This window comes from Stenotrophomonas sp. SAU14A_NAIMI4_5 (assembly GCF_003086795.1).
Lineage (GTDB): Bacteria > Pseudomonadota > Gammaproteobacteria > Xanthomonadales > Xanthomonadaceae > Stenotrophomonas.
In genome coordinates this window covers 2,586,953-2,642,261 of record NZ_CP026003.1, presented here as the reverse complement: position 1 = coordinate 2,642,261, position 55,309 = coordinate 2,586,953, and the positions used below count along the sequence as shown (strand labels likewise).

Here is a 55,309-nt window from a genome sequence, read left to right as displayed (position 1 = left end):
GTTCCAGGCCGTACTTGCTGGGTTCGGCCGAGGTGTTGACCTGCACGAACACGTCCAGCGTACGGTCCTCCAGCTGCAGCCGCTGCTGCAGCGCCTCGGCCACGCGCAGGCTGTCCAGGGCCTGGAATTCGCTGGCGAAGCGGGCGACATGGCGGGCCTTGTTGGTCTGCAGGTGGCCGATGACCGACCAGTGCACGCCGAGGTCGGCCATGGCTTCGGCCTTGCGCTGGGCTTCCTGCACCTTGTTCTCGCCCAGCTCGTGGCAACCGGCGGCCACGGCCATGCGGATGCGCGCTTCGTCGACGGTCTTGCTGACCGGCAGCAGGCGCACGCTGGCCGGATCGCGACCGGCGCGCATGCAGGCAGCGGCGATGCGCTGGCGCACGGTGACCAGGTTGGCAGCGATCTGTTCGACGGACTGGGCGACGGGCCAGTCGGCGGCGGCTAGGGGCATGGGGGACCTCCGGTGCGGGGTGGCCAGGGTGGGATACACTGGCACAGGACAAGGCTCAGTTTGGCATAGGACAAAATGAAAATCACCGGGCGTAGTGCCGAGGCCATTTTCGACAGCATCCGTGAGGGCATTGGCAACGGCCAGTTGGCCGCGGGCAGCGTGCTGCCGCCGGTGCGGGAGCTGGCCGAGCAGCTGGGGGTGAACCGGAATACCGTGGCGGCCGCCTACAAGCGCCTGGACGGTGCCGGCCTGGCCAGCACCGGCGGCCGCCGTGGCACGGTGGTGCGTGGGCCGGTACAGGCCATGGCCCGCGAAGGCAGCGCACCGGGCCTGGCCCTGCACGACCTGGCCGGGGGCAACCCGGATCCGCGGCTTCTTCCCACGCTGCGCGTTCAGGCCGCGGCCCCGCGGCTGTACGGGGCGGAGACGGTGGATGTGCGCATGCAGCGGCTGGCGCGCGCCTCGCTGGACCCGCATTGCCCGGCCGGCTATGCGCTGGAGCTGACTCATGGGGCAGTCGATGGCATCGAGCGCCTGCTGGCGGCGTGGCTGCTGCCGGGTGACCGCATCGCGATCGAGGATCCGTGCTTCCTCGGCAGCCTCAACGTGCTGGCCGCGGGCGGGCACGCGGTGCTGCCGGTGGCGGTGGATGCGCACGGCATGCGGGTGGAGGCGCTGCGTGCAGCGCTGGAGGCCGGTGCGCGGGCGGTGCTGCTGACCCCGCGCGCGCACAACCCCACCGGCGCCAGCCTGGATGCGAAGCGGGCGCGGGCGCTGCGGCAGTTGCTGGCCGGTTACCCGCAGGTGGCCGTGTTGATCGACGATCACTACGCGCTGCTTTCGCAGCAGCCCTACCATTCAGTGCTGCCGGACGATGGCCGGCGCTGGGCGCTGCTGCGGTCGCTGTCCAAGGCGCTGGGGCCGGACCTGCGGCTGGCGTGGCTGGGCTGCGATGCTGCCACTGCCAGCGTGCTGCGCCTGCGTCTGGCGGCCGGCACCGGCTGGGTCAGCCACCTGCTGCAGGATGCGGCCAGCGCGGTGCTGGAGTCGGCGCCGCAACGGGCAAAGATCACCGCAGCGGGCGAGCGTTACCAGCAGCGCCTGCAGTCATTGCAGGAACTGCTGCGCGCGCGCGGGCTGCAGACGCCGCTGCCGATGGAGGGCTTGAACCTGTGGCTGCCGCTGTCGGGTGACAGCCACGCGCAGGTACTGGCGCTGGCGGCACGCGGCTGGCATGTGCGTGGTGGTGAGGTGTTTGCGGTGGCGGCGCCGGCGCATGGGCTGCGCATTACCTGTGCGGCGCTGGGGGCGGCCGAGCTGCGCAGGCTGGCCGATGATCTGCTGGCGGTGTGCGGTGGGTAGCGTCGAGCTTGCTCGACTGCCGTTCGCCACATAGTCGAGCAAGCTCGACTCTACAAGGGCGGGCGCTCAGGGCGCGGCGTTGGCGCCGGGTCGCACGTAGTAGGTCTGGCCGGTGTCATCCAGGAACACCAGTTCCGGCTTGCCCTGCCATGAGGTGAGCATGGCGCCGGTGTTGTTCTGGTGCCGCACCATCAGGCTCGCGCCGCGATCAGGGTTGGCCACGACCTTGAATACTTCGGTGGTGCCGCTGGCATCGTCCAGGGTCAGCAGGGCTTCGCCACCGCGGTCGCTGGTGCCGTAGCCGCCGCGTTCGGAGCCATCGGGGCCGAGCAGGATCATGCCTGAGAGTGCGGTGGCACGCGGGCCCTGCGGTTTGCCCTTGCTGAGCGGATCGGGCACGGGGGCGCCGAGGATGACGCGGGCCTGGCCCTTGTCATCGTGGATGACCAGGCCGCGGGCTTCGATCACCCGTTGCGGTGACTGGCTGTGGTGCAGGTTCCAGGCGGTCCAGCCGGAAACGAGCAGGGCGAGGGTCGACACCCCCAGGGTGGTCAGCATCAGTGCGCGGGCCATCGTTCGTCCTTCCTTGGATGTGCCGACGATAGCGGATGCAAAAGCGGATGGGTAGGGCCGCGCGGTCAATGGAAATCGCGGCTGTGGCTGCGCAGGCCCTGCAGCAGTTCATCCAGGCACAGCATGCGCTGCACGATCACATGCTGCACACCATCGACGCGTTCGAGGCGGCCGTCGATCTGCATCAGCTGGGTATCGACCAGTACGCGGTGCTGGCGGTCGGCCACGTGCCGCCAGACCACGGCATTGACCATGCCGGTCTCGTCTTCCAGGGTGAGGAAGGTGACGCCGCTGGCGGTCTGCGGGCGCTGGCGCATGCGTACCAGGCCGGCGATGCGCACGCGGCGTCCATGGCCGTGGCCTGCCAGTTGTGCGGCGTCGAGGCAGCCACGGGTACGCAACTGCGCGCGCAGGAAACTGATCGGATGGCGGCCGAGCGTGGTGCCGGTGCTGCGGTAATCGGCCTGCATGTCCTCCCACGCGCTGGGCAGCGGCAGGGCCACGCGGGCCTCGGTGGTGGCGCGGGCCTGGTCGAACAGCGGCAGCCGGTTTTCCACGCCGGAAATATCCCAGCGTGCGCGATGGCGGTGGCCGCTGAGCCCACGCAGCGCACCGGCATCGGCCAGCAGGCCCTGCTGGCGCCGGTCCAGCCCGGTGCGTTGGCAGAGATCGCCGACATCGTCGAACGAGCGGCGCGCGCGTTCGCGCATCAGTGCCTGCACTGCCGTTTCGCTGCAGCCATCGATCAGGCGCAGGCCGAGCCGGATTGCCGCTGCGCCCTTGCTGAAATCCAGGGTGCAATCCCAGTCGCTGTGGCGCACGTCCACCGGCAATACCGTGATGCCATGACGGCGCGCATCCTGCAGCAGCTGGTCGGGGCTGTAGAAACCCAGCGGCTGGCTGTTGATCAGGCTGGCGGTGAACGCGGCCGGGTAGTGGCACTTCAGCCAGCAGCTGGCATAGGTGAGCAGGGCGAAGCTGGCCGCATGGCTCTCGGGGAAGCCATAGCTGCCGAAGCCCTTGATCTGCTCGAACAGGCGCTCGCCGAATTCCAGGCTGTAGCCGCGGTCGAGCATGCCGGTCAACAGCTTTTCGCGATGTGGCTCCAGCCCGCCGTGGCGCTTCCACGCGGCCATCGAGCGACGCAGTGCATCGGCTTCGCCGGCGCTGTAGCCGGCGGCATCCACCGCCAGCTGCATCACCTGTTCCTGGAACAGCGGCACGCCCAGGGTACGTGCGAACACGCGCTCCAGCTGCGGTGGGTACAGCGGGTTGTCCGGATCGTTCAGTGCCTCGGGGCCCTGTTCGCGCAGGATCCGCCGGCGCTCCAGGTAGGGGTGCACCATGTCGCCCTGGATCGGGCCCGGGCGCACGATTGCCACTTCGATCACCAGGTCGTAGAAGGTGCGCGGCTGCATGCGTGGCAGCATCGCCATCTGCGCGCGCGATTCGATCTGGAACACGCCGATGGTTTCGGCGGCGCAGATCATGTCGTAGGTCGGGCCATCCTCGTCTGGAATCGCATCCATGCGTCCTTCGTGCAGGCCGTGCTGCTGCAGCATGGCCAGGCACTTGCGGATGGCGGTGAGCATGCCCAGCGCCAGGCAGTCGACCTTCATCAGGCCGGTGGCATCGAGGTCGTCCTTGTCCCACTGGATGACGGTGCGCCCGGCCATGGCAGCGTTCTCCACCGGTACCAGGGTGGACAGCGGGTGTTCGGAAATCACGAAACCACCCGGGTGCTGCGACAGGTGGCGGGGGAAATCGATCAGCTCTTCGGTGAGTGACAGCAGGCGCCGCATCAGCGGCGTGTCCGGATCGAAGCCGCGTTCGCGCAGGGTGTCCGGCAGCGGGATGTTGCCGCCCCAGTGGTCCATCGCCGCACCCAGCTCATTCACCTGGTCCATCGGCAGGCCGAGCGCGCGGGCGACATCACGGATCGCGCTGCGGCCGCGGTAGCTGATCGCCACGGCAGTGAGCGCGGCGCGCTCGCGGCCATAGCGGTTGAACACGTACTGCAGCACTTCCTCGCGGCGCTCGTGCTCGAAATCGATGTCGATGTCCGGTGGCTCGTCGCGCTCATCGGAAATGAAACGCTCGAACAGCAGGTTGCTGCGCGCCGGGTCGATCTCGGTGACGCCGAGCACGAAGCACACCGCCGAATTGGCCGCCGAGCCACGCCCCTGGCAGAGGATCTGCTGGCTGCGCGCGAAGCGCACGATGTCCTGCACGGTGAGGAAGTAGGAGGCGTAGTTCTTCTTGGCGATCAACGCCAGCTCGTGTTCGATCTGCGCGCGCTGCGCCGGCTGGATGCCTCGTGGCCAGCGCTCGGGAATGCCTTCTTCCACCAGTTCGCGCAGCCAGCTGTCCGGCGTCTGCCCGTCGGGCACCAGCTCGCGTGGATAGGTGTACTGCAGCTGGTCCAGGGTGAAGTGGCAGCGCTCGGCAATGCGCAGGGTCTCGGCCAGCAGCCCGGGCGGATACAGCTGGGCGAGCGCGCTGCGCGGGCGCAGGTGGCGTTCGCCGTTGGGAAACAGCCGCCAACCGGCTTCGGCCACGCTGCAGCGGTGGCGGATCGCGGTCAGCGTGTCCTGCAGGGCGCGACGGCGGCGCACATGCATGTGCACGTCACCGCTGGCCACCAGCGGCAATGCGTGGCGCTCGCCGAAGGCCTGCAGCTGCTGCAGGCGTCGCACGTCGTCGTGTTCGTGGTGCAGTTCCACCGCCAGCCACAGGCGGTCGCTGAAGGCGTTGCGCAGCAGCTGCAGGTGGCTGGCATCGGGCTGGCGGTCCAGCCACAGGCACAGCAGGCCCTCGGCCAGGCCGTGCAGATCCTCGCGAAGGCAGCGGTATTCGCCCTTGCCCGCGCGCCGCCGGCAGGTGGTGATCAGCTGGCACAGGCTGGCATAGGCCTCCTGGTCGGTGCACAGCAGGGCGATCTTCGGCCCGTCCTCGACCTGGAATTCGGCACCGATGACCAGCGCCACGCCGTGCGTCTTCGCTGCCTGCCAGGCACGCACGATGCCGGCCAGCGAGCACTCATCGGTGATCGCCAGGGCGCGGTAGCCCTGGCCGGCGGCACGCGCGAACAGTTCATCGGCGGTGGACGCGCCGCGCTGGAAACTGAAGGCCGACAGGCAGTGCAGTTCGGCATAGGCAGGGGAGGTGGCGGTCATGGCGGTTCAACCGAACCAGCCGTGCAGCATCCACGGCGCATGCGGATCGTTGCGCGGGCGGAAGGCCCAGCCGCGCTGGCCGTGGGCGGTTTCCACCACGTAGTAATCGCGGCGCGCGTCGGCCTGGTCCCACCAGCCCGATTCGATCCGCTCCGGCCCGGCGACGATGCGCAGGCGTGGGTCACGCAGCGGCTGCGGCGTGTCCAGCAGCCAGCCGGGGCGCAGCGGCCAGTACGCGGGGGGCTTGGCCGCCGGCTGGGTGCCGCTGGCACATTCGGGGCGATGGTCGGCCTGCACCGCCAGCGGCTGCACGGCGTCATCGCCGAGGCGTGCGCGCAGGCGCTCGCGCAGCTGGGTCCACGGCATCGCCTGCGCCGGGCGGGTGTCGAACAGGTCACGCGCGGCCGGCACGAACGGCGGCAGGTGTTCGGCCTGCAGGCGCAGTGCCCGGCTGCCGGCGGGCAGGGCGAAGGCTTCCATGCGGTTGCGGGCGATCTCGAACAGCAGCGCGGCATCGCGCTCGGGGGCCAGCAGGCCGATGGTCAGCACGCTGGCCGGCAGCAGGTCGTGTTCGAAATACAGGTCGAAGCGCTGCACGCCGCCATCGCGCGAACAGAGGAAGGCGGCCAGGTCCAGCAGCAGGCGGCGCAGCGGGAACAGCAATGCCTGGCTGGATTCGATCTCGTACTCGAATTCGATGCGCGCATCGAAGCGGTCCGGGGGCTGGTAATAGCGCAATGGCGGCGCCGGCAGGCCGCGCAGTGCATCCAGCTGCTGCAGCACATCGGGGGCAAAGCGCCGGGCCAGGCTGTCGCGCGGCAGGTCGAGCGCGGCGCCCAGCGTACGCAGGCCGGAGCGGCCGAGCACGGTGACCGCCTCGGCGGGCAGGCCGCAGCGCGACAGGGGCAACTGCGCGAGCAGCGCCGGCAGCTGCTGCATGTCGACGCCCAGGCCATCGTGCACGTTGGCCAGCACGCGTGCGGCATGTGGGGTGGGCGCGGCCACCAGGCGATGGCGGAAGCCCAGCTCGTGCAGGCCATCGCGCAGGCGTTTCTCGATCTTAAGCCAATCACCGAACAGGGCACGGCTGGCGCCGATTTCCAGCACCAGCGCATGCGGGAAATCGAGGCTGACCTGCGAGCTGTACGCATAGGCCCAGCTGGCCAGCAGCTGGCGGGTGTGCTGTTCGGCGCTGGGGTCGTAATCGTGCAGCTGCATGTCCTGCACCAGCACCTGCGCGGCCGACAGCAGCATGCCCGGGCGCAGGCCGGCCGCGCGCGCCGCCGGGCTGACCGCACGCAGCACGCGGCGCTGCGCCGGCCCCTGCAGCAGCACCAGCGGCCGCTGCGGGTCCGGCTGCAGGCGCAGCACGCTGTCCAGCGCCAGCTGCGGCAACAACAGGCAGGCCCAATGCATGGCGCGGCCTCAGTGGGCGATGGCCAGCGGCAGCGGTTGCGCCGGTGGCAGGCCGCCGCGGCACTTCAGCACCCGCACCTGGCCGTGGTCGAGCTGCAGGCGCAGGCTGGCCGGGGAGGGATTGCGTGCGGCGCGCACGTCGCGGAACACGAAGCCCAGGCACTGGCCGCTGTCAGCGGCGACCTGCAGGCGGCGCAGCGAACGGTCATCGGCCTGCTGCGGCTGTGGCCAGCACAGCACCGCGGCACAGGCCGCCGAGCGCAGGCATTGTTCGGCCGCCCACAGGGCCTGCTTCGGCGCGGCCTGGATGATCTGCAGCTGGGCCAGGTCGAGGCCGGCCGCGGCCCAGGCCGGGGCGTGCGGACGGTAGGGCGGGGCGACCAGCACGATGGGCCGGTCGCGCTGGCTCAGCCTGGCCAGTGCCGGCCAGACCAGGGCCAGTTCCCCCACCCCGGGGGCGTCCTGCAGCACCTCGCACAGGCCGCTGGCCGGCCAGCCGCCGCCGGGCAGGCGGGCATCCAGCGCCGGGTGGCCACTGGCCAGGTGGTCGCTGGCGGGCCCGGTGCGCGCCGGGCCACGCCACAGCTGGCGGCCGTCCAGCAGACGGTCGAGCGCGACGACGGCCCCCATCAGCCGGTCCTCCAAGGGAGGCGCCGGTCAGGCGGGAAGCGGCAGGAATGGGCGGAAACGGCGGGCATGGAGCGAGTATCGACGGGTCGGGATCAGGGGCTGAGACCGACATGCTACTCGCCTTGTGAGTAAAATTACTAATGAAATTGGCGGGCTGGCCGGTAGATCCACGCCATGCGTGGATAGGGTCATCGTGAATGGGGTCAGAGCCCTTTCTGTGAAAGGGATCCGACCCCGTCGGCCTGCGCGTTGCGCCGTTTGTTCAATCCCGGCCGGGGGTGCGGGGGCCACCCTGCGGGCCCCTCATTCATGGCCTGCCGATGAAACGCTGGATCCTCCGCCTGTACGCCCCGTTGTTCCTGTCTGGCTTCATTGCCGCCGCCATCGCCTGGGTCGGCCACCACCACGGCGACCCGCTGTGGCTGCTGCCTCTGCTTGCCCTCGCCATCGGCGTTTCCTTCGTGGCCGAACGCCTCTGGCCCTACGACCCGGCGTTCAACCACGACCACGGCGATCGCCTGCGCGACACCCTGCACGCCGTGGTCAACGAAGGCCTGAACCTGCTGTCGATCGCCGCCGTGCCGCTGCTGGCGGCGATCATTCCGTGGCAGGCGTGGCCGCAACAATGGCCGTTCGCGCTGCAGGTGCTGGTCGCCATCATCGCCGCCGATCTCGGCATCACCTTGGTGCACTACGCCAGCCATCGCATCGGCTGGCTGTGGCGGCTGCACGCGGTGCACCACAGCGTGACCCGCATGTACGGCTTCAATGGCCTGATGAAGCACCCGCTGCACCAGGCCGCCGAGGCGGTGGGTGGCGTGCTGCCGTTGCTGCTGCTGGGCCTGCCGCTGCCGGTGGCGGCGGTGCTGGCCTTCGCCATCGCCATCCAGCTGCTGCTGCAGCACTCCAACGTGGACATGCGGCCGGGCGTACTCGGCCGGGTGATGGCCTGGGCGCCGCTGCACCGTTTCCACCACATGCGCTACGGCACCGCTGGCGACGTCAACTTCGGTCTGTTCCTGACCGTCTGGGACCGCCTGCTGGGCACGGCCTTCGATGCGCCGGACTATCGACTGGGGACGCGTGACCTGGGCATCGGCAGCCAGCCGGACTATCCGCGCGACTATGCGGGGCAGCTGCTGGCGCCGTTCCGTGAGCTGCCACACGGGCAGGTGCCCGAGGTGCCGGACGGGCTGCGTCGCCGCCGTTGAGCGCGCCTCAGGCAGCGCGCAGCTGCAGGCCCTGCAGCTGCGCCGCACCGATGCCGAACATGCGGCGCAGGCTGCGCGACAGATGGGCCAGATCGGCGAAGCCGGCGGCATGCGCGCTGTCGGTCAGGCTGTGCCCACGCAGGTGATGGGCCAGGGCGATGCGCAGGCGCTGCCACAGCACCCAGCCACGCAGGGTTACGGCGAGATCGGACTGGAAGCGCCGGTGCAGCTGGCTGGTGGACAGGTGCGCGGCGCCGGCGATGTCCGCGGCCGGCACCGGGCCGGGCAGGTGCTGGGCGATGTGTTCCAGCGCCACCTGCACGCGGCGGTCCAGCGGCTGCGCACGGCTCAGCTGCGGCAGGCATTGCTGCAGGGCGGTGATGTCGGTGGGCAGCGTGGGCAGCTGCTGCTGGATCTGTTCGAGATCAGCGTGGGCCGGTTCCAGGAACAGGGTGCAACCGTCCTGCGGCGCCGAGAGGATGGCGTGCGGTACGAAGGACGGCAACCACAGGCGCTGGCCGTGCTGCGCCACACCGTCGATCTCCACCTCCCAAGGCGCGCCATCGCTGAGCAGCAGCTGGTGGGCGTAGTGCGCGTGCGTGCCGCTGCCACCGGCATGGCCCTGCAGCAGGGCGGCGTGTGCATCCAGCAGCAGGGTGCCAGTCCAGGGCAGGGCGGGGTGGGGCATGCGGGTAGTGTAGATCCACGCCGTGCGTGGATGGATCGACATCGGAATTGAATCCATGGAGATCCGACCCCGTGCCGACCAACGGTCGGCACCCACCACCATAAGCAGCAGCTTCCATCAGCAGCAGATTCCATCAGCAGCAGGTTCCAACAGCTAGCAGGAAACTGTCGAAGGCGGGGTGGGTCCGGTGGCAGGGGCGTGAGCCGCATGGATGCGGCGACCGAGCTTACATGGACGTACTTGCAGCGTCCCATGCCACCGGACCCACCCCGCCATCCCACGGAATGCAGGCTCTTGACGTTGACGTTGACGTTGACGTCAGCGGGTGCCGGGCGGCAGCCCGGCCGCACCATCACCGCCCGTGCGGATCCGGGCGATGGTGCACGTACTCGACCACGGTGCCATCGGGATGCACCGCATTGAACGCCGCGCCAGTGGGCACCACCTGCAGCGGGAAGATGATCTCGGCGCCGGCCGCCACCAGCCTGTCGTGATAGGGCCGCACATCATCGACCAGCAACGTGCCGGTGGTGGAGGTGAACGGCGCCAGCGCGTCATCGCTGCCTTCGATCAGCAGGAACGCACCGACCATGGCCAGGCGCAGGCCGGCATCGGGGAACGGAAAGCCCGCATCGGCCACCACGCCCTGCAGCTGCTCGTAGAACGCCACGCTGCGCTCCAGCTCGCCGGGAGTGACGAACACGCGGATCAGCACGCGCGGGCTGCGCTGGCTGGAAGTATCACAGCGGTCGCGCCAGAGGTGGTCGAAAGTGCGGTGTACGTTCATGGGCTCGGTCCATCGCCGGGGACTCCCATTATCGGCACGGCCCTGCGGCCCGCTGATGACCGCCGGTGATGGCCTGATAACCAAGGCCATAGGAAGGCCTGTGACTTAGGTCCTGTTGACAGCCATCGATGCCCTCGCACAATCTTAACAAGATGGGTCGCTTTGCGGCCCGGGCAGGCAGGTTGTCACGCCGGGAGGAGGGTCCCGCGCGCAGACCGGTCCGTCCCCTGGCCCGCGGTGTGTTGCCTGGCAACGCCCGCGCGGCATGAACGCTGCACCCTTCGGCGGCACTTTCCCTGGACCGATTGCCTTGGCAACGGAATTACGCCCGCCGATGAAAACGTTTACAAAGCCGCTTGCCCTGTCCCTTGCCCTGTCCCTTGCGCTGTCTGCCGCGCTGGCCGCCCCGGCCTGGGCCGACACGGCCGCCTTCACCGTGCTGACCCTGGACCAGGCGCCGAGCGCCGATGCCATTCCCGCCCTGGCTGCCCAGCTGAAATCCCTGCAGGTGGACGCCGTCAGCGTGCGCCAGGTGCAGCGCGGCATCGGCCAGGTCGATCCGCTGCAGCTGCTGGCCGATGGCCTGGGCTACGAATACCGCTTCATCGCCGCCGGCAAGGATGATGGCCAGACCCAGCAGGGCCAGGCCGTGCTGACCCGCCTGCCGATCGCCGCCGAATCCGGCCCCGACCAGCCGGGCCTGAACTACCTGCGCCTGGACGATGGCCGCCACACCGTGGCCCTGTACACCGATGCCGGTGCGGGCGCCGCGCGCCTGCCGGCCCTGGTCACCCGTTCGCGCCTGGGCGCACCGGCCGTGCTGCTGGGTGCGGTGGCCGGTGAATCGGCCAAGGCTGCCGGTTTCGATCCGGCCCGCGTGGCCCTGGAAGCCGATGCCAGCTACTTCAGCGATGGCTTCCAGGCTGCCAGCAGCGCGCCGTTCAAGATCGATGGCAGCGCCCTGCGCGCGACCCTGCTGACCCTGGCCTACGTGGCCGACAAGGGCGGCGAGCAGCCGTGGATGGACGCCACCCTCAACGCCGATGCGCGCGCTGCGCTGCTGCTGAAGGCGATGACCGAGGACGAGAAGTTCCAGATGCTGCACAGCTACTTCGGGCTGGGCAAGGACGGTGGCCCGCTGCCGGAAGGCGCCGTGGGTTCGGCCGGTTTCGTGCCGGCGGTGCCGCGCCTGGGCATTCCGGCGCAGCAGTCGGCCGATGCCGGCGTGGGCGTGACCAATCCGGGCGGCATCCGTCCGGGCGACTTCGCCACCGCGATGCCGTCCGGCCCGTCCACCGCCTCCAGCTGGAACCGCGAAGTGGCCTTCGCCGGTGGCGCGACCATGGGCCGCGAAGCATGGCAGCAGCGCTTCAACATCCTGCTGTCGGGCAGCGTCAACCTGCAGCGTGACCCGCGCAACGGTCGCAACTTTGAATACGCCGGCGAAGATCCCCTGCTGGCCGGTTCGATGGTCGGCGCGCTGATCCAGGGCGTGCAGAGCCAGCACGTGATCTCCTCGATGAAGCACTTCGCGCTGAACGACATGGAGACCCGCCGCAACTTCCATGACGTGCGCATCGGCGAACAGGCCATGCACGAATCGGACCTGCTGGCCTTCGAGATCGCGCTGGAAGCCGGTCGCCCGGGCGTGGCGATGTGCTCGTACAACAAGATCAACGGCACCTACGGCTGCGAGAACGGCTACCTGATGAACCAGGTGCTGAAGCAGGAATGGAAGTTCCCCGGTTTCGTGATGTCCGACTGGGGCGGCGTGCACAGCGGTTCGAAGGCGGCGCTGGCCGGCCTGGACCAGCAGTCGGCCGGTGAAGTGTTCGACGCCGCGGTGTTCTTCGACGAACCGCTGCGCCTGGCCGTGCACGGTGGCGTGGTGCCGCAGGCGCGCCTGAACGACATGGTGGCGCGCATCCTGCGCACGATGTTCCTGCATGGCAACTTCGACAACCCGCCGCAGCACCAGAAGGTGGATGCCGAAGCCGGCTACGCCGTTGCCCAGCGCACGGTGGAAGAAGGCAGCGTGCTGCTGCGCAATGAAGGCAACCTGCTGCCGCTGGCCGACAGCGTGAAGCGCATCGTCATCATCGGTGGCCATGCCGACAAGGGCGTGATCGGTGGTGGTGGTTCGTCGATGGTGGGCGTGACCGCCAAGGGCACCAACGCAGTGCCGGGCGTGATGCCGACCACCTGGCCGGGCCCGGTGATCTTCCACCCGTCCTCGCCGCTGGAATCGCTGCGTGCAGCGCGTCCGGACGCGACCATCGAATATGTGGACGGCACCAATGCCGCCGCCGCGGCCAAGGCGGCCGCGCAGGCCGACGTGGCCATCGTGTTCGCCACCCAGTGGGCGGCCGAATCGGTGGACCTGCCGGACATGCAGCTGCCCGACAAGCAGGACGCGCTGATCTCGGCGGTGGCCAAGGCCAACCCGAAGACCGTGCTGGTGCTGGAAACCAATGGCCCGGTGCGTACCCCGTGGCTGGCGCAGGTGCCGGCGATGCTGCAGGCCTGGTACCCGGGCATCCGCGGTGGCGAAGGCATCGCCGCGCTGCTGACCGGCCAGGCCAACCCGTCCGGCCGCCTGCCGGTGACCTGGGTGGTGGACGAATCGCAGCTGCCGCGCCCGCACATCGACGGCCTGGGCTTCAAGCCGAAGAAGGAGTTCGGCGACGTGTTCGATTTCGATATCGAAGGCGCCAACGTCGGCTACAAGTGGATGGCCGCCAAGGGTCTGACCCCGACCTTCGCGTTTGGCCATGGCCTGTCCTACACCTCGTTCGCCTATGAAAACCTGAAGGTGAGCGTAGAGGGTTCGCGCCTGGTCGCCAGCGTGGACATCCGCAACACCGGCAAGCGCGCCGGTGCGGACGTGGCCCAGCTGTACCTGAAGCTGCCGGCTGGCAGCACCACGCCGATCCGCCTGATCGGCTATGACAAGGTGCAGCTGCAGCCGGGCGAACAGCGCCGCATCCGCATCGAAGCCGAGCCGAAGACCCTGGCCCACTACGATGCGCAGGCGCGCCAGTGGAAGATCGACGGCGGCACCTACCAGGTGCAGCTGTCGCGCAACGCGGCCGAGCCGCTGCAGAGCGTGGACGTGCAGCTGGTAGAGCAGGTGCTGCGCTGATCCAGCGGGTTGTTGATGTTTGAAGGAACGGCCCCGAATGGGGCCGTTTCTTTTTGTGGATTGCCGCTGCGCTCGCCGGGCATGGCCCGGCGCTACCTGGTCATGGCATCTCCGGCGGACGCCGTCATCACCCGGGCGTGCCGGTGAACCACCCGCGCAGGAAATCGATCAGGTGGCGCACCTTCGGCGAGGGCTGCGTGCTGTGCGGGTAGACGGCGTAGACGCTCTGCTGCGGGAAGCGGTGCTGGCGCAGCACCGGCCGCAGGCGGTCGTGGGCCAGGTCGTCCTCGATCAGCCAGCGCGGCAGCACGGTAACGCCTGCACCGGCCAGGGCGAAGGCGCGCAGGCTGCTGGCGCCGTCCACGCGCACCACGGCATTGCCCGGATTGGTCGCAAACAACGCATCGCTGCCGTCGGGCGCCACCACCGGCACATCGGCCAGACGCGGATAGCCGAGGCGGGGCAGGGTGCCCAGCTGCACCGGGTCATCGACCGCTTCGGCAGAGGGCAGGCGCGCCAGCAGCGACGGTGCGGCCACCGCGCACAGCGGGTGCCGTTCCAGTTCGCTGGCGTGCAGGCCTGAATCCGGCAGGCGGCCAAGGCGGATGGCTACGTCGAAACGCTCGGGAATCAGGTCGGCCGGTGCGGGCGACGTGGACAGATGCAGCTGCAGCGCCGGATGCCGCGCGCGGAATGCCTCCAGCGCCGGGATCAGCCGCAGCTGCGCGTACTCCGGCGTGGTGGTCAGGCGCAGCGTGCCCTGCAGCTGGTGCTGGTCGCGGCGCGCGGCATCGATGGCCGCCTGGGCCGCATCCAGGGCCTGCACGCAGTGCTGCAGGAACTGTTCGCCGGCCTCGGTCAGGGCCAGCTGGCGGGTACTGCGCAGCAGCAGGGTCACCCCCAGTTCCTGCTCCAGCCGCTTCAGGTTGAAGCTGACCACCGCGCGGCTCAGGCCAAGGCGGTCGGCGGCTGCAGTGAGGCTGCCGGCGTCGACCACGGCGCGGAAGATGTCGAAGCGATCCAGGCTGACCATGGCGATTCATTGTCAAAACAGATTTGACAGTGTTGCAGCTGCTGTCGTGTTTTTCCAACAGCCGGTGCAGGGCATCCTGCCTGCTTCCCCGCTGGAGCGCCGCCCATGCCGTCCCCCCGCCTGCGCCATGAGGCGATATTCCTGCTGGTGTTCGCCCTGGACCTGGTCAACATGTTCATCGCCACGGTGGCCTACCCGGCGCTGGCGGCCGAGCTGCATGCCGATGTCGGCGTGCTGGCCTGGGTCGGCACGGCCTACATGCTGGGCCTGAGCATGGTGATTCCACTGGCGCCGTGGCTGGCCGCGCGCTGTGGCGAGCGCCGCCTGCTGCTGGTGGCGCTGCTGCTGTTCGCGCTGGCGGCGGCCTTGGCCGGTGCGGCGCCGGGCATAGGCTGGCTGCTGGGCTGGCGGCTGCTGCAGGGCCTGGCCGGTGGCCTGCTGATCCCGGTCGCGCAGGCTGCGGCCTACCGGCAGTGCAGCCCTGACCAGCGCGGGGCGCTGACCCGCCGCATCCTGCTGGTGGCCCTGCTGGTACCGGCGCTGGCACCGGCGCTGGGTGGGCTGCTGGTGCAGTGGCTGTCCTGGCGCGGCGTGCTGTGGGCCAGCCTGCCGCTGGCACTGGCGGCGATGGGTCTGGTGCTGGCGTGGATGCCGGCCGATGGTGAACGCACCGCGCCCCGCCTGCAGGCCTATGCGCTGGCCACGGCGATGAGCGCGCTGGGCGTGCTGCTGCTGGCGCTGACCTGGCTGGGTGAACCCGGCCACCGGATTGCCGGCGCGGTGCTGTTGCTGCTGGCGCTGGTGCTGGCGACCGCCCACCTGCGCCACGCGCGCAGGCAGGCACAGCCGCTGCTGCGCTGGTCGCTGCTGTCCCATCGCGGGCTGCGGCTGGCGATGCTGGTCTATCTGGCCGTGCCGGGCGTGTTCATCGGAAGCCAGCTGGCGAGCACGTTGCAGCTGCACCAGGCCGGTTTCAGCGCTGCACGCATCGGTGCGTTGATGCTGCCGTGGGCGCTGGCCTCGGCGCTGGCCATCACCGGCAGCCGTCGCCTGCTGGCGCGTTTCGGGCCGGGCGCGGTGCTGCGTGGCGGGATGTTGTTGCAGGCGTCGGGTCTGCTGCTGATGGCCCTGCTGCCGCAGCCTTCGTTCGCGCTGGCGGCGCTGCTGTTCGCGCTGATGGGGGCGGGCGGCAGCCTGTGCAGCAGCACCGCGCAGACGCTGGCCTTCCACGGTGTGGAGGCCGAGGCGCTGGGTGATGCCAGCGCGCTGTGGAATCTCAACCGCCAGCTCAGCTTCTGTCTTGGCACCGCCGCCATCGCGCTGCTGCTGGCCCTGGCCATGCAGTGGCTGCCGGCGCGGGCCACCGGTCTGGCGCTGGGCCTGGCCGCTTTCCTTACCCTGCTGCCGATGGCGCTGTTGCGCCGCGCGCAGCCCCTGACACTTGCGCAACCGGAGAATGCCTGATGCACCGCACTGCCGAACATGAAATCCACGAACTGCACGACAAGCTGCAGGCCTGGTTCCGCGCCGAAGTCGGCGCCGAAGCACTCGACGATCTGATGACGCATTTCTGCGCGGACTTCAGCATGGTCGGCATCGCCGGGCGGCGGCTGGATCGGCAGGCGGTGCAGGCCTTGTTCGTGGGTGGGCATGGTGCGCGCCCTGGCCTGCGCATCGCCATCGACGCCGTGCAGGCGATTGAAGCACCGTCACCGCTGGCAGTGCTGCGCTATCGCGAGGGGCATGCAGTGGGCGATGGGGCGGTCGCATGGCGCGAGTCGCTGGCGGTGCTGCGGCAGGAGCAGGGGCGTTGGCGCTGGCTGGCGCTGCATGAGGTTCAATCGGGTTGACGGATCCGCCGGGCATGGCCCGGCGCTACCTCGGGGCCGCGGGTCGGATCGAGGGCCGCGGGTCGGTAGCGCCGGGCCATGCCCGGCGGACGCTGCGAGGCCACTGCACATGTGCCATCAGTCCTGCCCCCAAAGAGCGCAGAACGCAAAGCCTGCACACACTTCACCGGACAGGGCAGGAGTAGGCTTGGGACTTTCCTGTCGGGAGGGGTTTCCATGCGTGTGCGTGCCGTTGCTGTAGCGATCGCCCTTGGCCTGTCCAGCACCGTGCTGGCCGCCGATACCCCGCCGATGACCCCGGACATCAGCGGCAAGCCTTTCGTGGCCCCCGATGTCGGCCGTGACTACGACAAGCGCGTGGTGATGGTGCCGATGCGCGATGGCACCAAGCTGTACACCGTCATCGTGGTGCCCAAGGGCGCGCACAACGCGCCGATCCTGCTGACCCGCACGCCCTACGACGCGGCCGGCCGCGCCAGCCGCATCGATTCGCCGCGCATGCGTGACATGCTGCCGCAGGGCGATGAAGTGTTCGTCGATGGCGGCTACATCCGCGTGTTCCAGGACATCCGCGGCAAGTACGGTTCCGAAGGCGATTACGTGATGACCCGGCCGCTGCGCGGTCCGCTGAACAACACCAAGGTCGATCATTCCACCGATGCGTGGGACACCATCGACTGGCTGGTCAAACACGTGCCGGAGACCAACGGCAAGGTCGGCATGCTGGGCTCGTCGTATGAGGGTTTCACGGTGGTTATGGCCTTGACCGACCCGCATCCGGCGCTGAAGGTTGCCGCACCGGAAAGCCCGATGGTCGATGGCTGGATGGGTGACGACTGGCTCAACTACGGCGCGTTCCGCCAGGTCAACTTCAACTACTTCGCGATGCAGACCGAGAAGCGCGGCAAGGGCACGCCGCTGCCCAGCCTCGGCTACGACGACTACAGCACCTTCCTGCGCATCGGTTCCGCTGGCGATTACGCACGCTTCACCGGCGTGGACCAGCTGACCTGGTGGAAGAAGCTGGTGCAGCACCCGGCCTACGATGCCTTCTGGCAGGGCCAGGCGCTGGACGCGGTGATGGCGAAGACGCCGCTGAAGGTGCCGACCATGTGGCTGCAGGGCCTGTGGGACCAGGAGGACATGTGGGGCGCCAACCATGCCTACCAGGCGATGGAAGGGCGCGACACCGGCAACAGCCTCAACTACCTGGTGATGGGCCCGTGGCGGCACAGCCAGGTGAACTACACCGGTGACTCGCTGGGCGCGCTGAAGTTCGACGGCGATACCGCGCTGCAGTTCCGCCGCGACGTGCTCAAGCCGTTCTTCGACCAGTACCTGGTGGACGGTGCCCCGAAGGCCGACACGCCGCCGGTGCTGATCTACAACACTGGGGAAAACCATTGGGACCGCCTGCAGGGCTGGCCGCGCAGCTGCCAGAAGGACTGCACCGCAGCCAGCAAGCCGCTGTACCTGCGTGCCGGTGGCAAGCTGGCCTTCCAGGCGCCGGCGGCGGGCGAGGGCGACTTCGAGGAATACGTGTCCGACCCGGCCAAGCCGGTGCCGTTCGTGCCGCGCCCGGTGCGCTTCGGCGATCGTGACATGTGGACCACCTGGCTGGTGAAGGACCAGCGCTTCGTCGATGGTCGCCCTGACGTGCTGACCTTCATCACCGAGCCGCTGAGCGAGCCGCTGCGCATTGGTGGCGCGCCGGCGGTGCACCTGCAGGCATCGACCAGCGGCACCGACAGCGACTGGGTGGTGAAGCTGATCGACGTCTACCCGGACCAGGATGCCTCGTCGCCGGAAATGGGCGGCTATGAGCTGCCGGTGTCGCTGGCGATCTTCCGCGGCCGTTACCGCGAGAGCTTCAGCGAGCCCAAGGCGCTGGTGGCCAACCAGGTGCAGCCGTACCGCTTCGACCTGCCCAATGCCAACCATGTGTTCCAGAAGGGGCACCGGGTGATGGTGCAGGTGCAGTCCAGCCTGTTCCCGCTGTACGACCGCAACCCACAGACCTACGTGCCGAACATCTACCTGGCCAAGCCGGGGGATTACCAGAAGGCCACGCAGCGGGTGTGGCACAGCGCCGCGCAGGCCAGTTACATCGATCTGCCGGTGTATTGAGGCTGGTGGACGCGCCGGGCCATGCCCGGCGGTGGTAGTGCCGGCCGCTGGCCGGCATGCCATGCGAGAGCGTGTCGACCAACGGTCGACACCCACCAGAGCGGGGATCGCGTGAGAGCGTGTCGACCAACGGTCGACACCCACCAAAGCGGGGATTAAGCGATGTTGGTAGCGCCGGGCAATGCCCGGCGAGCCATGCAAAAGCGTGTCGACCAACGGTCGACACCCACCGGAGCGGAGACCAACCCACCAGAACGGTCGACACCCACCAGAACGGAGGCCAACCCACCAGAGCGCAGCTCACCCCACCTTCGAGGGCCCGGTGCGCCAGCGGCTGGGTACCAGGCCGAAGCGCTTGCGGAACGCCGCAGCGAAGTTGCTGGGGTGGCGGTAGCCGGTAGCGGCCGCCGCCTGTTCGACGCTCCAGCCGCGTTCGCGCAGGCCCTGTTCGGCGTGGTGCATGCGTTGTTCGTGCAGGTAATCGAATACCGAACAGCCGTACTGCTGCACGAAATGACGGCGCAGCGAACTGGGGCTCATGCAGGCGATCTGCGCCAGTTCGACCAGGCTGTGCTCATGGCTGGGGTCTTCGCGCAGGAAATCGCGCACGCGTTCCAGCCGCGCATGCTGCCCGGCACGCAGCGTACGGGTGGTCGCCCCGTGCAGGTCATCGGCCTGCAGGCCGACCGCCAGGATCTGCAGGGCCAGGCCCTCGCGCCACAGTGCATCCAGATCGCCCTGCCACGGGCTGTCGAACAGCTGCGACAACGCCGGCACCAGTGTGTGCGGAATGGCCCAGTGGCGGCAGCCGCCCTCGCTGCCCTGCAGTGCCTGCTGCAGCGCGGGTTGTTGCAGCAGGTCCACATCGAACTCCGCAGGAATGCGCAGGCTCACGCCACGCAGGCGCACGCTGCCCGGATGCACGCCGCGCATCTCGACCGGTTCACGGTGATGGCTGGTCATCGCGGTGCCGGCGCGCAGGCTGAAGGCCTCACGCTGCGGCACCTGCACGTCGACCTGGCCATCAAGCATCATCCGGATCGACAGGCCCGGCCGCTGCTCGGCAGTGGCCGTATAGCCCACGCGGTTGCACACATCGGTGGCGATCAGGCTGAGGCCGCCGCGCAGGGTCTGTTCGTGCATTTCGCCGCGACCGACCCATTGGTCGTCGCGCAGGTCGCGCGGGTCGGCGCGGTAGTCATAGCCGTGCCGATCGCCGAAGCGACGGTAATCGGCAAAGGTGAAATATCGGGACATTGCGAGGCCGCTCAGCTGGGGAGGAGAGTGCTGGCGTCGGCTCGCAGGAACATTCTAGCGCGGGCCCGCCGCCGCAGCGACGGGCCGGTGACAATGGATTACGCACCCAGTGCGGGGTAGTCGGTGTAGCCGTGTTCGCCGCCGCCATAGAGGGTGCTGGGGTCGAGGTCGGCCAGTGCGGCGCCACTGCGCAGGCGCGCCACCAGATCGGGGTTGGCAATGAAGGGCCGCCCGAACGCGACCATGTCGGCGTAGCCGCTGGCTACGGCCTGCTCGGCACGCACGGCGTCGTAGCCGTTGTTGGCAATCCAGGGACCACGGAAGCGCGCACGCAGGCCGGCGTAGTCGAAGGCGAGGTTGTCACGGTCACCGCCGGTGGCACCTTCGATGACATGGATGAAGGCCAGGCCCTCGATCGTGTCCAGGCGCTCCACCGCGCGGTCGAACAGCGGCTGCGGATTGCTGTCGTGCGCATCGTTGACCGGCGTGACCGGCGACAGGCGCACGCCGGTGCGGGCCGGGCCGATGGCTTCGGCCACCGCGCTGACCACTTCAAACAGCAGGCGCGTGCGGTTCTCGATGCTGCCACCGTAGGCATCACTGCGGTGATTGCTGCCATCGCGCAGGAACTGGTCGATCAGGTAGCCATTGGCGGCGTGCACTTCCACGCCGTCGAAGCCGGCGGCGATCGCGTTGCGTGCAGCGGTGCGGTAGTCCTCGATCAGCGCCGGGATCTCCTCGATGGCCAACGCGCGCGGCGCGGATACATCCTCGAAACCGTTGGCGGTGAAAGTCTTGCCATTGGCGCGGATCGCGCTCGGTGCCACCGGCACTTCGCCCTCCGGCAGCAGGCTGGTGTGGGAGATGCGGCCGACGTGCCAGAGCTGCAGCACGATGCGGCCACCGGCGGCGTGCACCGCATCGGTCACCGGCTTCCATCCAGCCACCTGTGCGTCGCTGTAGATGCCCGGGGTGTCCAGGTAGCCCTGGCCGAGCGGGCTGATCTGCGTCGCCTCGGCAATGATCAGGCCGGCGCTGGCGCGCTGCTGGTAGTAGGTGATCGCCAGCGGCGAGGGCACGCGGTCGGGCAGGGCACGGTTGCGCGTCAGCGGCGCCATGGCGATGCGGTTGGCCACGGCGATGTGGCCAAGGTGGGTGGGCGTGAACAGCAGATCGGCGGCAGGGCTCATCGAAGGTTCCACTGGGGGAGAGGTGTGGCTTGGATCATAGGTGCGAATGCGTTGCAGCGATGGGAAGGTTCGTTGCAGGCAATGGACGTCGAATGTCGCTGCAGATGGCACCTCCGTAACACGCGCGGGCGTAACGTCATCAACAGGCGGACGCGCTCCGCATCGATGACCAACACGTGGAGAACACAGATGATCGACTACCAGCTCAAGGGCAAGACCGCGATCGTGACCGGCGGTGTGTCCGGCATCGGCCTGGCCGTGGCGGAACTGCTTGCTGCATCCGGTGCCAGCCTCTCGGTGTGGGACCTGAAACAGGACGCGGTGGATGCCACCGTCCAGAGCCTGAAGGCGAAGGGCGTGCAGGTCATCGGCATCGCATTGGACGTGACCGATGAGGCGGCGGTGGAGGCAGCGGTACAGCGCACGGTGAAGGAGCTGGGTGGCATCGACGTGGCGGTGAACAACGCCGGCATCGGCGGCCCGGCCGCAAGCAGTGGCGATTATCCGGTCGATGGCTGGAAGCGCGTGGTCGATGTGAACCTGACCAGCGTGTTCCTGTGCCAGCGTGCGCAGATCCAGGCGATGCGCGCGGCGGGCAAGGGCGGCAGCATCATCAACATGGCCTCGATCCTGGGCCAGGTGGGCTATGCCGGTTCGACCGCCTACGTGGCAGCCAAGCATGGCGTGGTGGGCCTGACCCAGACCGCCGCGTGGGAACATGCCGGCGATGGCATCCGCATCAACGCAGTCGGCCCGGGCTTCATCGCCACGCCGCTGCTGGAAAAGATGGATGCCAAGGTGCGCGCGACGCTGGAAGGGCGCCATGCGCTCAAGCGCCTGGGTACGCCGGAGGAAGTGGCGGCGCTGGTGGCCTGGCTGGCCAGTGATGATGCCTCGTTCGCGACCGGCACCTATTACGCGATCGACGGTGGCTACCTGGCGCAGTGATGCGCTGCTGAGGGGAACGGATGGCTGGGGTCAGAGCCCCTGCGGGGATCCGACCCCGGGCATCGCCGGGCGCTGCCGGGTGAACCGGCCGTGGTGGCACCTTCACCGTGGTGCCACGGCCCTCGCGCGACGCTCCGGGGAAACTCCCGGAGTCCGCCGATGGAACTCACCCAGGATGTATCGATCCTGCTGCGCGTGGCCGCGGCGATGCTGTTCGGCGGCGTGCTGGGCGTCGAACGTGAGATGGGCAAGCACGCCGCGGGCCTGCGCACGCATATGCTGATTGCCGGGGCGGCGGCGCTGATCGTCGGCCTCGGTGATTCGGTGGCCGAACATTTCCAGCAGGAGCGCTACCGCGACCTGCTGCAGGTCGATCCGGTGCGCCTGATCGAGGCAGTGGTGGCCTGCGTTGGTTTCGTGGCCGCCGGCACCATCCTGCGCGGCAACCGCGAGGACCAGGTCAGCGGATTGACCACGGCGAGTTCGCTGGTGATGGCTGCGGCCATCGGCATTGCCGTGGGCATCGGCAAGTACGTGATCGCCATCGGGGTGAGCGTGCTGTGCGTGCTGGTGCTGGCGGTGATCCGGCGGGTGGAGAAAAAACTCTGAGGGGAGTGGGGGTGGGGTCAGAGCCCCTGCGGGGATCCGACCCCGGGGTCGGATCCCCGCAGGGGCTCTGACCCCAATTGCGGCAAAATGGTCGGACCAATGTCGGCGCGAAACCTGTGATTAAATGGGCTCTTCGCCTGCTTTGATTGCCTGCCTTGAATCGCCAGCGCATCCTTTGCCACGAATGGTCATACCAAGTTTCGTCCACCGCGCGGTGGACGCCATGACCTCGCCGCGCGTCTCTGACAAGGTCGCTGCACAGCTGCGCCTGCTGGTGCAGGAACAACAGCTGCAGCCCGGCGACCGGCTGCCGGCCGAGCGCACTCTGGCGCTGGAGCTGGGCGTCTCGCGCACCGCGTTGCGCGAGGCCATCGCGCAGCTGGCCAGCCAGGGGCTGCTGACCGCGCGCGTCGGCGGCGGCACCTACGTGGCCGACCCGGCGGCACTCGCCCGGCAGGCGCTGCAGGAACCCCTGGTGCCCTACCTGCCGGTGTTCCAGGGCGATCCGGAATACCGTTTCGATGTGCTGGAGATCCGCCACGCGCTGGAAGGTGCCACGGCGTGGCACGCCGCGCTGCGTGCCACCGACGAGGACCGCGCGCGCATCACCCGCGCCTTCCAGACCATGATGGACGCGCACGGCAAGGATGACCCGGCCGGCGAGGCCGCAGCCGATGCGGCCTTCCATCTGTCCATCGCCGAGGCCTCGCACAACCTGGTGCTGCTGCAGGTGATGCGCGGCCTGTTCGAGCTGCTGCAGACCAACATCTCGCAGAGCCGCGAGAAGCTCTACACCTCGGCAGCAACCTTCTCGCCGCTGTCCGACCAGCATCGCGAGATGATGGATGCGGTGCTGGCCGGCGATCCCGAACGCGCGCGCGCCGCTGCCCATGCCCACCTTGAGTTCGTGCACACCACGCTGCGCACGCTCGATGACAACGAAGCCCGGCGTGCGCGGGCCTCGCGTCTCCCTTCCCCGCATGGCTGATGACTTCCGGTTGACCCCATGATCATTTCCGCTTCCACCGATTACCGTGCCGCCGCCGAGCGTCGACTGCCGCCGTTCCTGTTCCACTACATCGATGGTGGCGCATATGCCGAGCACACGCTGAAGCGCAACGTTTCCGACCTGTCCGACATTGGGCTGCGCCAGCGCATCCTGCGCAACATGTCCGACCTCAGCCTGGAAACCGAGCTGTTCGGCGAGACGCTGGCGATGCCGGTAGCGCTGGCGCCGGTCGGCCTGACCGGCATGTACGCCCGGCGTGGCGAGGTGCAGGCCGCGCGTGCGGCGGACAGCCGTGGCATTCCGTTCACCCTGTCGACCGTGTCGGTGTGCCCGATCGAGGAAGTGGCGCCGGCCATCCAGCGGCCGATGTGGTTCCAGCTGTACGTGCTGCGCGACCGCGGTTTCATGCGCAACGCGCTGGAACGCGCGCAGGCGGCCGGCGTGACCACCCTGGTGTTTACCGTGGACATGCCGGTGCCCGGCGCGCGCTATCGTGACGCGCACTCGGGCATGAGCGGTCCCAATGCCTCGCTGCGCCGCGTCGGCCAGGCCTTCACCCACCCGCGCTGGGCGTGGGACGTGGGTCTGCTCGGGCGCCCGCACGACCTCGGCAACATCTCCGCTTACCGCGGCAATCCGACCGGGCTGGCGGACTACATCGGCTGGCTGGGCAGCAACTTCGATCCTTCGATCTCGTGGAAGGACCTGGAATGGATCCGCGAGTTCTGGAAGGGGCCGATGGTCATCAAGGGCATCCTCGATCCGGACGACGCGCGCGATGCAGTGAAGTTCGGTGCCGACGGCATCGTAGTCTCCAACCACGGTGGCCGCCAGCTGGATGGCGTGCTGTCCACCGCACGCGCACTGCCGGCCATCGCCGATGCGGTGCAGGGCGACCTGAAGATCCTCGCCGATTCGGGCATCCGCAATGGCCTGGACGTGGTGCGCATGCTGGCGCTGGGTGCCGATACCGTGCTGCTGGGCCGCGCCTTCGTCTATGCACTGGCCGCACAGGGTGAAGCGGGCGTGGCCAACCTGCTGGATCTGGTCGCCAAGGAAATGCGGGTGGCGATGACGCTGACCGGTGCGCGCCGCATCGCCGACATCGGCCGCGACTCGCTGGTCAGCCTGCCATGAGCGACCACGCGAGCGTGCTGGCGCAGCTGCGTGCCGCCGTCGGCAGCCGCTATGTGCTGACCGGTGACAAGGCGACCCGTCGTTTCCGTCGCGGCTATCGGTTTGGCGAAGGCCCGGTGCTGGCCGTGGCGCGCCCAGGCACGCTGCTGGAACTCTGGCGGGTGCTGCAGGCGGCGGTGCAGGGTGGGGCGGCGATCATCCTGCAGGCGGCCAACACCGGCCTGACCGGTGGTTCGACTCCCGATGGCGATGACTACGGGCGGCCGATGGTACTGGTCAGCACGCTGCGCCTGACCGGCATCCAGCTGTTGAACGAGGGCCGCCAGGTGCTGTGCCTGCCCGGCGCGACGCTGGATCGTCTGGAACAGACGCTGGCACCGCTGGGGCGCGAGCCGCATTCGGTGATCGGCTCGTCGTGCATCGGTGCCTCGGTGCTGGGCGGCATCTGCAACAACTCCGGCGGTTCACTGGTGCGCCGTGGCCCGGCCTATACCGAGTTGGCACTGTTCGCGCAGGTCGATGCGCAGGGCCAGCTGCAGCTGGTCAACCACCTTGGCATTGCCCTCGGCGAGACGCCCGAGCAGATCCTGCAGCGTCTGCAGGCGGGCGACTACAGCCCCGCCGATGTCGGCGATGGCGATGGCCGCGCTGCCTCCGATGCGCGCTATGCCGAGGATGTGCGACGTGTCGATGCGGATACGCCGGCACGCTTCAACGCCGACCCCAGCCGTCATTACGAGGCGTCCGGTTCGGCGGGCAAACTGGCGGTGTTCGCCGTGCGCCTGGATACGTTCGAGAAGGAAGCCGCCGAGGTGTTCTACATCGGCAGCAACCGCACGGCCACGCTCACCACCATCCGCCGCCAGCTGCTGACCGGCTTCGAACGCCTGCCGATCGCCGGGGAGTACATCCACCGCGATGCGTACGACATCGGCGAGCGCTACGGCAAGGACACCTTCCTGCTGATCGATCGCCTCGGCACGGCGCGCGTGCCGGCCGCGTTCGCGCTGAAGAGCCGCGTCGATGGCTGGTTCGAGCGGCTGGGTCTGCGCGGGGTGACCGACCGGGTGATGCAGGCGCTGGTCGGCCTGCTGCCGTCGCACCTGCCGCCGCGCATGGGCGAGTTCCGCCAGCGGTATGAGCATCACCTGCTGCTGAAGGTGTCGGCGCAGGATGCTGCGGAGACCGAGCGCTGGCTGCGCGAGTGCTTTGCCAACCATGAGGGCGGTTTCTTCCGCTGCAGCGCCGAGGAGGGACGCAAGGCGTTCCTGCATCGTTTCGCCGTGGCCGGTGCGGCGGTGCGCTACCGCGAAGTCCATCGCGCGAAGGTGCAGGACATCGTGGCGCTGGACATCGCCCTGCGCCGCGACGATGCGGACTGGTTCGAGACGCTGCCCCCCGATATCGATGGGCGCCTGCTGCACAAACTGTACTACGGGCACTTCCTCTGCCATGTGTTCCACCAGGATTACATCGCGCGCAAAGGCGAAGACCCGATGGCCATCGAACATGCGATGTGGGCGCTGCTGGACAAGCGTGGCGCCGAGTACCCGGCCGAACACAACGTCGGCCACCTGTACCCGGCCAAGCCGGCGCTGGCCGGATTCTATCGGCAGCTGGATCCGAGCAACACGTTCAATCCCGGTATCGGCCACACATCCAAGGTGGCGGGCTGGGGCAGCTGCGATTGCAGCGGGCATTGACTATCATCGGCCTTCCGCATGGATGCGCTGACGCGCTGGAATGATGATGCACACGACGATTTCCCGAGCCGCGTGGCTTGCACTGCTGCTGTCGACGCCAGTACTGGCATCTGCGCAGGGATCGATCCTGCCGCAGCAGCGCGATGCGGCAGGCAACGTGATGGAGCCGCTGGGGCAGGTGCTGTTGCCCGGCGAGGATGGCGGTGACCGCCTGCAGAACTGCACGGCCGATCGTGCCTGGTGCGTGGCCCTGCAGCCCAGCGACACCGAAGGTGAGGTGTCCAACACGCTGGTGGTGACCGAACGTGCACAGGGCACGGGCCAGCCGCAGTCCTGGCACGTGACGATGGATGTGCCGTCTGAAGGTGAGCTGTCACTGTGGCCATGGATCGTGCGCCTGGCACCGGGCGTGGGTGCCGACCAGGCCGTGGCCGATCCGCAGCAGCGGGCACGACAGAACGTGCTGGTCGGCGGCATCAGCAAGGTCAGCAACATGTATTCCGGCGGCGGTGCCGATGCGTCGCGCCTGCAGCTGGCACGGGTGCGGCACCTGGATGACGGCATCCAGGTCGACAATGACGTGCTCGGTGTGGCCTGGGCGGGACATGCGGAGATCCGTGCCTGCTTCAGCGAGCAGGACATGAAGCAGCGCGCTGGCGCCTGCCATGACAGTTACGGGTTCTCGGCCAGGCTCTCGCTGGATTCCACCGCCACGGCGATGCCGGTGCTGCGCTACCAGACCGTGGCCACGCGCTTCCCGGCCGGTGTGTCACGCAACGAGGATTCGCTGGCCAAGGGCCCGCTGACCAAGAAGGACCTGCGCACCGAGCAGGACCCGGCGTGCACGTATGTGCGTACGTTCGGCTTCAGTGATGGTGCTTACCAGCCGGACCAGGCGCTGCCGGACTGCGCGGGCTATACCGAGCCCTGAGCGCGGTAGCAGCCGAGCATGGCTCGGCTCTACAGAAGGCGAGAGCAGCCGAGCGCGGGCTCGGCTCTACTGTCGGGTTATTCGCAGCGTGCGGCGGTGATGACGTTGTTCTTGTCCACGTACACGCGCAGGCGGTCCGGGCGGATGTCCTTGGTGGTGATGGTGGTCGGTCCGATCGGGTTGACCAGGCCGGCGCCGCTTTCACGGGACAGGCGGCGCATGTTCTCTTCGTTGCCCGGCTGGCCGACGGCCCAGCCGAGCTGGCTGGCATCGCAGCGGCCGCTGCCCTTGACCTGCGGGCCGGGCGTGCTGACGCATGCCGACAGCAGCAGTGCAGTGGCAGGAAGCAGCAGGAACAGGCGGTGGGCAGTCATGCGGGCGCTCCATTGCAGGGGAATGGCCGCACCATAGCACTGTCTGGCGCGGCCCCGGCAGCGATCGGATCATTGCCGCTGGCCGACCGCCGATGCATAGTGCGCGAACGTACGGCATCGCGCCGACGGGCAGGTCGGGCCATTCCGGCGCAGGTGCGGAACAGGGTATGACGTCAGGCGAAGCGCACGGACAGGGCTGGCTGACCTCGATGGCGTTGCTGCCGTTGCTGCTGGCGGCCGCGACAGTCAACGCCGCGGCCATTGATCCGGCAGTGGCGGCTGCAACCGCCGATGCTGCCCCCGTGTTCGGTGGCTGGCGCAACCTGCAGACCGAGGCCGGCCATGAGCCGGCGCAGCGCAACCTGGCGTTCGGCATGCTGCCGCAGGAAGCGACCCGTGGCGACCGCTTCGTCATCCTTGATCGCGAAGGCCACCGCGCGGTGTGCTGCCTGCAGGTGGCCAGCCCGTCGCTGGGCGTGGCCGCGCTGCGCGAGCAGTACCACCTCGCTCAGGCCGGGGTGGATGACCTCGGCAACGTGCGCAGCCCGTCCCGCCCCTATGTGCCGCATGTGTATGCGATGCAGCGGGTGGATGAGCTGGCCGATTACACCTTCGCCGATGTTGCCGGTGCCTACAGCGATCTGGGTGGCCTGCTGCTGCCGGAAGCGGCCGCGGTGGACTCCGAGGCGACCACGGTGCGCCTGGGTGAGGTGCAGTACCGGCTGCAGTTCCAGCGCCAGCCCTTTGCCGATGACGATGGTGCGCTGGACCGCTACACCCTGCAGGCCCCGGGCCAAGGCCCGGCGAAGGTCGTGGAAGTGCCGTTCGGGACGTACTGAGCCGGTCGATGCGGGCAGTCGAGCACGCTCGACCCTACAATGTTCGCTGCGCCTGTTTACCTGAGTTTCCACCGTGTCCCTGCGTCCCCTGCTGCTGTTGTCCCTGACCACGCTGGCTGCTTGTGCCAGCGCGCCGCCGCCGCCGCCGGCCCATTCCGATGCGCTGTGGCGCCTGATCGAACGCGACTGCGAAGGGGCTGATGGCCCGCGAGGTGCCTGCCTGCAGGTGCAGCCCGGCGCCGACCGCCGCGACGTACTGGTCAAGGATTCGCATGGGGATTACCAGTTCCTGCTGATGCCGCTGGACAAGGTCAGCGGCATTGAAAGCCCCGGCCTGTACCGCAGGGGCGTGCCGAACTACTTTGCCGCTGCATGGCAGGCGCGCTCGCACACCCAGCAGGCGCTTGGCCAGCCGCTGCCGCGCGAAGTGGCCAGCCTGGCGTTGAACTCGCCGCATGGTCGCTCGCAGCACCAGCTGCACATCCACGTGGACTGCCTGCGTGCCGACGTGGTGCAGGCGCTGGACGCACAGCGTGCGGCGCTGGGGCAGCAGTGGGCGCCGCTGCCGGTGCCGCTGCGTGGCCACCCGTACCAGGCGCGCGTGCTGCCGGGCGCGGAGCTGACCGCCAACCCGCTGAACCTGCTGGCCTTCGACCTGAGTGGCCCGGCCGACGTCGGCAACTGGAGCCTGCTGGTGGCCGGTCACCGCGATGCGCACGGCGCCCCCGGGTTCGTGCTGCTGGCGACCCGGCTCGACACCGCCACCGGCAACGACGCCAGTGCCGAGGAGCTGCAGGACCACGCCTGCAGCGTGCTGACCGGCGCCGGTTCCGCGCTGGAGCGGGTGCGCTAGCCCCGCGCGGGGTGCTGGCGGCGCCAGGTCGGCGCCGTCAGCGCATGCAGGCTGCGGTCTTCCCAGCCGTCAGGGCCCAGGTGATGGTCGCGCAGCAGGCCTTCGTTCTCGAAGCCGGCGGCGCGCAGCACGTCTGCAAGCCCGGCGCTGTTGTCGGGCGGGAGCATCACATAGACGCGGTGCAGTCCGACCTGTTCGAACAGGAACGGGCACAGTGCCTGCAGCGTGTCGGCGAAGCGCTGCGCATCGGTCCAGTCGGCCTGGCAGAAGCGCTGCAGCTCGGCGCTGCGATCGCGCGCGGACTGCAGCCGCACGGTCAGCTGGTCGATCAGGGTATGGCTGGGCTGGTCGAACACACCCAGCAGCAGGCGGTCATTGTCCTCCTGCAGGCGCGAGCGCTGGATGCCGATGAACAGCTGCACCTCGGCCTCGCTGCGGCAGTTCACGTTGCAGCGGGTGCGGCGCTGCCCGCACAGCGTGCGCCAGCCAGGCAGGTCGGTGCGCTGCAGTGAGCGCAGGTTGATGGAACCATGGCCCAGCAGCAGCAGGTGGCGGCGCAGTACCGGGTGCAGGGCAGGAGGGGAGGTGGGGTTCGGTTCGATGCACATCCGGCCACGATCCCGTCTGCGCGGGGCGATGCCCATGAAATTTGTTGCAAAGTGAGGAGCATACTGCGCGATGGTCCGGGGCCGTTCAGGGATGAAGGCGCGGTTGCAAGACGCTTGTTTGTGCGATGCAGATGGCGCAACGTGTGCGAACGGTCGATGCTGTGGCCTTTCCACACACGGAGTGCACGGATGGATGCAAGGATGCTGTTGATCGCCGGGATGGTGCTGGGCGTGTTGCCGGGTTGCCACCCGGGCGAAACCGGAACTGCGCGCAATGAGATCGCGCAGGCCCCCGTCAAGGCGGCCGCATCGCAAGCGCAGGCGACCGGTCACGCCGCGACTCCGGATGATGCGCCTGCGCCTGTGTCTGTGCCTGCGCGTCCACGTGCCGCCGCAGCCATGCCGTCGGCACAACACGCCATGCCATCGAATGCGGCCTATCTCGCAGGGGAGTCGCAACTGCTGAACGGCGGCGAATTGTCGGGCGACCAGGCCGAGGCCGTCCTTCTTTCCAGCAGAAGCTTCAAAGCAGCCCTGCAGCAGTTCGAAGCGGATGCGTCGCTGAGTCCGGATGCGCAGGATCTGACCCGGTTGTACCAGGCCGCGGCGACCCGTGCGCTGGGCGAGGACGTGGCGCTGGCCTCGCTGACGTGTGGCTATACCCTGTGCATGGGCGAGGTGCGCAGCCGCAGCCAAGGTGGATTCCGTGACTGGGTTGGCCTGTTCGGCAAGGACCGCGGCGCACCGCACTACGCGTTGATGACGGCCGAGTATCCGCTGGGAAACGGACAGTCCTCGGGGCGTTTCGTGTTCTCGATCGATCCCACTGCCAACGGCATCAGCCAGTAGCGTCGAGCCTGCTCGACTACCGCTCGCTCGCCGTCAGGGCAGCGCCTGCACGCTGTACGACTCGATGACGTAGCTGAAGGCCTGTTGCTGGCGGTCGCGCAGCAGGGCACGCACTTCCAGGATGACGCCATGGTCGCCATCGCCGCGCGGTGGCCAGAAGGTCTGGTCGGCAAGGGTCTGGCGCTGGAAGCCGAGGGGGCCGACCACGCGGCCGAAGGGTTCGTCGCTGCTGTCCAGCACCTGGTTCATCGCCGCGCTGAGGCGGCCCGGCAGGTACCAGTTGTCGGCTTCGGAGAGCACGCGGCTGCCGCAGACCAGCTGCACGCGACGGTAGCGCAGCGGCGTATCGGCACCCGCGCCGAGCGCCTTGAGTACGTCGGCCGGTGCCGCCTTGTCCTGGCCATGCACGCGCACGGCGCGCACGCGGGCCTGTTCGGCCAGGCCATGCTCGGCGCACCAGCTTTCCAGCGTACCGGTTGCACTGGGGCCGGCCAGCACGCGCTGGTGCAGCTGCTCGACCAGGGCGGCGGGCGCGATGCGCTGCTGTCCGGGCGGCGCCTGCAGCGGCGCGGTGGCACCGGCATCGGCGGCGGACAGGCTGGCGATCGGGGCAGCGGCCAGCAGGGATGCGGCCTGCCAGCGGCGGAGACGATCGTGGCGGTCGGACGGGCCCATGCGGCATCACAGCGGAAACAGGCGCCCATGTTACCCGTTCAGGCGTGTCCCCGGCGTGCCGAAAGCGTCGCGACTCGTCGGGCATTCATCGCGTTGCCAAATACGAGGCATGCAGATATTTCGTTGGCCGATGGGCCGGGCGGGGCGCACGATGGGGCCTTGTCTGGCTTTCCGGGAGTTCCCCCATGACCCTGCAGTTCATCCAGGGCGGCGTCGACCGCGAGGGTGCGCCGGTGCATTTCCACATCCGCGACGGGCGTTTTGAGGGTTTCAACCGCACAACGGGCCCGGCCGAAGGTGCCGAGGTCATCGACCTGCAGGGGTTCACCCTGCTGCCGGGCCTGGTGGATGGGCACATCCATCTGGACAAGAGTTTCGTCGGCGACCGCTGGCATCCGCACCAGCCGGTGGCCAGCCTGCGCGAGCGCCTGGCGGTGGAAAAGGCCGCGGTGGCCGACGCCGCGCCGATGGTGGACCGCGCCGAGGCGCTGATCCGCCAGTGCAGCCGCTTCGGTACCGTGGCGATGCGCTGCCACGTCGATATCGACGCCAGCACCGGCCTGCGCCATCTGCTGGCTGTGCGCGAGGCTGCGCAGCGCTGCGCCGACATCATGCAGATCCAGCTGGTGGCGTTCCCGCAGGCGGGGGTGATGTCCTGCGCGGGCACGGCCGCGGTGCTGGAGCAGGCCCTGGCCGAGGGCGTGGAGGTGCTGGGTGGCATCGACCCGACCACGCTGGATGGCGATGCCGAGGGGCAGCTGGCCCTGCTGTTCGGCCTGGCCGAGCGCTACGGGGTGCGCCTGGACATCCATCTGCACGAACCGGGTGAAACCGGCCTGGCCCAGCTGCTGCGCATCGCCGCGCGTACGCGAGCGGCCGGGCTGCAGGGCAGGGTGGCGGTCAGCCACGCCTACGCGCTAGGCGAGGTGCCGTTGGCGCGCGCCCTGCAGGTGGGCGAGGCCTTGGCGGCGGCCGGCGTGTCGATCATGAGCAACGCGCCGGGCGATCACCCGTTCCCGCCGCTGCGGGCGCTGCACGATGCCGGGGTGCGGGTGTTCGCAGGCAACGACAACATCCGAGACTGCTGGTGGCCCTACGGCAATGGCGATCTGCTGCAGCGGGCGATGCTGCTGGGCTACCGTTCGGGGTTTTACACGGATGCCGACCTGATGCTGGCGCTGGAGATGGTGACCACGCATGCGGCGGCGGTGATCGGGTTGCCGGACTACGGGATGGGCGAGGGGTTGCCAGCGACGTTCGTGGCGGTGCGGGCGGATCACGGTCCCGCGGCGGTGGCGGGTGTGCCGGTCGAACGGCGCGTGGTTGTCCAGGGGCAGTGGGTGTAGTCGGCAGGGCTTGCAGCCCTGCACCTGCAGAGACAACGTCAACAGCTAACTTCAAAAGCCTGCATTCCGTGGGATGGCAGGGCGGTGTGGGTGGTCAGGACACGCCGTAAACCCATCCATGGGGTCTCGATGGCGCCATCCATGGCGCCAACGGTCCTGCCCACCCACACCGCCCCGCCTCTGACAGTTTCCGTGTGCTGTTGGTGGGTGCCGACCGTTGGTCGGCACGGGGTCGGATATCGATATATGACAGATTTCATCCACGCATGGCGTGGCTCTACTGTGCCAATTCCTAACGATTTTTCCATCAGATATCGAAATTCATTTGGGGTCAGAGCCCGTTGCGGAGCAATGGGATCCGACCCCGTGCCGTTCCGACAGATCGCGGGAAACTGTCGAAGGCGGGGTGGGTCCGGTTGAGGGGGCGTGAGCCGCATGGATGCGGCGACCGAGCTTACATGGACGTACTTGCAGTGCCCCCCTCAACCGGACCCACCCCGCCAACCCACGGAAAGCCGGCTTCTGCTTTTGAAGTTGCCGGCCAGCGGCCGGCACTACCGCAGGTGCAGGGCGCAGCCCTGCCGAACACTACTCCGCCTCGCGCTGGACCTGCCGCCAGAGCTCGGCGGCGAGCGCGCGCACCGCACCATCCGCATCCGGCCGATGCAGCAGCCCGATCTCATAGTTCTCCACCACCGGCAGGCCACGCTCACCATCGATCACGCGGTGCTCGCGGCTCACCGCGCGACGCGGCAGCAGGCTGATGCCGATGCCATCGGCCACCGCCCCCTGAATGCCGCTCAGCGACGAACTGGTGAACGCGATGCGCCAGCGCAGGCCGAGTGCCTCCACCGCCTGGATCATCTCGTCGCGGTACAGGCCGCGCGGCGGGAACGTCACCAGCGGCAGCGGATCCAGCTGCAGGCTGCTGCTGCGCTGGCTGTCGATCCAGTGCATCGGCTCGCGCCGGCAGTGCACCGCCTGGCGCGTGTTGCGGCGCTGCTTGACCAGCACCAGGTCCAGTTCGCCATGGTCGAAGCCATGGGCCAGGTCCCGACTCAGACCGCTGCTGATTTCCAGCTTCACCTGCGGGTGGCGGCGGCTGAACGCGGCCAGCATCCGCGTGGTCTGCGCGTTGACGAAGTCCTCCGGCACGCCGATGCGCACCGCGGTCTCCACCGTGGCGCCGGCCAGGGCCTGGGCCATTTCCTCGTTCAGGTCGAGCATGCGCCGGGCGTAACCCAGCAGCGTGTGCCCGGCATCGGTGGGGTGCACGTCGCGGTGGCCGCGTTCGAGCAGGCGGTGCCCGGCCAGCTCCTCCAGCCGCCGCACCTTCTGGCTGACCGTGGACTGGGTGGAATGCAGGCGGGTGGCCGCGGTGGTGAAACTGCCGCAGTCGGCCACCATCACCAGCGCACGCAGCAGGTCCAGTTCGAACAGCGTTCTATTCGATTTGGCACTGTCTTGCATTTGAACATTTCACTTCTGGATGCACGTGGCGACTTCTACCATGCAAGGCAGGGGGCGGCAAGCACGGCGCCCCGCTGCACCGGAGAACTGCAGATGCGCATCGCTCGTCGCCCTCGTTTGCCCGGCCCGCTGGGTCGCCTGTTGCCGCTGTGCCTGTTGGCGATGGTACTACCTGGCTGTTCGGCCACGGCCGGCACGGCCGATGCGCGCCTGCGCGATGCTGCCGCGCGAGGCGATGCCGCCGCCGTGCGTGCGGCGCTGGAAGACGATGCCGATCTGGAATCGCGCGATGGTGAGGGCCGCACCGCACTGCTGCTGGCGACCCACGGCAACCACGTCGATGCCGCACGCGAACTGATCGAAGCCGGTGCCGACGTCAACGCCAAGGATGCGATGCAGGACAGCGCTTACCTGTATGCCGGCGCGCGCGGCCTGGATGACATTCTCGCGCTGACCCTGGCCCACGGTGCCGATCTGCGCAGCACCAACCGCTACGGCGGCATCGCCCTGATTCCCGCCGCCGAACGCGGCCATGTGGCCACCGTGCGCACGCTGCTGCGCGCGGGCGTGGCGGTGGACCATGTCAACCGCCTGCACTGGACCGCACTGCTGGAAGCGATCCTGCTCGGCGATGGTGGCCCGCGCCATGTGCAGATCGTGCAGCTGCTGCTCGACGCCGGCGCCAATCCCGAACTGGCTGATGGCGATGGCGTGACGCCGCTGATGCACGCACGCCAGCGTGGCTACACCCCCATTGAAACCCTGCTGCGCCAGGCCGGCGCCCAGCGCTGAACCCCGACCCCTTCCACCCTGCGCGTTACGCGCGCCCACCAGGATGCCGTCCATGTTCCAGTCCCGTCCGTTGTCCCTTGCGATCCTCCTTGCCGTCGCACCGTTGTCGGCCTCCGCTGCCGAGCGCGCCGACCTGCTGATCCGCAACGCCACCGTGGTCGATGTCGAACACGCGCGCAGCCTGCCGGGGCAGAGCGTGGTGATCCGGGGCGACGACATCGTCGCCGTCGGCCCCGATGCGCAGCTGCGCAGCCAGTGGAGCGCCAGCCGCCAGATCGATGCCAAGGGCAAGTACCTGATCCCGGGCCTGTGGGACATGCACGTGCACTTCGGCGGCGGCCCGGCCCTCATCGAAGAGAACAAGGCGCTGCTGCCGCTGTACATCGCCCATGGCATCACCACCGTGCGCGACTGCTCGGGCGACCTGCCGGAGCAGGTGCTGCAGTGGCGCGGCGAGATCGCCAACGGCACGCTGTTCGGGCCGCGCCTGCTCAGCTCGGGCGCCAAGATCGAAGGCATCAAGCCGGTCTGGAAGGGCACCATCGAAGTGGGCAGCGAGGCTGACGTCGACAAGGCGATCACCCGCCTGCAGCACGACAAGGTCGATTTCGCGAAGATCACCGACAGCACGCTGAAGCCGGAGCTGTTCCTGTATTCGGCCAGCGCCGCGCGCAAGGCCGGTTTCAAGGCCTCGGGCCATATCCCGATGGCGCTGACCGTCGAACAGGCAGTCGATGCGGGCCTCGCCTCGATCGAGCATCTGGACTACGCGTTCAAGGCCGGCAGCAAGGATGAAGCGCAGATCGCCGCCGATTTCGGTGCCGGTCGCATCGACCGCGCCGAGGCCAACCGCCGCCTGGATGCCAGCTTCGACCACGATACGGCGATGCACGCCTACCGCGACTTCGCCAGGCGCGGCGTGTTCGTCACCCCGACCCTCAATGGCGGCCGCATCCTCGATTTCCTCGACCAGGATGACCACGCCAACGATCCGTACCTGGCCTACATCGGCCCGGGCCTGCGTGCGACCTACCAGTGGCGCGTGGATCGCGCGGCCAAGGCGACCCCGGCGCAGATCGAAGCGCGCCATGCGCAGTACCACCAGGTGGCCTCGGTGCTGCCGATGCTGCAGGAAGCGGGGGTGACGATCATCGCCGGCACCGATGCCGGCTTCCTCAATTCGTACAACTTCCCGGGCATTGCCTTGCACCAGGAACTGCAGCTGTTCGTGAAGGAAGGCCTGAGCGCGCCGCAGGCGCTGTCGGCGGCCACGCGTTCCGGCCCGGCATGGTTCGGCCAGATGGATCGCTACGGTGGCGTCGCCAGCGGCAAGGCGGCCGACCTGGTGCTGCTGACCGCCAACCCGCTGCAGGACATCGCCGCGACCGAGAAGATCGACAGCGTGATTCTGCGCGGCACTGTGTATGACCGTGCGGCGCTGGACAAGATGCTGGCCGACACCAAGGCCAAGGTGGCGGCGTGGAATGCCGAGGCGGCCAAGGCGAAGTGACCGGCTGTGGGGTCAGAGCCCTTTCCGGTGGAAAGGGATCCGACCCCGGACACTGACCCTCCAGCCCAGGGTCGGATCCCTTTGCTGCGCAAAGGGCTCTGACCCTTCCAGCGGTTCAGCGCACCGCCGGTCGCATCCCATGCAGCTGCGGCAGTGCTTCCTTCATCGCATCGATGAACGCGCGCAGCCGCAGCGGCTGCTGGCGCGCGGCGGGGAACACCAGGTGCACCGGCAGCGGTGGCGCCTGCCACTGCGGTAGCAGCTGCACCAGACGGCCTTCGGCGAGATCGTCGGCCACCAGCCACGCCGAGACCATCGCCGCGCCCAGACCGGCCACGGCGGCACGCTGCACCACGAACAGGTTGTCGGTGAGCAGGCGCGGGGCGATCGACAGCGTGTGCGCGCGCCCCTGCGCATCGTGCAGCAGCAGGCGCTCGCGGTAATAGGTGGCCAGCGCGATCCAGGGCAGTGCCTGCGCCTGCTCGGGCGTGCGCACGCGCGCCGGATCGGCCAGGGTGGGCGAGGCCACCACGATGCGCGGCACCTCGGCCAGCGGCAGGGCGACCATGCGCGGCTCGTCCACCGGGCCGACGCGCACGGCGCAGTCGATGCCCTCGGCAACGAAATCCGGGCGATGGTCCTCGAGGATCCATTCCAGGCTCAGCTGCGGGTGCCGTGCCAGGAAATCCAGCATGGTCGGCAGCAGCTGCGCCTGGCCGAACGCGTGCGGCACCATCACCCGCAGACGCCCGCGCAGCACCTGCGCCTCGCCATGCAGCTCGGCCTGCAGTGACTCCCACTCATCGATGACCCGCTGCGCGTGGCGCTGGCAGCGCTGGCCGTCCTCGGTCAGCTGCAGGCCGTGGGTGGAGCGCTGCAGCAGGCGCAGGCCCAGCTGTCGCTCCAGCGCCTGCAGCCGCCGGCTGACCGTGGGCTGTGTGGTGCCGAGCTGGGTGGCGGCGGCGGAAAGGCTGCCGGCATCGACGATGCGCAGGAAGGTGCGCAGCAGGTCGAGGCGGTCGGCGCCAGTGGGCAGGTCGGTCATGCGCTGTGCGTATGAATGATATGTGGCTGAGCCTACTACAGACGTGTGGCGAATATCTTCAGGCTATGCACCATTCCTCCCCCGGAGTTCATCCATGTCCACCCCCTCTGTTTCCGTGACCGCCACGCCCACTGCCGCCCCCTCGGCCCCGCTGGTCCTGGCGATGGCGGCCGGCGCCGGCTTTTCGGTGGCCTCGCTGTACTACAGCCAGCCGATGCTGGGCCTGATCGCGCAGGACCTCGGCGCCAGCGAGCGCGGCGTCGGCCTGGTGCCGACCCTGACCCAGCTGGGCTACGCGCTGGGCATCCTGCTGCTGGCCCCGCTGGGTGACCGCTTCGACCGTCGTCACCTGATCCTGCTGAAGTCGGTGCTGTTGTCGCTGGCCCTGGGGGCGGCGGCGCTGGCCGGCCATCTGCCGGGCCTGCTGATGGCCAGCCTGCTGGTAGGCCTGATGGCCACGTTGGCGCAGGACATCGTGCCGGCGGCGGCGGTACTGGCCCCGGACGCACACCGCGGGCAGATCGTTGGCCGGGTGATGACCGGTCTGCTGCTGGGCATCCTGCTCTCGCGCGTGGTCAGTGGCGTGGTCGCCGAAGCCTGGGGCTGGCGTACGCAGTTCGTGCTGGCGGCGGTGTCGGTGGCGGCGATGGGCGCGGTGATGGCCAAGGCACTGCCGCGCTTCGCACCGACCAGCACCTTGCGCTACCCGGCATTGCTGGCCTCGCTGCTGCAGTTGTGGCGGGAGCAGCCGCAGCTGCGTCGCGCGGTCGCCAGCCAGTCGCTGCTGGCGGTGGGCTTCAGCGCGTTCTGGTCGACCCTGGCACTGATGCTGCACGCCAAGCTCGGGTTGGGCAGTGCCGCCGCAGGTGCGTTCGGCATTGCCGGTGCGGCCGGCGCGCTGGCGGCGCCGTTCGCGGGCCGCTATGCCGACCGCCTGGGCAGCCACGCGGTGGCACGGCTGGCGATTGCGGTGGCGCTGGTGGGCTTCGGCCTGCTGCTGGCCGACAGCTGGCTGCCGACCGCCGCGCTGCTGCCTCTGCTGGTGGTGAGCGCGCTGCTGTTCGACTTCGGTTTCCAGTCGGCGCTGGTGGCGCACCAGACGCTGGTCTACGGCCTGGTGCCGCCGGCGCGCAGCCGCCTCAACGCGCTGCTGTTCACCGGCATGTTCATCGGCATGGCGGCGGGTGGTGCGCTGGGCAGCCTCGCACTTGCCCAGTGGGGTTGGCATGGCGTGGCGTGGCTGGCAGTGGTGTGTGCGGGCAGCAGCCTGCTGGTGCGGTTGAGGTGAGTGTTGTTCTGCAGGGCTTGCAGCGCTGCACCTGCTTCAAGCCAGAGCAACGTCAAGGTCAAGAGCTGGCTTTCCGTGGGTTGGCGGGGTGGGTCCGGTTGAGGGGGGCGCCGTAAACCCCCCTCCGGGGTCCGGCCCAGCCGCTGGCGGCTGTGCGTTCGGGCGCTCGCGAAGCAGTGCTTCGCAAGCAAAGCGCCCTCACCCATGGGGGCTTGGTCGCGGCATCCATGCCGCTCACACCCCCTCAACCGGACCCACCCCGCCTTCGACAGACCTCCGCGATCTGTGGGAACGGCATGACGCTGCTGTTGGTGGGTGCCGACCGTTGGTCGGCACGGGGTCGGATATCGATGTCTGACAGATGCGTCGACCAACGGTCGACACCTACCAACAGCCGCCTGTCGCAGTAGAGCCACGCCATGCGTGGATGAATTCATTCGATATCTGACAATTGTGCCGACCAACGGTCGGCACCCACCAACAGCCGCCTGTCGCAGTAGAGCCACGCCATGCGTGGATGAATTCATTCGACATCTGACAGATGTGCCGACCAACGGTCGGCACCCACCAACAGCTGCCAGTCGCAGTAGAGCTACGCCATGCGTGGATGAATTCATTCGACATCTGACAGATGTGCCGACCAACGGTCGGCACCCACCAACAGCTGCACAGTCGAAGTAGAGCCACGCCATGCGTGGATGAATTCATTCGACATCTGACAGATGTGCCGACCAACGGTCGGCACCCACCAACAGCTGCACAGTCGCAGTAGAGCTACGCCATGCGTGGATGAATTCATTCGACATCTGACAGATGTGCCGACCAACGGTCGGCACCCACCAACAGCTGCACAGTCGCAGTAGAGCCACGCCGTGCGTGGATGAATTCATTCGATATCTGACAGATGTGCCGACCAATGGTCGGCACCCACCACCAGCAGTTCCCATCAGCCGCGTGAACCTGTCAGAGGCGGGGCGGTGTGGGTGGGCAGGACCGTTGGCGCCATGGATGGCGCCATCGAGCCCCCATGGATGGGTTACGGCGTGTCCTGACCACCCACATCGCCCCGCCATCCCACGGGATGCAGGCTTTTGATCTTGCTTCGGCTTTCTGCAGGTGCAGGGCTGCAAGCCCTGCAGAAAACCCCACCCTTAATCGTGACCGCTGTCATCCAGGCTGATGATCCCGCGCCGCAGCGCCTGCGTCACCGCATGCGTGCGGTCACCCACGCCCAGCTTGTCCATCAGGCTCTTCATGTGCGCCTTCACCGTCTGCTCGGAAATCTGCATCCGCTCGCCGATGCGTTTGTTCGACAGGCCACCGGCAACGTGCCGCAGCACTTCCGTCTCGCGCGGCGACAGCCGGTCTTCCACCACGTGGGCGGCGATGCTCGCGGCCACCGCCGGGGGAATCGCGGCACGCCGGCCGCCGGCCACCGTGCGGATCGTGTCCACCAGTTCGTGGCGCAGCATGTCCTTCAGCAGGTAGGCGCTGGCGCCAGCCTGCAGCGCACGTACCGCACGCACGTCGCCACGGTAGGTGGTCAGCACGATGATGCGCGCGCGCGGGTCCAGTGCGCGGATCCGCACGATCGCTTCCACGCCATCCAGGCGCGGCATCTGCAGGTCCATCAGCACCACGTCCGGCTGCAGTTCCTGGTAGCGCGCGATGGCCTCCTCGCCGTCGGCGGCTTCGCCCAGCAGGCGCAGGTCCGGTTGCGCGCCGAGCAGGGCGGCCAGGCCGTCGCGCAGCAGCGGATGGTCGTCGACCACCAGTACGCCGATCGGGGAAGAAGACTCAGTCATGCTGCTTTGCACTCCAGGGCCAGCGCCAACGTGGCGGCCGGCGGTGATACAGGCGCCGTGCGGGAACCGCCAGCGCGACTTCGGTGCCCAGGCCCGGGCGGGTCCACAGCTGCAGTTCCGCGCCAAGCCGCTGCGCGCGTTCGCGCATGCCCTGCAGGCCCCAGTGGCCATGGCCGGCATCGTCGTCGGCAATGCCGACGCCGTCGTCGCGCACATGCAGCAGGAAACAGCGGCTGCCGTAGGACAGTTCCACCTCGATGGCGCTGGCCTGGGCATGGCGCAGGGCATTGCGGATCGCTTCGCGGCCGATCAGGAACACCTCCTCCACGGCATCGGGCCGCAGCGGCGGTGGCGTGCCTTCGACGGTCAGGCGCAGCGGGTTGGTGCCCTGGCCGGCGTACTCGGCATGCACGTCGGCCAATGCGGTGGCCAGGTCGCGGCCGGCGAAGGGACCATCGCGCAGCGCATTGACCCGCTCGCGGCCCTCGGCGAGGTTGCGTTCGGCCAGCTGCATCGCCGATTCCAGCTGGGTGCGCACGTTGTCCGGCGTCTGCGCCGACTGGCTGATCGCATGCAGGCGCAGGATCAGCCCCTGGCTGCCCTGCAGCAGGGTGTCGTGCAGATCGCGGGCGATGCGCTCGCGCTCGCCATGGCGTTCCTGCAGGCGCGCGCGGAACAGTGCGGCCAGCTGGCCGCTGCGGATGCGCACGGCCACCATCAGCGCCACCAGCACCAGCGCCGCGCACAGCAGCTTGAACCAGATCGTCTGCACGAAGGTGGAGGCGATGCTGAAGCTGCGGCTGGCCGGCTCCGTGCTCCAGATGCCGTCCTCGTTGGCCGCTTCCACCTCGAAGCGGTACGTGCCCGGGATGAGGTTGGTGTAGTAGGCGCGCGTGCTGCTGCCGGCGTCCTGCCAGCCTTCGTCCACGCCGGAAAGACGGTAGCGGTAGCGGTTGCGTTCCGGCCGGGCCAGCGACAGCGCCACGTAGTCGATCTGCAGCTGGGTGGTACCGGCCGGCAGGCGCAGCCCTTCCTGCAGCGGTGCCTGGGTGGCGCCATACAGCACATCGCCGATACGCACGCCCGGTGCCAGGGTGTTGGTGTGTGCGGCGTTGGTGTCCAGCCACGCCAACCCCTGGTTGGTGGCGAGCCACAGTAGTCCGTCGGCGGCCAGCGCGGCGGTGGGAATCGGGCCGCTCTGAAGGGCGATGCCGGGCATGCCGTCGACTGCATCGAACAGGCGCGGTGCCACCGGTTGATGGGTGAGCACGGCATTGCGCAGGGCGGTGCGGTCCAGCCGCACCAGCCCGCGGCTGCCATTGAGCCAGAGCCGCCCATGTGCGTCGGCGACCATGCCGGTGATGCCTTCCAGCACGCCCGCCATGTCGGTGCGCACCTCGCTGAAGTGGCCCTCGCCGATACGCGCGGCCAGCCCGGCTTCGCCGGCCACCAGCAGCATGTCCTGGTCCTGCAGCAGGGCGGTCACCGGCCCGACGGCCAATCCCTGGCGGGTATCGAAGGTCGCCACCCCGCGGTCATCCATGCGCCGCAGCCGACCATCGGCATAGCCCAGCAGCACGGCGCCATCGCTGGCCATCGCCATCGACGAACAGGCCTGTTCGGGCAGCCGCGGCTGGCGGTACCACTGCGCGTGCTGGTAGCGCAGGACGCCGCGCTCGCCGACACACATCCAGGCGTCATCGTCGTTGTGGAACAGCAGCGCCTGCAGGGACTGCCCGGTGTACGGAGCCGGCAGTGGAATGCGCGTGGCGTGGCCGCCGACGGTGCGGACCAGGTTGATCCAGTCGAACTGCCACAACGGTGTCGGCGCCTGGCGTGCGGCATCCTGCAGCTGCGCGGCGCTGTCGCCCAGCAGTGTGCGGCGCAGGTCGTAGGGTTTCAGGTCCTCGCCATAACCATACACGCGACCGTCGCTGGCGCGTACCAGCGAGCGATAGGGATCGGTGGGGCCGGCCGCCAGGGTCTGCACGCTGCGCGCGCGGAAGCGGTTGAGGCCGAGGTTGGTGCCGACCCAGAGATTGCCTTCGCGATCCAGCAGGACCGGCACCGCCGACGTGGCGGTCAGGCCCTGCGGCGTATCGAAGCGCTCCATGCGCGTGGCCTGGTCGCCCTCGAAGGTGACCCGTGCCACGCCGCCATGCGGGCTCATCGTGGCCCACAGCGTGCCATCGGCGGTGAACTGCAGGCGCGCGGCGACCAGTTCGGGCAGGCGTCGCGCCTCGCGCTCGGCGCAAGGCAGCAGGCCGTGCGCGTTGGCCAGCGGCGAAGTGCCGCGAATGCGGTCGGCCAGCCAGATTTCGCCGCGCGGGCTTTCGGCCAACGAGGCCATCTGCGAGACGGCGATGCCGGTGTCCTCGAAGGTGCTGGCACCTGCGGGCCGTCGCCAGATCTTCAGGTCGGCCAGCACCCAGAACGTGCCCTGGCGATCATGCAGCAGCCACTGCACGCGCCGATCCGGTACGCCGCTGCCACGGGGCAAGGCCCGCCACTGCTGCCCATCGAACCAGCGCAGGCCGCCGTTGATGGCCGCCCACAGGTGACCGTCGCGATCACGGCTGAAGTGTGGCACCACGCCGATCGGCACGCCCTCGGCGCGGCCGAAGCTGCGCAGGTGGCGGGCCGAAAGCTGGCTGATGCCTGCCTGGAAGTAGCCGATCCACAGGCTGTCGTCGGCATCCGTTGCCAGGGTGACCATGTTGGTGGAGGGGAACGTGCTGCCGGACGGCGCGGCCTGGCGTTCGAAACGGCGGCCGTCGAAGCGGTACAGGCCCGAGCCCGTCGCCAGCCACAGCATGCCTTGGTGGTCCTGGGCGATGTCCCAGATGTCGCCGGGCGCCCCCTGTCCGACCCGCCACGCGGTGTGCTGGTAGCCGGGCATGCCGTCGGCCACGACCGGCCGCTGCCCGGCGAAAGCGGGCAGGGCGATCAGCAGCAGGCACGACAGCAGCGCCGGCAGGCGACGCAGCAAGGGGAAGGGGCGGCCACGCATGGGCAGCATTCTGGCAGGTGCGGGGCAGCCGAGGGTGACCCGAACGGGGTAGGCGCGGTGGCGGCGGCATCGGCTATCACGCCGGCAATGGAGTGGTGGAGGCCGAGGATGCAGCGTCTGTTCGTGATGTTTCCCGATCGTGGGCCCGGCCTGGGCCTGCTCTGGCTGCGGCTGTGCCTGGCCGCTGCCCTGTGTGCGCCGGGCCTGCATTCAGGCGTCCTGGTGGTGCTGTGCGCGCTGGGCGTCGCGCTGCTGGTACTGGGGTGGCTGACCCCGTTGTCGGCGATGCTCGCCTGCGTGGGATTGTGGCTGCAGGGCGCGGCCGTGCCGCTGCTGGCGCTGCCGCTGGCCTTGCTGCTGCTCGGCCCGGGCGCGTATTCGCTGGATGCACGGCAGTTCGGACGGCGCCTGCTGGCGCGTCGGCCTCCCCCGAACGGGTGAGTGGTGGCCTCGACGGACGGGGGTAGGGCATCGGCACCTGGCGGCCCACCATGGGGCACCCCGTCGCGGTGCTCTGTCATGGCCGAAGCTTCACCGCCCGTCGCCCCAGCCACCGCGTTGGCGCCACACCAGGCTGCCGCCCTGCAGCGCGCTCTGCGCTACATCGATGCGCATCTGTCGCAGCCGCTGCGGGTGACGGAGCTGGCCGAGGTGGCCTGCGTGAGCCGTTTCCATCTGGTGCGGCTGTTCCGCACCGGCACCGGTGCCAGCCCGCTGCGCTACCTGCGCCGTCGCCGCATCGAACGCGCGCGGCAACTGCTGCCGGCCGGCGACCAGCCGATGTCCCGCCTGGCCCAGCACCTGGGCTTCTTCGACCAGAGCCATTTCGTCCGCAGTTTCCGTGCCGAGACCGGCTGCAGCCCGGGCCAGTACCTGGCCGGTGATGCCGCCCTGCACATACCCGCTGTTCTCCCTTCTTCTGTTGCCCCGCCCACTACTGGAACCCACCCATGACCACTGCTACCGCCACGCCCGCCAAGGGCCTGCTTTCCCCGACCGACCACGCCCTGGTGCTGATCGACTTCCAGTCGCAGATGGCATTTGCCACCCACACCATCGACATCTCCGCGCTGCGCAACAACGTCTCGCTGATCAGCAAGGGCGCGAAGGGCTTCAACGTGCCGGTGGTGCTGACCACGGTCGCCGAGAAGTCGTTCTCCGGCCCGATGTTCCCGGAGCTGCCGGAGATCTTCGCTGGCCAGACCGTGTTCGACCGCACCTCGATGAACACCTGGGAAGACCAGCCGGTGATCGATGAGATCAACCGCATCGGCAAGAAGCGCCTGGTGCTGGCAGGCCTGTGGACCAGCGTGTGCATCGTCGGCCCGACCCTGTCGGCGCTGGAGCAGGGCTTCGAGGTCTACGTGATCACCGATGCCTGCGGCGATGTCAGCGATGAGGCGCACGAACGTGCGGTCACCCGCATGGTGCAGGCCGGTGCGCGCCCGATCACCAGCGTGCAGTACCTGCTGGAACTGCAGCGCGACTGGGCCCGTGGCGAGACCTACGGCCTGACCACCGGCATCGCCCGCGACCACGCCGGCGGCTACGGCATCGGCATCCAGTACGCCAAGACCATGTTCGGCGCGCAGGAAGGCGGTCACTGAGCATGGGTAACGGGCACGGCCTCGATATGGCCCTGCTGATCCTGCGCGTGGCAGCGGGAGGTTTCCTGCTGCCACATGCGCTGGGCAAGCTGTTTGGCTGGTTCGGCGGCCCGGGCCTGGCCGGTTTTGCCGGTGAACTGCGCGGCTTCGGCCTGCCGGCGGTGGCGCCGCTGCCGCTGCTGCTGGCCCTGTTGCAGGTGGCCTCCGGCCTGGCCGTGCTGCTGGGCTGGCAGACCCGCATTGCCGCACTGGCCGCGGCCGCGTTCATTGCCTTCACCGCGCTGCTGGCCCTGCCCAAGGGCTGGTTCTGGATGCGCGGTGGCACTGAATACCCCTTGATGTGGACGCTGGCCCTGCTGGCGATCGCCCTGGCCGGGCCGGGCGCCTGGGCGCTGGATGGCCTGGCCCTGCCTGGAGACATCGCATGAGTTCCTCCCCCCTCGACCACGGCCGACGCAACGTCGTGCTGGCCAGCGGCGCCGCGATGGTGCTGGGGCTGGCCGGCGGTGCCGCCGCGGCCATCGAAACCCTTCCGAAGGAGCGTCGCATGAGCACGCTGGTCATCAGAAACGCCCGCGTCACCACCCTTGATCCGCAGCAGCCACACGCGCAGGCACTGGCGGTGCAGAACGGTCGCATCGCCGCGGTCGGCAGCGATGAACAGATCATGCGCGAATGGGGCAATGAAGCCACCATCATCGACGCACAGGGCCGCCGCATCGTGCCCGGCCTCAACGACAGCCACACCCACCTGATCCGTGGTGGCCTGAACTACAACCTGGAACTGCGCTGGGATGGCCTGCGCTCGCTGGCCGATGCGATGGCCATGCTGAAGGCGCAGGTCGACCGTACCCCGGCACCGCAGTGGGTGCGCGTGGTCGGTGGCTTCACCGCAACGCAGTTCACCGAGAAGCGCCTGCCCACCCTGCAGGAGCTCAACGACATCGCGCCGGACACGCCGGTGTTCCTGCTGCACCTGTACGACCGGGCGCTGCTGAACCGCGCCGCGCTGCGGGCCTGCGGCTACACCAAGGAGACACCGGATCCGCCCGGTGGCCAGATCGTGCGCGATTCGCTGGGCAACCCGACCGGCCTGCTGCTGGCCAAGCCCAACGCGCTGATCCTGTACGCGACGCTGGCCAAGGGCCCGCGCCTGCCGATCGAGTACCAGGCCAACTCCACCCGCCACTTCATGCGTGAGCTGAACCGCCTGGGCATCACGTCGGTGATCGATGCCGGTGGTGGCTTCCAGAACTACCCGGAGGACTACCAGGTCATCGAACAGCTGCACCGCGACGAGCAGCTGACCGTGCGCATCGCCTACAACCTGTTCACCCAGAACAAGGGCAGCGAGGTCAACGACTTCCGTGGCTGGAGCGAGATACTGCAGCCGCGCCAGGGCGACGACCTGCTGCGCCACAACGGCGCCGGCGAAATGCTGGTGTTCTCCGCCGCCGACTTCGAGCTGTTCAACGAGCCGCGTCCGGAGCTGCCGCCGGAACTGGAGCCCGAGCTGCACGACGTAGTGAAGCTGCTGGTGGAGAAGCGCTGGCCGTTCCGCATCCACGCCACCTACGACGAGAGCATCACCCGCATCCTGGATGTGTACGAGCAGGTGAACCGCGAGGTGCCGTTCGATGGCCTGCACTGGTTCATCGACCACGCCGAAACCATCACCCCGCGCAACATCGAGCGCATCCGCGCACTGGGCGGCGGCATCGCCGTGCAGCACCGCATGGCCTACCAGGGCGAAGCCTTCGTCGAGCGCTATGGCGTGCAGGCCGCGCGGCATACGCCGCCGGTCAAGCGCATGCTGGCCGAGGGCGTGCCGGTCGGCGCCGGTACCGATGCCACCCGCGTGGCCAGCTACAACCCGTGGGTGGCGCTGTCGTGGCTGGTGACCGGGCGCACCGTCGGTGGCCTGGCCCTGTATGGCGACGAGAACCTGCTGGAACGCGAACAGGCACTGCGCCTGTGGACCCAGGGCAGTGCGTGGTTCTCCGGCGACGAGGCGGTGAAGGGCACGCTGAAGCAGGGCCAACTGGCCGACTTCATCGTGCTGTCGTCCGATTTCTTCCGCGTCGATGATGCGCAGATCGCCGACATCACCAGCCTGCTGACCGTGGTCGGTGGCCGCATCGTGCACGCCGATGGTGACTACGCTGGCCTGGCACCGCAGCTTCCGCCGGCGATGCCGGACTGGTCGCCGGTGAACAAGTTCGGTGGTTACCACGTTGGCGGAACCGCCACCGGCCTGGCCGCGGCGCACCATCACCACCACGGTGTGGCCTGCGGCACCCACGGCGCCCACGGTCATGCCGCGCAGCACGCGGCACCGACCGACGACCTCACCGCGTTCTGGGGCGCGATGGGCTGTTCCTGCTTCGCGTTCTGATCGGGATCCCCGGTAGAGCCGGCCGCTGGCCGGCTGCGGTTGCCGGCCAGCGGCCGGCACTACCGGAGGGGCGGCGGCGCTTTTGGGCGCCGCCGCGTTGCATCACTTGCGTACGAACGCCAGCAGGTCGGCGTTGAACTGGTCGGCGTGGGTGATGGTCAGGCCGTGCGGGGCACCGGCGTAGACCTTCAGCTCGGCGTCCTTGATGATCTGCGAGGACAGCTTGGCCGACGCATCGAACGGCACGATCTGGTCGTCATCGCCATGCACGACCAGGGCCGGCACGTCGATCTTCTTCAGGTCTTCGGTGTAGTCCACTTCCGAGAACTCGTGCACGCAGTCGTACTGGCCCTTGACGCCGCCCAGCATGCCCTGCAGCCAGAAAGAATCGCGCATGCCCTGGGTGACGCTGTTGCCATCGCGGTTGGCGCCGAAGAACGGTGCCGTCAGGTCCTTGAAGAACTGCGAGCGATCACCGCCGGTGCCCTTGCGGATGCCGTCGAACACTTCCAGCGGAGTGCCGGCCGGGTTGGCCTCGGTCTTCAGCATCAGCGGCGGCACGGCGCCGACCAGCACCACCTTGGCCACGCGCTTGCTGCCATGGCGGCCGATGTAGTGGGCCACTTCGCCACCACCGGTGGAGTGGCCGACCAGGATCGCGTCCTTCAGGTCGAGCGCATCGAGCACCGCGGCCAGGTCGTCGGCGTAGGTGTCCATGTTGTTGCCGTCCCAGGTCTGGCTGGAGCGGCCGTGGCTGCGGCGGTCATGGGCGATGACGCGGTAGCCGTTCTGGCCCATGAACAGCATCTGCGGATCCCACGCGTCGGACGACAGCGGCCAGCCATGGGCGAACACGATCGGCTGGCCGGTGCCCCAATCCTTGTAGAAGATGCGGGCGCCATCTTTGACGGTTACGAAGTTGCTCATTGCGGGTTCCTTTGGCGGTAGGGGAAAGACAACCGGCGGTGACGCTGCCGGCGTACCGGCAGTAGAGCGCAGGATCCGCCGCGCGGCTTGCACGCCTGTGTCCGATGGATGGCAGGCGGTCGCAGGTGGGGACGACGCGTTCCGCTCTGGCGGCGGGCGGTCGATGCTGGCCACGATGCCCGCTCTGCCAGGGAGGACGCTGCATGAAGAAGGTGCTGTCGGGGGCGATCGTGGGTTGGCTGCTGGCCGGTACCGCGCTGGCCCAGACCCATGTCTACAAATGCGTGGACGGGCCGCACCCGGTCTACCAGCAGACGCCGTGCCAGGGGCGGGCGGAATGGCGCTGGGACGTGCCGGCCGAGACGGCGCAGGCACGAGGCAAGGGTGAGTCAAAGCCCGCGCGCCCGGCGCAGGCGGGCAGGGCGCCGGCCAATGTGCGGCGTGGCCGTCGCGCTCGGGCCGAGGGCGCACTGATCACCCTCGCGCGGGATCCCGCCGGCTGCGAGCAGGCGCGCCGCGAGCAGGCGCGGAAGATGACGCGTGCGCGTCGGCTGGACTACCAGCAGCGGCGGCAGCTGGACGACGCCCTGCGCCTGGCCTGCCAGTCCCCCTGAAACAGCAACGGCACCCGAAGGTGCCGTTGCGTGTGGTGCAGTGCCAGGAACTCAGTTGCCGTCGCTGGCCGCCGCCGGCGCACCGGAAGCTTCCGCCTTCGGCAGGCTGAGCTCCGGATTGCCCTGTTCGGCCTGCAGGATCTGGATGCGGCGCTGCAGGGCGTCCAGCTGGTTGTTGGTGCTCTGCACATCGGTGCTCAGGCTGACCGCCTGCTGCTGGGCCTGCTGCAGGGACGCGCTGACCTGGGCCGACTGTGCCTGCTGCTGTTCCATTTCCTGCTGCAGGGTGCGCAGGCGCTCTTCGTTGTACGACACCAGGCGCTCGGTGTAGCGCTTGCCTGCTTCCAGGCGGGTGGTATCGATGTAGACCTGGGCAAGCTGCTCGGTCTGCTGCACGAAGGTGCGGTAGACGCGCTCGGCGTTGTCGACGGCATCGGTCTTGATGACGCGCCAGAAGTTCTTTTCCTGGAACAGCGCCACGTAGTAGGTCAGGGTGCTGGCGTTGAACAGCAGGCTGGCGCCGTAGTTGCCGTTGTAGGTGGTACGCAGCTCGGTGAGCTGGTTGCCATCCATCAACTGCTTGAGTTCGTCCACCGTATTGCGCACCACCGGCCCGCTGCGGACCGGTTCGGCCGCCGTTTCGCGATCGCCGCGTGCTGCCAGTGCCGACGGTGCCACCAGGATCATGGCCATGGCCAGCAGTGCCGCGCCGCGCGGATACCGGGCGAAGACGGTGCCCCCTGAAGTTTCTCGCATGTCTAGACCATCCACGAACGAAGTGTGGTTGAAATGAATGTGGTTCCCCGCCGCGAGTCTAGCATGGGCGCAGCGGACGCCAACCGCACTGGACGGCACTCAATACACCAGCTGGGCGGCATTGCACTGGATCGACTGCATGCTGACGTCGGTCCGGCCCAGTTCCAGGCCCAGCAGATTTGCCAGCAGGTCGGTCAGCAGTTTGCCGACACTGTTGAGCACGGGCTTGAGGATCTCCAGGATCGGCGTGAGCACCGTGCACAGCAGGCCCGAGCAGCTGACGTTGTTACCGGGGGCGGTGATGCCGCCACCGGCACTGGGGTCGTTGAACCCGCCGGGCTTGGTCTGGATGTAGGACGCCAGGTTGTCACGCACGCAGTTGTTGTAGTTGAGCAGGTTGCCCAGCAGGCTGTCGCAGCGCCGCACCAGCAGCTGCCCGGTGAGACCGCCGATCAGTCCTTCCAGGGCACCCAGGCCCTGGCCGGTAACGGTGACCCGGTATGCAGCCCAGACCGAGCCCGGCTCGTAGCAGGTGCCCAGCAGGAGCAGGCCGCAGGCGTAAGGCACGCCGTTCGGCGCGGCCCACTCTCCCAGTCCCTTCAGTTCGATGGAAGGATTTCCGTTGATCAGCAGCGGAATGACATTGTCGACGTTGTAGCGGGCACCGGGGGCGTGCGCGGCGGTCAGGTAGCGGTCGGCCAGGGCCGTCGCGGCCTGCTTGGCATCGCTGGTGGGGCCGCTCAGCATGCCGGACAGCACGCGCAGCAGTTCATTGACCAGGCCTGACACCGTATCTCCCAGCGCCAGCGGATTGACCCGGGTGGAGCCGGTCTGACCAGCGGCCAGCGTCAGGTTCTGGCTATCGGTCAGCGCCGGCAGGGTGATCTTGTTGTTGATCAGCGGCTGGCCGAGCAGGGTCAGCAGCTGGGCGTTCTGCAGCGTCGCGTCGCAGACATTGCTCTTGGAGAGGACATCGGCGGCATTGACGCTGCCGACGCACGCCCGCAGCACCGACGAATCCACCTTGACCGTGGCAGTGGGCGGTGTGGCGCCGCACTGGATCGAGGTCAGCGTGCCCATCGCGTTGGTGACATCGACGTGCAGCGGCAGGTGCAGGCGCGTACCCAGCAGCGACAGCAATGCGCCGATGGCGGGCACGCGGTTGCTGTCGACGTCCACCATCAACCGCACCTGCGCGTTGTAGGCGCGCGCACCGATGCCGCCGATGGCGATGGACGGCGGCTCGATCACGCCGGCCTTGGCCTCGATGCCGAGCAGGTTGAGACCGCGGACCTGCAGGCCATTGTTGTCATTGGCGATGGAAATGCCCGTATTGAGCAGGTCCAGTACGTTGATCTTCGATTCCAGCGCGCTGCCGATGGTTCCATCCGGCGCGATCACTTCGGCGAACAGGCCGCCACCGCCCGTCTGGCTGCCAAGGGTGATGTTGGCCTGGTCGATGTCCAGGCCGGTCGACACCAGGCTGCCCAGCGCACGCAGCTGCGCGGCCGCCACGCTGTCACGCCCGAGCACCACGGCGGTGGCATCGACCAGCTGGGCCAGCGAGATCCTGTTGACCGACAGCAGCCGGTTGAAATCGGCCACGCTCAGGTTGGCCTCCACCGGGATGCCCAGCGCCTTCAGCAGGCCCGACGGGGTCACGCTGACCTGGGCCAGGCCGTCGTAGGACAGCACGGTGGCGTTGCTTACATCCAGGCCGACCAGGCGCAGGGTGGACATCAGCGGCGAGTTGCCATTGGTGCGCAGCAGCTGAGAGCCCACGCTGAATACCGCGGACGGCGCGGTGCGCTTGGCCACGGCCTGGGCGCTGACCGTCGGCAGCTGCGCATTGATGCCGAAGAACGGCAGCACGCTGCGATGCGCCACCACCTTCACCGCATTGCGTGGGTTCTCCGCGCTGACGGCAGCAAGGAAGTGATCGGCACTGGCGTGGTTGGCGTTCCAGTTGCCGCAGCTCACCTCCAGCTCGCCGCCAAAGCCATTCTCCTGCAGTGCGTTGTGGCGGGCGGCGGCATTGTCGGTGTTGCCGGACGTGCACAGGTCCAGGCGCTGCGCGCCCGCCAGGGCGGCCAGATCGGCCACCTTCTGCGCATCGCGCTTGGCCCAGAGCAGGTAGCCCACTTCCACCAGGCCGAGCATCGTCACCAGCGAGACCAGCACCAGCATCATGGTGACCGACATGCCACCGCGTTGGTGGAAGGCAAGGGTGCGCGGCGCACGGCTCATGGTCGAGTCCTCAGCGGCCGGAACCGGATGCGCCGGACGCGGGCGTGACGTCGGTTTCGAAGAACTCCGGAATCTCGTGCTCGAAGCTCTTCAGGTAGCGCGCATAGCTGGCCGTGGCCTGGTCACCGAGGATCGGCAGGCGGGCGCCGGCCTGGGTGCCCGAGGCCTGCAGCTGGAACAGGTGGCGCACGGTCGCGCCGTTGCCAGTCGGCACCAGGGCGGCCGTGCTTTGGGCGGCCGGCGCTGCGACCTGCGTGCTGACGGTTGAGGCGGTCGTCGCCACCGCAGGTGCGGTGAGATCCACGATGGGCAGCTGCTGGGCGGGTGCCGACGGCGGCGCTTGCACGGGGGCCGGCGCTGCGGGCAGAGGGCCGCCCATCATCTGTCCGGTGAGCGGCGGTTGCGGCGACTGCGCGGCGCTGGCCGAAGCCCACAGCAGGCACGTGGCGGCCAGGGCCATGCGGGGGTGGAACAGGAAAATGGAAGCGATCATGGCGTGTTCCCGGTGGGGTGGTCGGCACTGCCGAAGCGTTCGAGCATGGACGGCGGCAGGCGCGGGGCGAGGCGATCCTCGCGGTCGCTGCGTGGCGTTTCGGCGGCAATGCGGCCGGGGACGGCCACGCGCGTGGGCATGGCGGTGCGCGCCGCTGCAACGGGCGCGGTGGCCGGCGTGCTGCGTGCGGCGTCACGCTGCTGCCAGCGTGCGCGGATCTGCTGCGCCTGCTCGCTGATGCTGCGCTGTACGTCCGGGCTGAGCTGGGCCTGCGCCGCCAGCCGCTCGGCCGTGGCCGCATCACCGCGCAGCACGGCCCACAGCGCCAGGTTGGCGGTCGCCTTGGCATTGCCAGGCTGCAGCTCCAGCGCCTTGGCCAGCGGTTCGCGTGCCTGCTCCAGCTGGCCGGCACGCAGGCGCGCATAGCCCAGGTCGCCGAGGTAGTCGGTGTTCAACGGCTGCAGGCGGGTAGCGCGCGCCAGCGCCAGTTCGCTGGCGGCATCATCGTTGCGGCGTGCCGCGATGAGGCCCAGGCCATGCGCGGCAGCGGCGGCCTGGGCGCCGGAATCGAGGCTGCGATAGATGTCGGCGGCTGCGTCGGCCTGGCCGGTCTCGCGCAGGGCGTCGGCCTGCAGCAGGCGCAACGCGGGCGCATCGCCGAAGCGCTGCCGATAGGCATCGACATGGGCCAGCGAGGCAAACCACGCGCCCTGCTGCTGCATGCGCGCGATCAGTTCCAGGTAGGTGTTGCGGCTGTCCTGCGGTGCCGGCGTCGGCTCGGCCAGGCTGGGCCCCTGGCGATAGGCCGGGGTGGTGGAGGCGCAGCCGGCGAGCACGGCCAGGGCGCACAGCAGGTAGGCGGGGCGAAGCGCAGGCATGAGGTTCATCCCATCTTGGTCAAGGTATTGGCCAGCGCCACCAGCGCAGGGCCGGCAAGCACCAGCATCAGCGCCGGCAGCAGGGTCAGCATCATCACCACGGTCATCTTCACCGAGAGCTTTCCGACCTTTTCCTTCAGCGTATTGCGGCGCTGTTCGCGCAGGCGCGCGCTGAACTGCCGCAGCGGTTCCTGCACCGCGCCGCCATGCGCATGCACCTGCAGGATCAGCTGCACGAGGCTGGACAGATCGTCATCACCGTAGACTTCACTGAGGCGGCGCAGCGACTGTGCGCGCGTGCGGCCCAGCGAATAGGCGGTGTTTGCTTCCTGGATCTCGCGGCCCAGCACGGGCAGCGCATCGCGCAGCTTGTCACCCAGCGTCTGCAGGCTCTGGTCCATGCTGAACCCCACGCCCTGCAGCAGGCGCAGCAGGTCGATCAGCAGCGGCAGTTCGTTGGATACCGCGCGGCGCCGCCGCGACACCCAGCTGGACAGCGCGAACTTCGGCAGCAGCAGTCCCGCCGCCAGCGCAGCGATGACCACCATCAGGCGTGACACGCCGGTGGCATCACTCATTGCCAGTGCGGCCACCAGCACCAGCACCGCGAGCATCAGGCGCAGGGCGAGGTAGATGGCGGTGCCACGTCGCGTGTTCCAGCCGGCGAGGTCGAGCAACAGCCGGTCCTCATTGGCCAGCAGCGCGGCTTCCAGACGGCCACCGGCAAACACCTGCCCGAGCTGCTGCAGCCAGCCGAAGGAGTCGCGCGCAGGCGCGGGCTCCGGCGGTGCGGCGTCACGCGGGCGCAGTGCGGTCTGCAGGGTCGCGGAGGTGCGCGCTTCGCGGTTGCCACGCACCCAGCCACCGAGGCCGAGCAGGGCCACGCCTGCGGCCAGCACCAGCAGGGCCAGCATCCACCAGGTGGCGGCGCTCATCGCAGGTCTCCCGGGTACAGATGCGTGGTCATAGCGAGCGCGCCAGTCGATACAGCAGGAATCCACCGACCAGCTCCAGGCCGAGGGCCATCAACAACACCTTGTGGCCCAGCGGGTCGTGCAACACGGGCTGGAAGAAATCCGGACTGCTGATCGCCATCAGCACAGCGCAGGCCGGCGGCAGCAGGCCCAGCACCCAGGCCGACATCCGCGTTTCCGAGGTGGTTGCCGCCAGTTCCTGCTGCGCCTGCTCGAGGTCGCGCATGAAATCGCCCATGCGCTGCAGGATCTGGTCGGAACGTCCGCCGATGCGCACGCTGACGCCGATCACCACCGCAAGTACCTTGAGCACGTCCATCTGGTAGGGCTGCGCGGCCAGGCCCAGCGCACGGTCAAGATCCATGCCGCTGCGCGCGTAGCGCACGGTGGTGTCGAGCATGCCGCGCAGCGGCGCGGTGGTCTGCACCGACGCGGTCTGGAAGGCCATCTGCAGGCTGTTGCCGAGCGCGGTCAGGCGCACAAGGTTGTCGAGGAAATCCGGCAGCTGGTGCAGCAGGCGTGCACGCAGGCGGGTGGTGCGGCGGACGATCCACAGCCCGCAGCCGAGCAGGTACAGGCCCAGCGTGAGCGGGAACATCCACAGCGTGCCAAGGCGCATCACGGCGACGACGGAAAGCGCGATGCCCGGCACGAGCAGCAGCAGCGGCAGCTTCCAGCCCGGCTCCAGGCCGGCACGCTGCAGGAAGGCGTCCCAGGGCAG

The 55,309-nt window shown here is 68.8% G+C and carries 49 protein-coding genes (2 of these 49 cut by a window edge); 25 read left to right on the top strand and 24 right to left on the bottom strand.

The genetic code is table 11. The features are described 5' to 3' along the window. A protein-coding gene (locus C1925_RS12325) for a YggS family pyridoxal phosphate-dependent enzyme (RefSeq protein WP_108769142.1) crosses the window boundary here: on the bottom strand, positions 1-454 show its 5' portion. The gene continues 320 nt to the left of window position 1, outside the view; 454 of the gene's 774 nt are visible here — the first part of the coding sequence; its start codon is at positions 452-454; its stop codon lies off the left edge, out of view. 75 nt (positions 455-529) lie between these two features. Here C1925_RS12325 and ptsJ point away from each other — a divergent pair, with 75 nt between their 5' ends. Further along, on the top strand, positions 530-1,816 hold the full coding sequence (gene ptsJ, locus C1925_RS12320; protein WP_108769141.1) for a transcriptional regulator PtsJ: 1,287 nt from the start codon (positions 530-532) through the stop codon (positions 1,814-1,816). Between the two features lie 66 nt (positions 1,817-1,882). Here the strand turns inward: ptsJ and C1925_RS12315 are convergent, their stop codons facing one another. The 4 genes from C1925_RS12315 to imuA form a co-directional block, all read right to left on the bottom strand. Beyond that, entirely contained in the window at positions 1,883-2,389 is a 507-nt protein-coding gene (locus tag C1925_RS12315) for a hypothetical protein (RefSeq protein WP_108769140.1), read from the bottom strand. 65 nt (positions 2,390-2,454) lie between these two features. Further along, positions 2,455-5,565: an error-prone DNA polymerase gene (locus C1925_RS12310; RefSeq protein ID WP_108769139.1), complete on the bottom strand. Its 3,111-nt coding sequence runs from the start codon at positions 5,563-5,565 to the stop codon at positions 2,455-2,457. 6 nt (positions 5,566-5,571) lie between these two features. Beyond that, positions 5,572-6,981 carry a DNA polymerase Y family protein gene (locus tag C1925_RS12305; RefSeq protein WP_108769138.1) on the bottom strand — a complete coding sequence of 470 codons (1,410 nt, stop codon included), beginning with the start codon at positions 6,979-6,981 and terminating at the stop codon, positions 5,572-5,574. Between the two features lie 9 nt (positions 6,982-6,990). Then, positions 6,991-7,611 carry a translesion DNA synthesis-associated protein ImuA gene (gene imuA, locus C1925_RS12300; RefSeq protein WP_108769137.1) on the bottom strand — a complete coding sequence of 207 codons (621 nt, stop codon included), beginning with the start codon at positions 7,609-7,611 and terminating at the stop codon, positions 6,991-6,993. A 320-nt stretch (positions 7,612-7,931) separates the two neighbouring features. Between imuA and C1925_RS12295 the strand changes: the two genes are divergently transcribed. Then, a complete protein-coding gene (locus C1925_RS12295) occupies positions 7,932-8,822 on the top strand; it encodes a sterol desaturase family protein (protein WP_108769136.1) in 891 nt (296 codons plus the stop codon). A 7-nt stretch (positions 8,823-8,829) separates the two neighbouring features. On the opposite strand, the gene C1925_RS12290 is transcribed toward C1925_RS12295, so the two are convergent. Together C1925_RS12290 and C1925_RS12285 are read right to left on the bottom strand one after the other, a co-directional pair. Further along, complete coding sequence (locus C1925_RS12290; protein ID WP_108769135.1) at positions 8,830-9,552, bottom strand: AraC family transcriptional regulator; 723 nt, start codon at positions 9,550-9,552, stop codon at positions 8,830-8,832. Between the two features lie 310 nt (positions 9,553-9,862). After that, a complete protein-coding gene (locus C1925_RS12285) occupies positions 9,863-10,297 on the bottom strand; it encodes a glyoxalase (protein WP_079222247.1) in 435 nt (144 codons plus the stop codon). A 334-nt stretch (positions 10,298-10,631) separates the two neighbouring features. Here C1925_RS12285 and C1925_RS12280 point away from each other — a divergent pair, with 334 nt between their 5' ends. Next, the gene (locus tag C1925_RS12280; RefSeq protein WP_108769134.1) at positions 10,632-13,439 is read left to right on the top strand and encodes a glycoside hydrolase family 3 C-terminal domain-containing protein; all 2,808 of its coding nucleotides are present in this window, start codon (positions 10,632-10,634) and stop codon (positions 13,437-13,439) included. 127 nt (positions 13,440-13,566) lie between these two features. On the opposite strand, the gene C1925_RS12275 is transcribed toward C1925_RS12280, so the two are convergent. Then, complete coding sequence (locus C1925_RS12275; RefSeq protein WP_108769133.1) at positions 13,567-14,472, bottom strand: LysR family transcriptional regulator; 906 nt, start codon at positions 14,470-14,472, stop codon at positions 13,567-13,569. A gap of 105 nt (positions 14,473-14,577) precedes the next feature. Between C1925_RS12275 and C1925_RS12270 the strand changes: the two genes are divergently transcribed. The 3 genes from C1925_RS12270 (at position 14,578) to C1925_RS12260 (ending at position 18,449) form a co-directional block, all read left to right on the top strand. Then, positions 14,578-15,936 carry an MFS transporter gene (locus C1925_RS12270; RefSeq protein WP_108769132.1) on the top strand — a complete coding sequence of 453 codons (1,359 nt, stop codon included), beginning with the start codon at positions 14,578-14,580 and terminating at the stop codon, positions 15,934-15,936. Next, positions 15,936-16,322 carry a DUF4440 domain-containing protein gene (locus C1925_RS12265; protein ID WP_108769131.1) on the top strand — a complete coding sequence of 129 codons (387 nt, stop codon included), beginning with the start codon at positions 15,936-15,938 and terminating at the stop codon, positions 16,320-16,322. The genes C1925_RS12270 and C1925_RS12265 overlap by 1 nt, the downstream gene beginning before the upstream one ends. Before the next feature lie 216 nt (positions 16,323-16,538). Further along, complete coding sequence (locus C1925_RS12260) at positions 16,539-18,449, top strand: CocE/NonD family hydrolase (RefSeq protein ID WP_108769130.1); 1,911 nt, start codon at positions 16,539-16,541, stop codon at positions 18,447-18,449. 300 nt (positions 18,450-18,749) lie between these two features. Here C1925_RS12260 and C1925_RS12255 read toward each other — a convergent pair whose 3' ends face one another. Both C1925_RS12255 and C1925_RS12250 read right to left on the bottom strand, forming a co-directional pair. Next, entirely contained in the window at positions 18,750-19,706 is a 957-nt protein-coding gene (locus C1925_RS12255; protein ID WP_108769129.1) for an AraC family transcriptional regulator, read from the bottom strand. A 98-nt stretch (positions 19,707-19,804) separates the two neighbouring features. Further along, positions 19,805-20,896, bottom strand: coding sequence for an alkene reductase (locus tag C1925_RS12250; RefSeq protein ID WP_108769128.1), 1,092 nt, complete (start codon positions 20,894-20,896; stop codon positions 19,805-19,807). 189 nt (positions 20,897-21,085) lie between these two features. Between C1925_RS12250 and C1925_RS12245 the strand changes: the two genes are divergently transcribed. From C1925_RS12245 to C1925_RS12220, 6 genes are all read left to right on the top strand, one after another. Beyond that, entirely contained in the window at positions 21,086-21,844 is a 759-nt protein-coding gene (locus tag C1925_RS12245; protein ID WP_108769127.1) for an SDR family NAD(P)-dependent oxidoreductase, read from the top strand. 159 nt (positions 21,845-22,003) lie between these two features. Then, positions 22,004-22,453 (top strand): MgtC/SapB family protein, encoded by a 450-nt coding sequence (locus C1925_RS12240; protein WP_108765423.1) that lies wholly within the window; start codon positions 22,004-22,006, stop codon positions 22,451-22,453. Positions 22,454-22,676: 223 nt separating this feature from the next. Next, positions 22,677-23,441, top strand: a complete 765-nt coding sequence (lldR, locus tag C1925_RS12235) for a transcriptional regulator LldR (RefSeq protein ID WP_108770704.1) — start codon at positions 22,677-22,679, stop codon at positions 23,439-23,441. A gap of 18 nt (positions 23,442-23,459) precedes the next feature. After that, the gene (gene lldD / locus C1925_RS12230; protein WP_108769126.1) at positions 23,460-24,599 is read left to right on the top strand and encodes an FMN-dependent L-lactate dehydrogenase LldD; all 1,140 of its coding nucleotides are present in this window, start codon (positions 23,460-23,462) and stop codon (positions 24,597-24,599) included. Next, positions 24,596-26,302 (top strand): D-lactate dehydrogenase, encoded by a 1,707-nt coding sequence (dld, locus tag C1925_RS12225; RefSeq protein ID WP_108769125.1) that lies wholly within the window; start codon positions 24,596-24,598, stop codon positions 26,300-26,302. The genes lldD and dld overlap by 4 nt, the downstream gene beginning before the upstream one ends. 46 nt (positions 26,303-26,348) lie before the next feature. Further along, positions 26,349-27,233, top strand: a complete 885-nt coding sequence (locus tag C1925_RS12220) for a hypothetical protein (protein ID WP_108770703.1) — start codon at positions 26,349-26,351, stop codon at positions 27,231-27,233. Between the two features lie 77 nt (positions 27,234-27,310). On the opposite strand, the gene C1925_RS12215 is transcribed toward C1925_RS12220, so the two are convergent. Next, positions 27,311-27,607 (bottom strand): I78 family peptidase inhibitor, encoded by a 297-nt coding sequence (locus tag C1925_RS12215; protein WP_108769124.1) that lies wholly within the window; start codon positions 27,605-27,607, stop codon positions 27,311-27,313. A 167-nt stretch (positions 27,608-27,774) separates the two neighbouring features. On the opposite strand from C1925_RS12215, the gene C1925_RS12210 reads away from it, so the two are divergent. Both C1925_RS12210 and C1925_RS12205 read left to right on the top strand, forming a co-directional pair. After that, on the top strand, positions 27,775-28,446 hold the full coding sequence (locus C1925_RS12210; protein ID WP_108769123.1) for a decarboxylase: 672 nt from the start codon (positions 27,775-27,777) through the stop codon (positions 28,444-28,446). Positions 28,447-28,519: 73 nt separating this feature from the next. Next, positions 28,520-29,299: a CDP-diacylglycerol diphosphatase gene (locus C1925_RS12205; protein WP_108769122.1), complete on the top strand. Its 780-nt coding sequence runs from the start codon at positions 28,520-28,522 to the stop codon at positions 29,297-29,299. Here the strand turns inward: C1925_RS12205 and C1925_RS12200 are convergent. Continuing rightward, positions 29,296-29,907 (bottom strand): GNAT family protein, encoded by a 612-nt coding sequence (locus tag C1925_RS12200; RefSeq protein WP_108769121.1) that lies wholly within the window; start codon positions 29,905-29,907, stop codon positions 29,296-29,298. The two genes, C1925_RS12205 and C1925_RS12200, sit on opposite strands and share 4 nt — an antisense overlap. Positions 29,908-30,108: 201 nt before the next feature. On the opposite strand from C1925_RS12200, the gene C1925_RS20985 reads away from it, so the two are divergent. Next, positions 30,109-30,756, top strand: a complete 648-nt coding sequence (locus C1925_RS20985; protein WP_159097521.1) for a hypothetical protein — start codon at positions 30,109-30,111, stop codon at positions 30,754-30,756. 33 nt (positions 30,757-30,789) lie between these two features. Here C1925_RS20985 and C1925_RS12185 read toward each other — a convergent pair whose 3' ends face one another. After that, complete coding sequence (locus tag C1925_RS12185; protein WP_108769118.1) at positions 30,790-31,431, bottom strand: hypothetical protein; 642 nt, start codon at positions 31,429-31,431, stop codon at positions 30,790-30,792. A 185-nt stretch (positions 31,432-31,616) separates the two neighbouring features. Between C1925_RS12185 and C1925_RS12180 the strand changes: the two genes are divergently transcribed. Continuing rightward, positions 31,617-32,777 (top strand): amidohydrolase family protein, encoded by a 1,161-nt coding sequence (locus C1925_RS12180; protein WP_108769117.1) that lies wholly within the window; start codon positions 31,617-31,619, stop codon positions 32,775-32,777. 588 nt (positions 32,778-33,365) lie between these two features. Here C1925_RS12180 and C1925_RS12170 read toward each other — a convergent pair. After that, a complete protein-coding gene (locus C1925_RS12170; RefSeq protein WP_108769115.1) occupies positions 33,366-34,247 on the bottom strand; it encodes a LysR substrate-binding domain-containing protein in 882 nt (293 codons plus the stop codon). A gap of 93 nt (positions 34,248-34,340) precedes the next feature. Here C1925_RS12170 and C1925_RS12165 point away from each other — a divergent pair, with 93 nt between their 5' ends. Beyond that, the gene (locus C1925_RS12165; protein ID WP_108769114.1) at positions 34,341-35,039 is read left to right on the top strand and encodes an ankyrin repeat domain-containing protein; all 699 of its coding nucleotides are present in this window, start codon (positions 34,341-34,343) and stop codon (positions 35,037-35,039) included. Positions 35,040-35,091: 52 nt separating this feature from the next. Next, a complete protein-coding gene (locus tag C1925_RS12160; protein ID WP_108769113.1) occupies positions 35,092-36,549 on the top strand; it encodes an amidohydrolase family protein in 1,458 nt (485 codons plus the stop codon). A gap of 115 nt (positions 36,550-36,664) precedes the next feature. On the opposite strand, the gene C1925_RS12155 is transcribed toward C1925_RS12160, so the two are convergent. Then, complete coding sequence (locus C1925_RS12155) at positions 36,665-37,594, bottom strand: LysR family transcriptional regulator (protein ID WP_108769112.1); 930 nt, start codon at positions 37,592-37,594, stop codon at positions 36,665-36,667. Positions 37,595-37,688: 94 nt separating this feature from the next. Here C1925_RS12155 and C1925_RS12150 point away from each other — a divergent pair, with 94 nt between their 5' ends. Continuing rightward, entirely contained in the window at positions 37,689-38,882 is a 1,194-nt protein-coding gene (locus C1925_RS12150; protein WP_108769111.1) for an MFS transporter, read from the top strand. Between the two features lie 1,151 nt (positions 38,883-40,033). Here the strand turns inward: C1925_RS12150 and C1925_RS12145 are convergent. Together C1925_RS12145 and C1925_RS12140 are read right to left on the bottom strand one after the other, a co-directional pair. Further along, on the bottom strand, positions 40,034-40,687 hold the full coding sequence (locus C1925_RS12145; RefSeq protein WP_108769110.1) for a response regulator transcription factor: 654 nt from the start codon (positions 40,685-40,687) through the stop codon (positions 40,034-40,036). Then, positions 40,680-43,706 (bottom strand): sensor histidine kinase, encoded by a 3,027-nt coding sequence (locus C1925_RS12140; protein ID WP_108769109.1) that lies wholly within the window; start codon positions 43,704-43,706, stop codon positions 40,680-40,682. The genes C1925_RS12145 and C1925_RS12140 overlap by 8 nt, the downstream gene beginning before the upstream one ends. A 99-nt stretch (positions 43,707-43,805) precedes the next feature. On the opposite strand from C1925_RS12140, the gene C1925_RS12135 reads away from it, so the two are divergent. From C1925_RS12135 to C1925_RS12115, 5 genes are all read left to right on the top strand, one after another. Further along, positions 43,806-44,138, top strand: coding sequence for a hypothetical protein (locus C1925_RS12135; protein WP_108769108.1), 333 nt, complete (start codon positions 43,806-43,808; stop codon positions 44,136-44,138). A gap of 78 nt (positions 44,139-44,216) precedes the next feature. Continuing rightward, complete coding sequence (locus tag C1925_RS12130; protein ID WP_108769107.1) at positions 44,217-44,651, top strand: AraC family transcriptional regulator; 435 nt, start codon at positions 44,217-44,219, stop codon at positions 44,649-44,651. Then, the gene (locus C1925_RS12125) at positions 44,648-45,304 is read left to right on the top strand and encodes a hydrolase (RefSeq protein ID WP_108769106.1); all 657 of its coding nucleotides are present in this window, start codon (positions 44,648-44,650) and stop codon (positions 45,302-45,304) included. The genes C1925_RS12130 and C1925_RS12125 overlap by 4 nt, the downstream gene beginning before the upstream one ends. A 2-nt stretch (positions 45,305-45,306) precedes the next feature. Next, the gene (locus C1925_RS12120) at positions 45,307-45,732 is read left to right on the top strand and encodes a DoxX family membrane protein (RefSeq protein ID WP_108769105.1); all 426 of its coding nucleotides are present in this window, start codon (positions 45,307-45,309) and stop codon (positions 45,730-45,732) included. A gap of 119 nt (positions 45,733-45,851) precedes the next feature. After that, positions 45,852-47,699, top strand: a complete 1,848-nt coding sequence (locus C1925_RS12115) for an amidohydrolase (protein ID WP_174213549.1) — start codon at positions 45,852-45,854, stop codon at positions 47,697-47,699. 102 nt (positions 47,700-47,801) lie between these two features. On the opposite strand, the gene C1925_RS12110 is transcribed toward C1925_RS12115, so the two are convergent. Then, positions 47,802-48,626, bottom strand: coding sequence for an alpha/beta hydrolase (locus C1925_RS12110; protein ID WP_108769103.1), 825 nt, complete (start codon positions 48,624-48,626; stop codon positions 47,802-47,804). Between the two features lie 203 nt (positions 48,627-48,829). Between C1925_RS12110 and C1925_RS12105 the strand changes: the two genes are divergently transcribed. Next, a complete protein-coding gene (locus C1925_RS12105) occupies positions 48,830-49,240 on the top strand; it encodes a hypothetical protein (protein WP_108769102.1) in 411 nt (136 codons plus the stop codon). A gap of 51 nt (positions 49,241-49,291) precedes the next feature. Here the strand turns inward: C1925_RS12105 and C1925_RS12100 are convergent, their stop codons facing one another. The 6 genes from C1925_RS12100 to C1925_RS12075 form a co-directional block, all read right to left on the bottom strand. Further along, on the bottom strand, positions 49,292-49,996 hold the full coding sequence (locus C1925_RS12100) for a DUF2968 domain-containing protein (protein WP_108769101.1): 705 nt from the start codon (positions 49,994-49,996) through the stop codon (positions 49,292-49,294). Between the two features lie 99 nt (positions 49,997-50,095). Continuing rightward, positions 50,096-52,243, bottom strand: coding sequence for a TadG family pilus assembly protein (locus C1925_RS12095; RefSeq protein WP_108769100.1), 2,148 nt, complete (start codon positions 52,241-52,243; stop codon positions 50,096-50,098). A gap of 10 nt (positions 52,244-52,253) precedes the next feature. Continuing rightward, positions 52,254-52,736: a DUF3613 domain-containing protein gene (locus C1925_RS12090; protein ID WP_254051317.1), complete on the bottom strand. Its 483-nt coding sequence runs from the start codon at positions 52,734-52,736 to the stop codon at positions 52,254-52,256. Then, positions 52,733-53,614 (bottom strand): Flp pilus assembly protein TadD, encoded by an 882-nt coding sequence (locus C1925_RS12085; RefSeq protein WP_108770701.1) that lies wholly within the window; start codon positions 53,612-53,614, stop codon positions 52,733-52,735. Before C1925_RS12085 ends, C1925_RS12090 begins: the two co-directional genes overlap by 4 nt. 5 nt (positions 53,615-53,619) lie before the next feature. After that, positions 53,620-54,549 carry a type II secretion system F family protein gene (locus tag C1925_RS12080; protein WP_108769099.1) on the bottom strand — a complete coding sequence of 310 codons (930 nt, stop codon included), beginning with the start codon at positions 54,547-54,549 and terminating at the stop codon, positions 53,620-53,622. A gap of 28 nt (positions 54,550-54,577) precedes the next feature. After that, on the bottom strand, positions 54,578-55,309 hold the 3' portion of the coding sequence (locus C1925_RS12075) for a type II secretion system F family protein (protein ID WP_108769098.1). Its footprint extends 201 nt past the window's final position; only the last 732 of its 933 coding nucleotides appear in the window; its start codon lies beyond the right edge, outside the window; its stop codon occupies positions 54,578-54,580.

What these genes read in the sequence shown, in the direction of transcription:
- ptsJ (WP_108769141.1), top strand. Translation starts at nt 530, where the DNA reads ATGAAAATCACCGGGCGTAGTGCCGAGGCCATTTTCGACAGCATCCGT.
- C1925_RS12315 (WP_108769140.1), bottom strand. Translation starts at nt 2,389, where the DNA reads ATGGCCCGCGCACTGATGCTGACCACCCTGGGGGTGTCGACCCTCGCC.
- C1925_RS12310 (WP_108769139.1), bottom strand. Translation starts at nt 5,565, where the DNA reads ATGACCGCCACCTCCCCTGCCTATGCCGAACTGCACTGCCTGTCGGCC.
- C1925_RS12305 (WP_108769138.1), bottom strand. Translation starts at nt 6,981, where the DNA reads ATGCATTGGGCCTGCCTGTTGTTGCCGCAGCTGGCGCTGGACAGCGTG.
- imuA (WP_108769137.1), bottom strand. Translation starts at nt 7,611, where the DNA reads ATGGGGGCCGTCGTCGCGCTCGACCGTCTGCTGGACGGCCGCCAGCTG.
- C1925_RS12295 (WP_108769136.1), top strand. Translation starts at nt 7,932, where the DNA reads ATGAAACGCTGGATCCTCCGCCTGTACGCCCCGTTGTTCCTGTCTGGC.
- C1925_RS12290 (WP_108769135.1), bottom strand. Translation starts at nt 9,552, where the DNA reads ATGTCGATCCATCCACGCACGGCGTGGATCTACACTACCCGCATGCCC.
- C1925_RS12285 (WP_079222247.1), bottom strand. Translation starts at nt 10,297, where the DNA reads ATGAACGTACACCGCACTTTCGACCACCTCTGGCGCGACCGCTGTGAT.
- C1925_RS12280 (WP_108769134.1), top strand. Translation starts at nt 10,632, where the DNA reads ATGAAAACGTTTACAAAGCCGCTTGCCCTGTCCCTTGCCCTGTCCCTT.
- C1925_RS12275 (WP_108769133.1), bottom strand. Translation starts at nt 14,472, where the DNA reads ATGGTCAGCCTGGATCGCTTCGACATCTTCCGCGCCGTGGTCGACGCC.
- C1925_RS12270 (WP_108769132.1), top strand. Translation starts at nt 14,578, where the DNA reads ATGCCGTCCCCCCGCCTGCGCCATGAGGCGATATTCCTGCTGGTGTTC.
- C1925_RS12265 (WP_108769131.1), top strand. Translation starts at nt 15,936, where the DNA reads ATGCACCGCACTGCCGAACATGAAATCCACGAACTGCACGACAAGCTG.
- C1925_RS12260 (WP_108769130.1), top strand. Translation starts at nt 16,539, where the DNA reads ATGCGTGTGCGTGCCGTTGCTGTAGCGATCGCCCTTGGCCTGTCCAGC.
- C1925_RS12255 (WP_108769129.1), bottom strand. Translation starts at nt 19,706, where the DNA reads ATGTCCCGATATTTCACCTTTGCCGATTACCGTCGCTTCGGCGATCGG.
- C1925_RS12250 (WP_108769128.1), bottom strand. Translation starts at nt 20,896, where the DNA reads ATGAGCCCTGCCGCCGATCTGCTGTTCACGCCCACCCACCTTGGCCAC.
- C1925_RS12245 (WP_108769127.1), top strand. Translation starts at nt 21,086, where the DNA reads ATGATCGACTACCAGCTCAAGGGCAAGACCGCGATCGTGACCGGCGGT.
- C1925_RS12240 (WP_108765423.1), top strand. Translation starts at nt 22,004, where the DNA reads ATGGAACTCACCCAGGATGTATCGATCCTGCTGCGCGTGGCCGCGGCG.
- lldR (WP_108770704.1), top strand. Translation starts at nt 22,677, where the DNA reads ATGACCTCGCCGCGCGTCTCTGACAAGGTCGCTGCACAGCTGCGCCTG.
- lldD (WP_108769126.1), top strand. Translation starts at nt 23,460, where the DNA reads ATGATCATTTCCGCTTCCACCGATTACCGTGCCGCCGCCGAGCGTCGA.
- dld (WP_108769125.1), top strand. Translation starts at nt 24,596, where the DNA reads ATGAGCGACCACGCGAGCGTGCTGGCGCAGCTGCGTGCCGCCGTCGGC.
- C1925_RS12220 (WP_108770703.1), top strand. Translation starts at nt 26,349, where the DNA reads ATGCACACGACGATTTCCCGAGCCGCGTGGCTTGCACTGCTGCTGTCG.
- C1925_RS12215 (WP_108769124.1), bottom strand. Translation starts at nt 27,607, where the DNA reads ATGACTGCCCACCGCCTGTTCCTGCTGCTTCCTGCCACTGCACTGCTG.
- C1925_RS12210 (WP_108769123.1), top strand. Translation starts at nt 27,775, where the DNA reads ATGACGTCAGGCGAAGCGCACGGACAGGGCTGGCTGACCTCGATGGCG.
- C1925_RS12200 (WP_108769121.1), bottom strand. Translation starts at nt 29,907, where the DNA reads ATGTGCATCGAACCGAACCCCACCTCCCCTCCTGCCCTGCACCCGGTA.
- C1925_RS20985 (WP_159097521.1), top strand. Translation starts at nt 30,109, where the DNA reads ATGCTGTTGATCGCCGGGATGGTGCTGGGCGTGTTGCCGGGTTGCCAC.
- C1925_RS12185 (WP_108769118.1), bottom strand. Translation starts at nt 31,431, where the DNA reads ATGGGCCCGTCCGACCGCCACGATCGTCTCCGCCGCTGGCAGGCCGCA.
- C1925_RS12180 (WP_108769117.1), top strand. Translation starts at nt 31,617, where the DNA reads ATGACCCTGCAGTTCATCCAGGGCGGCGTCGACCGCGAGGGTGCGCCG.
- C1925_RS12170 (WP_108769115.1), bottom strand. Translation starts at nt 34,247, where the DNA reads ATGCAAGACAGTGCCAAATCGAATAGAACGCTGTTCGAACTGGACCTG.
- C1925_RS12165 (WP_108769114.1), top strand. Translation starts at nt 34,341, where the DNA reads ATGCGCATCGCTCGTCGCCCTCGTTTGCCCGGCCCGCTGGGTCGCCTG.
- C1925_RS12160 (WP_108769113.1), top strand. Translation starts at nt 35,092, where the DNA reads ATGTTCCAGTCCCGTCCGTTGTCCCTTGCGATCCTCCTTGCCGTCGCA.
- C1925_RS12155 (WP_108769112.1), bottom strand. Translation starts at nt 37,594, where the DNA reads ATGACCGACCTGCCCACTGGCGCCGACCGCCTCGACCTGCTGCGCACC.
- C1925_RS12150 (WP_108769111.1), top strand. Translation starts at nt 37,689, where the DNA reads ATGTCCACCCCCTCTGTTTCCGTGACCGCCACGCCCACTGCCGCCCCC.
- C1925_RS12145 (WP_108769110.1), bottom strand. Translation starts at nt 40,687, where the DNA reads ATGACTGAGTCTTCTTCCCCGATCGGCGTACTGGTGGTCGACGACCAT.
- C1925_RS12140 (WP_108769109.1), bottom strand. Translation starts at nt 43,706, where the DNA reads ATGCTGCCCATGCGTGGCCGCCCCTTCCCCTTGCTGCGTCGCCTGCCG.
- C1925_RS12135 (WP_108769108.1), top strand. Translation starts at nt 43,806, where the DNA reads ATGCAGCGTCTGTTCGTGATGTTTCCCGATCGTGGGCCCGGCCTGGGC.
- C1925_RS12130 (WP_108769107.1), top strand. Translation starts at nt 44,217, where the DNA reads ATGGCCGAAGCTTCACCGCCCGTCGCCCCAGCCACCGCGTTGGCGCCA.
- C1925_RS12125 (WP_108769106.1), top strand. Translation starts at nt 44,648, where the DNA reads ATGACCACTGCTACCGCCACGCCCGCCAAGGGCCTGCTTTCCCCGACC.
- C1925_RS12120 (WP_108769105.1), top strand. Translation starts at nt 45,307, where the DNA reads ATGGGTAACGGGCACGGCCTCGATATGGCCCTGCTGATCCTGCGCGTG.
- C1925_RS12115 (WP_174213549.1), top strand. Translation starts at nt 45,852, where the DNA reads ATGAGCACGCTGGTCATCAGAAACGCCCGCGTCACCACCCTTGATCCG.
- C1925_RS12110 (WP_108769103.1), bottom strand. Translation starts at nt 48,626, where the DNA reads ATGAGCAACTTCGTAACCGTCAAAGATGGCGCCCGCATCTTCTACAAG.
- C1925_RS12105 (WP_108769102.1), top strand. Translation starts at nt 48,830, where the DNA reads ATGAAGAAGGTGCTGTCGGGGGCGATCGTGGGTTGGCTGCTGGCCGGT.
- C1925_RS12100 (WP_108769101.1), bottom strand. Translation starts at nt 49,996, where the DNA reads ATGCGAGAAACTTCAGGGGGCACCGTCTTCGCCCGGTATCCGCGCGGC.
- C1925_RS12095 (WP_108769100.1), bottom strand. Translation starts at nt 52,243, where the DNA reads ATGAGCCGTGCGCCGCGCACCCTTGCCTTCCACCAACGCGGTGGCATG.
- C1925_RS12090 (WP_254051317.1), bottom strand. Translation starts at nt 52,736, where the DNA reads ATGATCGCTTCCATTTTCCTGTTCCACCCCCGCATGGCCCTGGCCGCC.
- C1925_RS12085 (WP_108770701.1), bottom strand. Translation starts at nt 53,614, where the DNA reads ATGCCTGCGCTTCGCCCCGCCTACCTGCTGTGCGCCCTGGCCGTGCTC.
- C1925_RS12080 (WP_108769099.1), bottom strand. Translation starts at nt 54,549, where the DNA reads ATGAGCGCCGCCACCTGGTGGATGCTGGCCCTGCTGGTGCTGGCCGCA.